The following is a 44,155-nucleotide window of genomic DNA, read 5'->3' as shown; positions in this document are numbered from 1 at the left end:
TGGCTTTCCTCCGGGCGCTTCCCTTCGGTGTTTCCAAACCTTATCAGTGTTTTTCCGGCCCTCTGACCATCGTCCTGCAGGCATGCAGAAGATGATCCCGAGATAGGATCTGACCAGTTTGGATGTTGCCAGAACCAGGACGCTTGATCGCGTCGCTTGACCTCCAGCAGGGGTACGACTGTACACGGGGCCTCGAAGAGGGTGCAAATCGATTGGGCTGGTGGTCTAGACCACTAAGCGGTATCTTCCATGCGGAACGCGCACTTCATCTGACATACGCTGCTGCACAGTGCGCCGTCCGGGACAGACAGTGACGGTGACGGCCCGTGTGCATCTCCACCCCTGGGAGGCTTCCCATGACCACCGTGACGTCCCCTCTTGCAGGACGCGCCATCGGACTGGCCGCCGTGCCGGATCCGGTCTTCTCCGGGGCGATGGTCGGCCCCGGTACGGCGATCGACCCCGTGCGTGAGCCTTCCGAGGCGGTCTCGCCCGTGGACGGAGTGATCGTTTCTCTCCACCCGCACGCCTTTGTCGTCGTCGACGAGCAGGGGCACGGTGTGCTCACCCACCTCGGTATCGACACGGTTCAGCTGAACGGCGAGGGCTTTGAGCTGCTCGTGAACAAGGGCGACACCGTGCAGCGCGGTCAGAGCATCGTGCGCTGGAACCCGGCTGCCGTCGAGGCCGCCGGTAAGTCCGCGGTGTGTCCGATCGTGGCGCTCGAGGCCACGGCAGAGGCGCTCTCCGACCTCCGTGACGACGGTGATGTGAAGGCCGGCGACAGTCTCTTCGTCTGGAAGTGACGTCGGTGCTGTCGTATGACGGCAAGTAGGGACAACCATTGCGGCGGCGGGACCCGCCGCACTATCGGAGACGGTGAGATGGAGACAACGCTGCGAGGCGTCGGCGTGAGCCACGGTGTGGCGATCGGCGAGGTTCGGCACATGGGAACGGCGGTCCTCGAACCGCCTGCCAAGCAGATTCCGGCGGAGGACGCGGAGCGTGAACAGGGGCGCGCCCGCAAGGCTGTGGAAGCTGTAGCGGCCGATCTGATTGCGCGCGGCAATCTGGCGGGGGGCGAAGCCCAGGCGGTGCTCGAGGCGCAGGCCATGATGGCTCAGGATCCCGAGCTGATGGCGGATGTGGACCGTCGAGTCGCGGTCGGCAGCACGGCCGAGCGTGCGGTGTACGACGCGTTCGCCGCGTATCGCGAGCTGCTGGCGGGTGCCGGTGAGTACCTCGCCGGTCGTGTGGCCGACCTCGACGACGTGCGGAATCGTATCGTCGCCCGGCTGCTCGGGGTGCCGATGCCCGGCGTTCCGGACAGCGACCACCCGTACGTTCTGGTCGCTCGTGACCTGGCGCCTGCCGACACGGCGCTGCTGGACCCGACACTCGTCCTCGGTTTCGTCACTGAGGAGGGCGGGCCGACCAGCCATAGCGCCATCCTGGCTCGGGCGCTCGGCGTTCCGGCCGTCGTGGCGCTGCCGGGCGCCGGTGAGCTCGCCGAGGGCACGGTGATCGCCGTGGATGGCAGCACCGGCGACATCTTCGTGAACCCGAGCGAAGAGAAGAAGGCCCAGCTCGAGGCTGCGGCCGCTGCGCGTAAGGCCGCGCTGGCCGCCTCGACCGGACCGGGGGCCACGGCCGATGGTCACAAGGTGCCGTTGCTGGCCAATGTCGGCGGTCCGGCGGATGTGCCGGCCGCTGTCGATGCCGGAGCCGAGGGCGTCGGACTCTTCCGCACCGAGTTCCTCTTCCTCGACGACAGCAAGAGTGCGCCGTCGGAGGAGAAGCAGGTCGAGGCATACCGGCAGGTGCTCGAGGCCTTTCCCGAGGGGCGCGTCGTCGTGCGGGTGCTGGACGCGGGCGCGGACAAGCCTCTGGACTTCCTGACGCCCGCCGACGAGCCGAACCCGGCGTTGGGTGTGCGCGGTCTTCGGACGCTGCTCGACCACCCTGAGGTGCTGCGCACCCAGCTGACGGCGCTGGCGAAGGCGTCGGAGGGGCTGCCGGTCTACCTCGAGGTCATGGCCCCGATGGTGGCGGACCGTGCCGACGCCAAGGCGTTCGCCGACGCGTGCCGTGCGGCTGGGCTGCAGGCGAAGTTCGGTGCGATGGTCGAGATCCCGTCGGCCGCGTTGCGGGCCCGCTCGGTTCTGCAGGAGGTCGAGTTCCTGTCCCTGGGAACCAATGACCTCGCTCAGTACACCTTCGCCGCCGACCGGCAGGTGGGGGCCGTCTCCCGGCTGCAGGACCCGTGGCAGCCTGCGCTGCTCGACCTGGTGGCGCTGTCCGCCGAAGCGGCGAAGGCCGAGGGCAAGAGCTGTGGTGTCTGCGGTGAAGCGGCGTCGGACCCGCTGCTCGCGTGTGTGCTGACCGGTCTGGGGGTCACCTCCCTTTCCATGGGTGCGGCGTCGATTCCTTATGTCCGGGCGACTCTCGCCAAGTACACGCTGGCCCAGTGTGAGCGTGCCGCCGCGGCGGCGCGGGCGGCGGACAGCGCCGAGGACGCACGCACCGCGGCACAGGCTGTGCTGTCCGGCGAGTAGTTCGAAGGAGCAGGCCGTCTGGGGCTGTTGACGAGGGGCGCCCCGCCTTCGGGTGGGGCGCCCCTCGCATGTTCAGTGGTCGTGCCCCGTCGTCGGTCGCTCGTCGTCCAGTCCGAGGTCGGGTGGCGTGCAGTAGTCCACGCCGGATTCCGGGGAGATGAGGTCTCCGGATTCGACGTCGGTGCAGTAGGCGTCGAAGACCTCGCCGGCGGTGAGGGGTTCGAGGCCGTCTCCGCGTAGGCGCCAGCCGTAGATCCGGTCGGGCGTGTCTGGCGCGCTGGTCCGCATCACTAGTCCGCCCGGGCTTTCGGTGGCGAGGCCGAGGGCCAGGACTGTGGTGAATTCGAGAGCCTCGGCCTCGTCGAGCTGGGTCGTGCCGTCCGCGCTCCCGTCGGCGTGGAGGACGGAGACGAGTGTTTCTGGTGTTCCCGAGACGCTGCAGACGAGGTGTCGGGCGCCTGGCTGGGCCGTGTCGAGGATGCGGACGAGGAATTGTGATGCGCGGACGAAGGCCGCACGGCCGATGTCTTCCCCACAGGACGCGCAGGCGCCTAGTCGGGCGAGCAGCGTGGACGCGTACTCCCACGTGGCCTGGCGTACGGCCTCGTCGATCAGGGTGGGGACGAGGTCGGCGAGGGGCTGGCCCTCGTAGGGAACCGTTGGGCCAGTGGTCGCGACTTCGGCTGTGAACCGGGTGCGGCTCGTCGGGATGTCGGGATCCAGGCCTGTGTCCGCGCAGAAGTCGGCGTACTCCTGCGGGTCGAAGAGGGCGACTGTCGTGTGTGTGCCCTGAGAGGCGCGCGTCTTGAGCAGCGCCTCCACTTGTTGGAGGTATGTCCTGTGGTCGTCGAAGGTGAAGGTGCGATAGCGCCGCATGGCGCGGAAGTCGTGCTCGTCCGTCAGCAGGCCGATGGTGCCCGCGATTTCACGGCGCAGGACGCGCCGCATGGTCTGGTGGTCGGTGTGTGCCATTCTTCCCCCTGCGTGCAGTGGATCAATGCTCACTCACAGTAACGGGCGGCACTGACAATGGCTTCCGGGTGAGGCGTTCGCGGACCAGGCGGTGCTGGATCAGGCAGGTCAGGGCGATGCCGGCGCCGAAGGCGATCCACCCTGCGGGGCCGGTGGCGATGGCGGCGGTGACGGCGAGCGGTCCGACGCTGCGCTGGGCGGACTGGGCGAGGCCGTGGACGCCGAGGTAGGCGCCTTGGGCGGTGTCGGGGGCCAGGGCGAGCGACAGCTCCCAGGAGACGGTGGCGTGGAGTATCTCCGCCACGGTGAACGCGACGGCCGAGGCGATCAGGAGCAGGGTGGCGGTGAGGGTTGCGCCGGTGGCTGCGAGCGCCAGGGTGACACCGCCCAGCGCGAACGCGGCGGAGAGCGGTTTCAGCAGAGCGCGTGCCGCCGCGGTCGTTGTGCCGAAGCGGGCCAGCGGTACCTGGAGGGCAACCACCATCACGTTGTTGAGAACCAGCAGCAGGGGGACGAGGCCGTGCGGGACGTTGCTCGCGTGGGCGATCCACAAGGGCAGACCGACCTTGAAGACCGCGTCGTGGAGGGAGAGAAGGGTCTCGGTGGCGACGTAGGCGAGATAGGTGCGGTCACGCCAGGGATTCACCCGTTCTGTTGGGGGTGCCGGGTCCTTCGACGTGATCACGGTCCGGCATGGGGAGGGTGGCTCGCCGCACCGCAGGGTCAGCAGCGCGGAGGCGACGAAGGACAGTGCGTCGCCGATGAGGAGCCACTGGTACGCGGTGGTGGTGCCGACGGCGAGTGCCGCTGCCGCGGCGAGGCCGCCCAGTGCCCAGCCGGCGTTGGCGACGGTTCGGTGGACGGCCTGGTAGCGGACTCGGTCGGCTCCGGCGACGCGGGCGGCGTACAGCCTGGTGAGGACGCTCGAGGCGCGGTCGCCGAGGCTACCGACGGCCGAGAAGGCGAGGAGCAGGGCGTAGTCATGGGTGGTGAGGAGGGCCAAGGAGGCGACGGCGCGCAGGAGTTGGACGGCGATGAGGACTCGGGTGAGGGGGAACCGGTCGGCGATGCGGCCGCCCAGGGGTGCCCCGGCGATTCCGATGGCCCCGGCGACGGCGACGAGGGTACCGACCTCGGCGACGGAGAGGCCGGAGACGTAGGTGAAGTACAGGACGGCCACGGAGGCCCACAGTCCGCTGCCGATTCGGTCGACGAGGGCGACCGTGAGCATTCTGCGTCCGTCGCGGCCTCCGGGAATGCGTGATGACCATGCCGCCATGAGGCCTCTCGACCGCACCGCTCCCCCTTGCTTCGCATTATGTATTGGTACATAATCGCCAACGTGGCAACACAATATGCGATCAGTGGTACGACGGCCAAGGGGATTGCCGCGTCTGTCGAACAGGGCGTGGCAGAAGGCTCGTTGGGCCCGGGGGCCGTGCTGCCTCCGGTACGACGGCTCGCGGACGAGCTCGGGGTGAGTCCGGGGACGGTCGCCACCGCCTACAAGGAACTTCGGGGACGCGGCATCGTGGTCACGCGAGGGCGGGGCGGCACCGTGGTGGCACCGGAGCCGGCGGTGGCGTCACGACGGCCGCCGAAAGTGCCCGAGGGACTGCGGGACTTGTCGGGCGGGCATCCCGACCCCGCGCTGCTGCCTGGGCTCGTACCACCGTCGCGTCTGTCACCCGGTGCCCGGTCACACCGGTCGACGCCCAGGCTGGAGCGGCTGGAGGATGCCGTCCGCGACTGGCTGCTGCCCGATGGTGTGCCCGTGGAGCATGTGACGTTCGCTCACGGAGCGCTGGATCTGATCGGGCGGCTGCTGTCGGTGGAGCTGCGGCCGGGCGATGCCGTCGCGATGGAGGATCCCGGGTATCACCATCTGCTGGATCTTGTAACGGCTTTGGGGTTGCGGATCGTTCCCGTGGCCGTGGACGACGAGGGTGTGCGTCCCGATGCTCTGCGCGCGGCTCTACGGGCGGGTGTGCGCGCCCTGGTGTGCAGTCCCCGGGCCCAGAACCCGTACGGCGGCTGCTTTTCCGCGGTGCGCAGGGACGCGCTGGTCGACGTCCTCCGGGACGAGCCCGAAGTGCTCGTCGTCGAGAACGACCATGCCTCCGAAGTGGCCGGAGCGCCCCTGCACACGCTGACGGCCCATGGGCCGGCGCGCTGGGTGCACGTACGGACGGTGAGCAAGTTCCTCGGGACGGACCTGCGGTGGGCGGCGGCGGCGTGTGACTCGACCACGCTGGCGCGGCACGACGGGCGGCTGCTGCTGACGTCGGGCTGGGTCAGCCATCTGCTCCAGGAAACGGTGTACGGGCTGCTGACCGACGACGGCACGCGCGCGTTGGTGACGCGTGCCGGGGAGGCCTATGCCCTGCGCCGGAGCGCTCTTCTTCAAGAGTTCGGAGAACGGGGCATCGAGGCACACGGTGCGAGCGGGATGAATGTGTGGGTGCCTGTGCGGGACGAGTCGGCCGTGGTGAACGGGCTGCGGTCGCACGGGTGGTGGGTCGCGTCCGGTGCCCGCTTCCGGCTGTCGGCCGGTCCGGGCGTACGGATCTCGGTGGCCGATCTCGAGCCGGCCGACGCGGTGCGGTTGGCCTCGGACTTCGCTGTTGTGCTCGGTGAGTCCGAGGCCACTTACGGGGGGTGATCCTCAGGCGCGCTTGTGGGCGAGGTCTTCGTAGAAGTGCAGCAGGTCGAGGTTGTCGATGGAGCCGGGGTTGACCGCCTTCTCCAAGGGTGTGCCCTGGAGGAGGCGTTTGACCGGGACCTCGATGCGCTTGCCGGTCAGGGTGTGCGGGATTCCGGGGACTTCGATGATCTCGTCGGGGACGTGCCGCGGTGAGAGCTGTTCGCGGATGGTCTGCTTGATGCGGTTCAGGAGGGCCTCGTCGAGAGCGGCCCTTGGGACCAGGTGCACGAAGAGGGGCATCCAGTAGCCGCCGTCGGGCTGTTCGATGCCGATGACGAGTGATTCCTTGATCTCGGGAAGACGCTCGACGGCTTCGTAGATGTCGGCGGACCCCATGCGCACGCCCTGGCGGTTGAGCGTCGAGTCGGAGCGGCCGTGGATGACGACAGAACCCCGGGGGGTGACGGTGATCCAGTCGCCGTGGCGCCACACGCCGGGGTACGTGTCGAAGTAGCTGTCGTGGTAGCGGCTGCCGTCGGGGTCGTTCCAGAAGTGGATGGGCATGGACGGCATGGGGTTGGTGACCACGAGTTCGCCGACCTCGTCGATCAGGGGTTTGCCGCTGGGGTCCCAGGACTGCAGATCGGTGCCCAGGCCAGGTGCCTGGAGCTCGCCGATGTAGACGGGGAGGGTCGGTACCGCTCCTGCGAAGCAGGAGCACACGTCCGTGCCACCGCTGACGGACGCGATCCACAGGTCGTCGCGGACCTCGTCGTGCAGCCAGCGGAACCCGTCGGGCGGAAGGGGCGATCCAGTGGTCGCGACGCACCGCACCGTGGAAAGGTCGAAGTCGCGTGCCGGGTGCACGTCCGCCTTGCGGCAGGCCATGACGTAGGCAGCCGAGGTGCCGTACAAAGTGGCCTGTGTACGTTCGGCGACCCGCCACTGGGCGCCCGTGTCCGGGTAGCCGGGGCTTCCGTCGTAGAGCACGATCGTCGTGCCGGTGAGGAGGCCGGACACGAGGAAGTTCCACATCATCCAGCCGGTCGACGTGTACCAGAAGAAGCGGTCCTCGGGGCCGAGGTCGCAGTGCAGGCCGAGCTGCTTGAGGTGCTCGACGAGGATGCCGCCCTGGGACTGGACGATGGCCTTCGGCAGGCCTGTGGTGCCGGAGGAGTAGAGCACCCACAGAGGGTGGTCGAAGGGCACCTGTTCGAAGACGGGCTCGGTGTCCGCGGCCGTCAGGGCCGACCACTCCAGAGCGCCTTCGGGGACCGGGGTGCCGAGGACGGGGATGTGGACGACCGCGCGCAGGGTGGGCAGTTCGCGGCGGAGTTCGGCGACGATGTCGCGGCGGTCGTGTTCCTTGCCTCCGTAGCGGTAGCCGTCGACGGTGAACAGGACGACCGGTTCGACCTGCTGGAAGCGGTCGAGGACGCTGCGGGCGCCGAAGTCGGGGGCGCAGGACGTCCACACGCCGCCCACGGCGGCTGTGGCGAGGAGGGCGACGACCGCCTGCGGGATGTTCGGGAGGTAGCCGCTGACGCGGTCTCCGGGGCGTACGCCGAGGGCCCGCAGCTCGGCGGCGAGGGAGCCGACCTGGCGGCGCAGCTCGGACCAGGTGACGGGGCGCGGCTGGTGGGTCTCGTCGACGTGCATCAGGGCTGGTTCGTCCGCGCGGGACGCGGCCGCGCGGAGGGCGTGCTCGGCGTAGTTCAGGGTGGCGCCGGGGAACCACTGGGCACCGGGCATCGAGCGGTCGCCCAGCACGCGCGCGTACGGCGTGGAGAACCGTACGTCGAACCACTCCGTGACGGCCTTCCAGAACGTGTCCAGTTCGTCGACGGACCAGCGGTGCAGCGCCGCGTAGCCGCCGTCGGACGGGGCTCCGTGGTACTCGGCCGCCCAGGCCTGGAACTTGGTGATCTGTGCCTGGGCGATGCGTTCCGGATCTGGTTGCCACAGCGGCTGGGGGTTCACGGTCGACATGGGGCGGCTCCCGGACTGTGCGCGTCGTGTGCGTCTCCCGCGCACGGGCTGGGGTGTGCGCGTGACGCGGCTGACACGGACGATGCCATGTGATCGACTTCTGCACCAGGGTGACCCCCACATAGTCCGCGTCGTGAAGATGTGGTCCGGCCACGGGTGAACGGCAGTTGAACGACACGCTTGTGTGGTGCAGTCAATGGCAGGGTGAGCAGCATGAACGGTCGTGACCTGGTGCGTTCGGTGAAGGCGGTCGGCTCTGCGAGAGCCGCTCAGAGGTTGCGTACCGTGCGGGCGGCATGGCGCCGCCGGCGAGCCGATGCGGCCGGGCTCCCGGCGCGGGGTGCCGAGCGCGCCCGGGTACCGGGTGCCGTGCAACAGGTGGAGCCCGGCCCCGGCGGCGGCCTGGTCCGCTTCAGCAGGTCCGAGCTGCGGATCACCGTCGCCGTGAACGGCGCCGTCTTCTGGGGCTGGGACGGGGCTGCTCCCGAGCCCTCCTACGCCCTCGCGGGCCGCTGTCCGGAGCCGGACCCCCGGGCGGTGCTGGAGCCGGACAAGGACGGCGGCTGGCGGGTCGTGGCGGAGCGCGTGACGGTCGTCGTCTCACGGCATGGCGCCGTGGAGGTGCGTACGCCCGGTGGTGTGACCCTGCGTCGCGCTCTGCCGCCCCGCTGGTGGGAGCCGGTGGGCGGAGGCGCGGCACGCTGGATGCAGCGGTCGGAGGTGGCCGCCGACGCGCGCTTTTTCGGACTCGGAGGGAGGGCGTCTGGGCCTCGACTGCGGGACGGCACGTACCGGCTGTGGAACACCGACCCCGGACGTGCGTTCGGTCCCCGTGACGACCCGCTGTACATCACGATGCCGGTCCAGTTGGTCGTGGCCGACGCGGCCACCCATCTGGTGTTCCACGACACGTCCTGGGACGGCACGATCACGCTGCAGGAGGGCGAGGAGGGCGCCGGCTCCGGTCACGACCGGTCGGGGGCGTGCGAACTGCGCATGGACGGCGGTCCGTTGCGCTGCTGGGTCATGGTGGGCACTCCCGCGCGCGTACTGCTCGCCTGGGCGTCGCTCACCGGGGCGCCCGCGCTGCCGCCCGCGTGGGCGCTGGGCCATCATCACGCGCGGTGGGGCTTCGGCAGCGAGCAGGAGGTCCGGCGGATCGTCGCGGGGTACCAGGAGCGCGGCCTGCCGCTCGACGCGGTCCATCTGGACATCGACCACTACGACACCCACCAGGTGTTCACCGTCGACCAGGAGCACTTCCCCAAGTTGCCGCAGCTCGCCGAGGATCTTCGGCGGGACGGAGTCCGGCTGGTGTCGATCGTCGACCCGGCCGTGCAGGCCGCCCCGGGCAACGCGGTGTACGACAGCGGTACGGACGAGGGTGCCTTCGTGCGGGACGCCTCGGGCGGGCTGGTGCGCGGAGTCGCCTGGCCCGGGGAAACGGTCTACCCGGACTTCACGCACGCGCGCGTGCGTGCCTGGTGGGGTCGGCTCTACGAGGAGCGGCTGGCGCAGGGGTTCACCGGATTCTGGCACGACATGAACGAACCCGTGTCGTTCACCGCCTTCGGGGAGTCGACGCTGCCGCGCTCGGCCAGGCACGACCTCGACGGACGCGGCGGCGACCATCGTGAGGCGCACAACGTCTACGCGCTGTGCATGGCCCAGGCCGCGTACGAGGGCCTGCGGGCTCTGGCACCCGAAGAGCGGCCCTTCCTGTTCTCCCGTTCGGGATGGGCCGGCATGCAGCGCTACGGGGGCACGTGGTCCGGTGATGTGGCGACGGGCTGGCCGGGGTTGCGGGCGTCACTGGCGTTGGTCATGGGGCTGGGACTGTGCGGGGTGCCGTACTCGGGGCCGGACGTGGGCGGCTTCGACGGGAGCCCGTCACCGGAGCTGTATCTGCGGTGGTTCCAGCTGGGCTCGTACTTGCCTCTGTTCCGGACACACGCGAGCTTGCGGGCGGGCCGCAGGGAGCCGTGGGAATTCGGGCCGGAGGTGCTGGAGCACGCGCGCGTGGCGCTCGTCGAACGCCGCCGGCTGCTCCCGTACTTCGTCACGCTGGCGCATCTGGCCCGCCGCACGGGAGCGCCCTATGTGCGGCCCCTGTGGTGGGGCGCGCCGGAGGACCGCGCGCTGCGGAACTGTGAGGATGCGTTTCTGCTGGGCGACAGTCTGCTGGTTGCCCCGGTGCTCGGTCCGGGCGCGGACCGGCGCGCGGTGCAACTGCCGCGGGGCCGCTGGTACGACACGGTGACGGAGCAGGCGTACGACGGGCCGGCTCAGGTACTGGTCGACGCGCCCCTGTCGCGGATTCCCGTTCTCGCGCGCGCGGGTGCCGTCGTCCCCGTGCGCGGGGACGACGGCGGGCTGGAACTGGAGGTATGGGCGCCGGTCCGCGGCCGGACCGGAGGCGGGCTGGTCGTGGCGGACCCGGGTGGCGGGTGGGACGAGCCTGGGATCGAGCGGTACGTCACCCGGTGGGAGGGCGGGGAGCTGATCGTCGAGCGGGACGGTGAGGGCGGCGGGGACGCGCCGCCCCACCCGGTGCGCGTACGGGGGCTCGTAGAGGGCCGATCTCAGATGTAGCGGCCCTCGAACCACGCTCGTACGGCCACTGTGTGCAGCGGGAAGGCCAGCTCCTCCGGCCTGCGCAGGAGGTGCCAGCCCTCCGTCTCGTTCGTGGCGGCGGACGCCGGAAGCACGCCCGCCGGGCGTTCCGGCAGCAGACCGAAGAGCAGCAGGTGCCCGTCGGGGGAGCTCATCGCGTCGACGAGCCGCACGTCGCGGCCGGCCGCGTCGATGCCGGTCTCCTCTTTGAGCTCGCGCACGACGGCCTGCCGCCAGTCCTCCCGGTCGTCGATGTACCCGCCGGGCAACGCGATGCCCCCGCGCGCGGGGGCCACGGTCCGGGTGATGACGACCAGGGCGGTGCCCCTCGTGTCGTACACGGGTTGCAGAGCAACGGCGACCGGCAGCGGATTGCGGTAGGCCACGGACCCGCAGGCCGGACATGTGCGGGGCCAGCCGGAGACGCCCCCTCCGTAGGGCGTGCCGCAACTCGAACAGTGGGAGTCGGGCGCGGAGTTGGGAACGGAGGTTTGAATTTCGGACACGCGGCGGACTGTAGCCGATCACGGGGAGGACGTCTTCGGGGGGCGGCTCAGGGCTTGCCGGTGGGGTTTCCCGGCGTTCGTGTCACGCCGCGTGAAGAGGCGGCCGGAGCCACCCCCGTGGGCCCCGGCCGCCTCTCCCGATACGACGACGCCGCAAGGACCCGTTTGGTTCTCCGACTGCGCCCTGCTCATTTCAGGTTGCCCATGGCACACTTCTGACGTTCCGTCAGATCACCTGCCGGGGAGGGTTCTTGTCACGTACACACACACCTGTGGTGGAGCGATGGTTCACCGGCGACGGGGACGACTTCACACTGCTCGGCACGCGCTGTACGGCCTGCGCCTCGGTCTTCTTCCCCCGCGAAGACGCGTACTGCCGCAATCCCGGCTGCCCGGGCGGCGATCTGGACGAGGTCCCGCTGTCGCGGCGCGGGCGCGTCTGGTCGTATACGGACAGCCGATACCGTCCGCCGTCACCCTATGTGACCGATCCGGAACTTCCGTGGGAGCCGTACGCGTTGATCGCTGTGGAGCTGGAGAGCGAGCGGATGGTGGTGCTGGGACAGGCGGTTCCCGGGGTCACCGTCGCCGATCTGGCGGTGGGCATGGAGGTGGAGGTGGTCCGGGGCGTGCTCCATGAGGACGCGGAGACGGTCTGGACGACCTGGCAGTGGCGGCCGACGGGGGAGGCGGGATGACAGCAGAGGTGGCGGTGCTCGGTGCAGGCATGCACCCCTGGGGCAAGTGGGGGCGCAGCTTCGTCGAGTACGGGACGGCGGCGGCCCGGGCGGCGCTCGCCGACGCGGGGCTGGAGTGGCGCCGGGTCGATTCGGTCATCGGCGCGGACACCGTGCGTGGCGGCTATCCGGGGTTCGTGGCGGGGGCGACGTTCGCGAAGGCGCTGGGCTGGCAGGGGGCCCGAGTCGCGAGCGTGTACGCGGCCTGCGCTTCCGGGGCCCAGGCCGTCAACACCGCCCGGGCTCAGATCCTTTCCGGGCTCGCGGACGTGGTGCTCGTCGTGGGTGCCGATGCAGCCCCCAAGGGGTTCTTCCGACCCGTCGGCGGCGACCGGCCGGACGACCCCGACTGGCTGCGCTTTCGGGTCCTCGGCGCGACGAATCCGACGTACTTCGGGCTCTACGCACGCCGCCGGATGGCTGTGCACGGGGACACACCGGAGGACTTCGCACAGGTCAAGGTGAAGAACGCGGCACAGGGGGCGCTCAATCCGAACGCGCGGTACCGCAAGCCGGTCACCGCGGAGGAGGTCGCCGCTTCGGCCGTGGTCGCCGATCCGCTGCGACTGCTGGACATCTGCGCCACCTCGGACGGCGGGGCGGCGCTGGTCCTGTGCAGCATGGAGTTCGCACGCCGCCACGGGATGACGGATCCGGTGCGGATCCGGGCGGTGTCCACGGTCACGCCGCGCTATCCGAACACCGTGCTGGACCTGCCGGACATCGCGACCGACTCGGCGGCCACGATGGAGCCCGCCGCGGAGACGTTCCGCGCGTCGATCGCGCGGGCCGCCTACGAGGAGGCCGGTATCGGGCCCGAGGATCTCTCCCTCGCCGAGGTCTACGACCTGTCCACCGCCCTGGAGTTGCAGTGGTACGAGGATCTCGGACTGTGCGGCGAGGGCGAGGCCGTGAAGCTGCTGCGGGAGGGCGCGACGGCGCTCGGCGGGCGCATACCCGTGAACGCCAGTGGTGGTCTGGCCTCCTTCGGGGAGGCGGTCCCGGCTCAGGCGATCGCCCAAGTCTGCGAGTTGACCTGGCAGTTGCGAGGGGACGCCGGTGCCCGGCAGGTCGCCGGGGCACAGGTGGGGATCACTGCGAACCAGGGCCTTTTCGGCCATGGTTCGGCGGTGATCGCGGTGCGGTGAGGGACCCGACCGTGCGGCACACGCGACGGTACGGCCGTATGTCCGAAAGCGGCAGTCGTTGCACACGCTGCGTCATGGGTCCGGAATGCTGCGTGAATGTCTCATGAACTGCGCTCGGGGGCGCGCTGGGGGCGAAATCATGCTCCCGTGCACTCCTGGACGGACACTCTCCGCTTCGCCTTTCAACCGGTGGTCAATCTGACCACCGGCGGAGTCGCGGGCCTGGAGATACTCGCCCGCCCGGAGGCCGGCGACATCCTGGCCGAGGCCCGCCGCGATCCCGAACTCGACGGCAGACTGGCCGTGTTGGCGGTCCGTGCGGCGGCGCGCAAGGAGACCATGCTGCCGCTGCACGTCAACGTCTTCGCGGGCACCCTCGCCGACCTCGGCGGCCTCACCCCGCTGCATGCCGCCGTGCGTGAGGCCGGGAGGCTGCCGTGGGAGGTGACCATCGATGTGGTCCCGCCGTACACGCATGTGCCGCAGCGGGCGCTGCTGGAGGCGGTGGGATCGCTGCGGAGCCAAGGTTTCCGGATCAGTGCGGACGGGGTCGGGGACGGGGACGTACCGCTGCGGCTGCTCACCGATCTCGCGCCTGACCTGGTGAAGCTCGATGCGTCACTGCTGTCCCGGCCGGCGGCGGTGCGGGCGATGCGGACTTTGTGCGAGCAGTTGGGCGCGCTGCTGTCGGTGGAAGGCGTCGAGACCGAACTGCAGTGTGCGGCGGCGCTGTCGGCGGGTGCGCAGCTGGCGCAGGGCGAGCTGTTCGCGCCGCCGGCCCGGCTGCCGGCGGCGGACGTATACGTTCCGCCCCGCTCCCCCGGCGCCATGGCGTCACCGCCGTCGGGCCCGTCGGTCCGGGAGTTCGTGCGGCCCGCCGCGCTGTTGCCCGCCACCGCGTCCGCCGGCCAGGTGCGAGCGCTGCTGACCGGGTCGCCGGACGTGTCCGGGGTGCTGCTCGTGGACCGCGACGGTGTGCCGGTCCGCTCGCTGCACCGGTCCCGCTTCCTGCTGTCCATGTCGGGGCGCTACGGGCATGCCCTGTACGCCGACCGGCCCGCGGCCAAGCTGGGCGACCCGCCACGGACGGTGGGCGTCGACGCGACCGCCTGGGAGGTCCTGGACGTGGTCGCGGTCGGCGGCAGCGACCGGACGTCGGACGATGTCGCCGTCGTCGACCGCTACGGCCGGTGCGTGGGCGTCGTCCGCCTGGCGGACCTGGTACGGGCGCTGGCCGAGACCCGGGTCGAGGAGGCGGCGTCGCTCAATCCGCTGACCCGGCTGCCCGGTTCGGACGCGATCACCGGTGAGGTGGACCGGCGGATCGCGGACGGGCGGACCTTCGCGCTGAGTTGGCTGGATGTCGACCACTTCAAACAGGTGAACGACGGGGCGGGATTCGCGGCGGGCGACGAATTGATCCGGTCGGTGGGGCGGGCCCTGCAGCACGCCGCGTCCGAGAGCACCCGGGTGGGCCATATCGGCGGGGACGACTTCCTGGTTCTGGCCGATCCGGAGGGGTTGGATCCGCTGGCCGTCTCAGTGCTGGACGCGCCCTGGTCCGCGGGCGGGCGAGCCGTCACGTTGTCCCTGGCCACGGTCCTGTGCATGCCGGGCAGCGTCGCGGACCACCGGCAGGCGTCCGCGTGTCTGGCGCCGCTCAAGAAGGCCGCGAAATCGTTGTCCGGAGCGAGCTGGGTGCTGGGCCACGCGGGTCTGCCCGGACACGAGATCCGCCGCGGATCGGGGGCCGGGCCCGCTCCGGCGGAGTGCGCGGTGGTGGAGCCCGGGAGGGGCTGAGGGGCACGTCGGCTCCGGTCGCACTTCTCACCGTGCCTCTCAACCGGTGCCGTCAACGACCTTGACGCTCTCTGAGTGCCGGTGAAAACTTCCCGGTGTCAGTCGACATCGCCGTACATTCTCGGCGTATCCAGGCACTGCGCCGCGCGGGCCCCGCCTGAACCAAGGGCCACTCCCCCACGGGCGATTCGGCTGTTACGGCACGCTCGTCACGGACGCCGGGCGGGGCGCGGGACTCTCCCTGCCTCCGGCTGTTCGCCGAGGAAACCGCACCCCGCACGAAGGACCGGGGCCGATCGTCCCGGGCCAGGGCCTAGGAGCCGCCATGAGCGACGGAGACATATTCGTCGGCGAAGTCATCGGTACCGCGATCCTGATTCTGTTCGGCGCCGGAGTGGTCGCCGCGGTCGTACTGAACTACTCCAAGGCCAAGGACGCCGGCTGGGTCGTCATCGCCTTCGGCTGGGGCTTCGGCGTGCTGGCCGGGGCGTACACCGCCGCACCGCTGTCCGGTGGGCACCTCAATCCCGCCGTGACCCTCGGGATCGCCATCGACACCGGGGAATGGGACAAGGTCCACCTCTATGTCGCCGGGCAGATGGTCGGCGCCTTCCTCGGCGCGATCCTGTGCTGGCTCGTCTATTTCGCGCAGTTCCAGGCCAACGCCGAGGAGGACAAGGCGCAGCCGACGCTCGGGGTCTTCTCCACGGCGCCCGCGATCCGCAATCCCGTGGCGAACCTCATCACCGAGATCATCGCGACCGTCGGTCTGGTGCTGCCCATCCTGGCGTTCGGCCTGACCAAGGGGCTCGGTGAGTCCGGTACCGCGATTCTGATCGTCTCGTTCCTGGTGGTCGGCATCGGTCTGTCGCTCGGCGGTCCCACCGGGTACGCCATCAACCCGGCCCGTGACCTGGGCCCGCGCATCGCCCACGCGCTGCTCCCGATCCCCAACAAGGGCACCTCGGACTGGGGTTACGCGTGGATTCCGGTAGTGGGTCCGCTGATCGGCGGGGCGCTGTCCGGGGTGATCTTCAACGCAGCGTTCTGAAGGATCCGACGAAGGGGACGTCATGACGGACAAGTTCGTCGCCGCAATCGACCAGGGCACCACCTCGAGCCGCTGCATCATCTTCAACCAGAACGGCGCGATCGTCGCCGTCGACCAGCGTGAGCACCGCCAGATCTTCCCCAAGCCCGGCTGGGTGGAGCACGACGCCACCGAGATCTGGTCCAAGGTGCAAGCGGTGGTCGCCGGCGCGATCGCCAAGGCCGGGCTGCGTGCCGACCAGCTCAGCGCGCTCGGCATCACCAACCAGCGCGAGACCACGGTGCTGTGGGACCGGGCGACGGGCAAGCCCGTACACAACGCCATCGTCTGGCAGGACACGCGCACTGCCACTCTGTGCAACCAACTCGGCGGCTCGGACGGGCAGGACCGTTTCCGCGAACAGACCGGACTGCCGCTGGCCAGCTACTTCTCCGGGCCCAAGGCGGCCTGGCTGCTGGACAACGTGCCGGGGCTGCGCGCACGTGCGGAGCACGGCGAGATCGCCTTCGGCACCATCGACTCCTGGCTCATCTGGAACCTCACCGGCGGCACCGACGGAGGGCGCCACGTCACCGACGTCACCAACGCCGGACGCACGATGCTGATGAACCTCGAATCCCTTCAGTGGGACCCGTCGATCCTTTCCGCGATGAACGTGCCCGAGGCCGTGCTGCCCGAGATCAAGTCGTCCGCCGAGGTGTACGGAACCGCCGTCGGGCAGCTCTCCGGCGTCCCCGTCGCCTCGGCGCTGGGCGACCAGCAGGCAGCGGTGTTCGGCCAGGCCTGCTACGACGTCGGCACCGCGAAGAACACCTACGGCACCGGCAGCTTCCTGCTGCTCAACACCGGCAACCGGCCGGTGCCGTCGAAGAGCGGACTGCTGACGACGATGGGCTACAAGATCGGCGGTGAGGCGCCCGTCTACTGCCTGGAGGGGTCCATCGCGATAACGGGCGCGCTCGTGCAGTGGTTCCGCGACCAGCTCGGCATCATCCGTACCGCCGACGAGATCGAGCCCCTGGCGGCGAGCGTCGACGACAACGGGGGCGCGTACATCGTGCCCGCGTTCTCCGGCCTGTTCGCGCCGTACTGGCGTTCCGACGCGCGCGGAGTCGTCACCGGGCTCACCCGGTACGTCACGAAGGCGCACCTCGCGCGCGCGGTGCTGGAGGCGACGAGCTGGCAGACGCGGGAGGTCGTGGACGCCATGTTCCAGGACTCAGGGGTGCACATCACGACCCTGAAGGTGGACGGCGGCATGACCAAGAACAACCTGCTGATGCAGCACCAGGCGGATGTCCTCGGGGTGCCCGTGATCCGGCCCAAGGTCTCCGAGACGACCTGCCTGGGCGCCGCCTACGCAGCCGGACTGGCCACCGGGGTATGGAACGACCTCGACGAACTCAAGGCGCACTGGCAGAAGGACGTCGAGTGGACGCCGGCGATGGAGGCGTCGGTGCGGGACCGCGAGTACCACAAATGGCACAAGGCCGTGGAGAAGAGCTTCGGCTGGCTGGAGGAGGAGAGTTAGGCACCTGAACTGCGGCCCGTACCCCGGTCGGTGGGGGTACGGGCCGCGCGTGTGCGTCAGGTGGTGACCGTCTGGCGGTGGTCCGCCGCGTACGCCATGGCGTGCTCGACCACGCTGATGAGGACCTCCTTGACGGACTCCCGGGCGCGGGCGTCGCACAGCACCAGGGGTACGTAGTCGTCGAGGTCGAGCGCCTGGCGTACGTCGTCCTCCGGGTAACGGGCGGCTCCCTCGAAGCAGTTGACGGCCACGACGAAGGGTATGGAACGCCGCTCGAAGTAGTCGACGGCGGCGAAGGAGTCCTCCAGGCGCCGGGTGTCGGCCAGGACGACCGCGCCGAGCGCGCCCTCGGAGAGCTCGTCCCACATGAACCAGAACCGCTCCTGACCGGGCGTGCCGAAGAGATACAGCACCAGGTCCTCGCGCAAGGTGATGCGCCCGAAGTCCATCGCGACGGTCGTGGTGTGCTTGCCCTCCACGCCGCTCGTGTCGTCGACCGGACGTCCGGCCTCCGTGAGCAGTTCCTCGGTGCGCAGTGGCCTGATCTCGCTGACCGCGCCGACGAGCGTGGTCTTGCCCACGCCGAAGCCGCCGGCCACCAGGATCTTGAGCGTGACGGGCTCGACCGGGGGCTTGCCGCGCTCAGAACGCCCGAAGATCATCGATCTCTTCTCCTGCTTGATGGGGGTGGGGGGACGGCGGTCCGTAGCCTCCGCCGCCTGGGGTTTCGACGACGAGTACGTCGCCCGGGGCGACGTCCGTCGCATCGCTCGCGCCCAGTGCACTGACCGTACCGTCCGCGCGCTCGACACGGTTGGCGCCCAGCGCGCCCGGTTCGCCGCCCGCCATGCCGTACGGCGGGACCCTGCGGTGCTGGGAGAGCGTGGAGACGGTCATCGGCTCATGGAACCGGATGCGGCGCACCGCTCCGTCGCCGCCGCGCCAGCGTCCGGCGCCGCCGCTGCCACGCCGGACGGCGAACTCGTCGAGCTGGACGGGCAGTCGCCACTCCAGGACTTCCGGGTCGGTGAGCCGCGAGTTGGTCATATGGGTCTGCACGACGGGCGCCCCGGGGAAACCGTCGCCCGCGCCGGATCCGGAGGCGACGGTCTCGTAGTACTGGTGCCGTTCGTTGCCGAAGGTCACGTTGTTCATCGTGCCGGAGCCCTCCGCCTGGACGCCGAGTGCGGCATAGAGCGCGCCGGTGATCGCCTGCGAGGTCTCCACGTTGCCGGCGACCACGGCGGCCGGCGGTTCCGGAGCGAGCATCGAGCCGGACGGCACCACGATGTCGAGGGGGCGCAGACAGCCGTCGTTGAGGGGGATGTCGTCGGCGACCAGAGTGCGGAAGACGTACAGGACGGCCGCGTTGACGACCGCGAAGGGTGCGTTGAAGTTGGAGTCCAGCTGGGGGGAGGTTCCGGTGAAGTCGACGGTCGCGGACCGGTTCTCACGGTCGACGCGCACGCTGACCCTGATGACGGCCCCCGAGTCGGTCTCGTAGGCGTAGTCGCCGTCGTCCAGCGCGTCGATGACCCGTCGTACGGCCTCCTCCGCGTTGTCCTGGACGTGCTTCATGTACGCCTGGACGACGTCGAGGCCGAAGTTCTCGATCATGCGGGCGACTTCGTCGACGCCCTTCTGGTTGGCGGCGATCTGGGCGCGCAGGTCGGCGAGGTTGGTCTTCGGGTTGCGGGAGGGGTAAGGCGCCTCGGTGAGGAGGCGGAGGGTCTCCTTCTCGCGGAAGCGGCCCCGCTCGGCGAGCAGCCAGTTGTCGAAGAGGATCCCTTCCTCGTCGATGGTGCGGCTGTTGGCGGGCATGGAGCCGGGCGCGATGCCGCCGATCTCGGCGTGGTGTCCGCGGGAGGCGACGTAGAAGAGGATCCGGTTGCTCTCCGTGTCCGCTGTGTTCTCGGAGTCGAAGACCGGGGTGATCACGGTTACGTCGGGGAGGTGGGTGCCGCCGTGGTACGGGTCGTTGACGGCGTAGGTGTCGCCGGGACGCATCCCGGAGCCGCGCCGCTGGATGACCTCCTTGACGCTGGTGCCCATCGAGCCCAGGTGGACGGGGATGTGGGGGGCGTTGGCCACCAGGTTTCCGTCCGGGTCGAAGAGGGCGCAGGAGAAGTCCAGGCGCTCTTTGATGTTGACGGACTGGGCGGTGGACTCCAGCCGGGCGCCCATCTGTTCGGCGATCGACATGAAGAGGTTGTTGAAGACCTCGAGCAGAACGGGATCAGCTTTCGTGTCGAGATCGGAACTCTGCGTAATCACCGCGCGTTCCATGACCAGATGCCCGTCGTCGGTCGTCGCGGCCCGCCAGCCGTCGTCGACGACGGTCGTCGCACTGGCCTCGGTGATGATCGCGGGGCCGGTGACGGTTTCGCCGGGGGGCAGGTTCTCGCGGCGGTGGAGGGGTACGTCGCGCCAGGCGCCGCCGGTATGGAGGCGGACGATGTCCGGCGCGGAGGAGCGGCCGTCAGGGACGGCTGCGAACGGGGCGAGAGCGGAGAGATCGGGGGGTTCGGTGATGCCGGTGGCTTCTACGGAGAGGGCTTCGACGACGACCGGGCGGTCGAGCGTGAAGGAGTATGTGGCGCGATGACGTTCTTCGAAGGCGTGCTGCATGGTGTCGGGCTCGGTGAGCTCGACGGTGAGGGTGGTGTCGGTGCCGTCGTAGCGGAGCTGGGCGCGGCGGGTGATCCGGATGCGGTCCTCGGGGATGTCCTCGGCGAGGAGTTCGGCGCGGGCGGCGCCCTCCAGGTCGTCGGCGGTCTTGCGGACGGCGGGCATGGAGGCGGGCTCCAGGGGTGCCTCGACGGACTGTTCGCGCATTGCGGTGGTGTCGGCGAGGCCGATGCCGAGCGCGGAGAGCACGCCGGCCATGGGCGGCACGAGGACGGTGCGGATGCCGAGCGAGTCGGCGACCATGCACGCGTGCTGGCCTCCCGCACCACCGAAGGTGGTGAGGGCGTAGCGGGTGACGTCGTGGCCCTTCTGGACGGAGATCCGCTTGACCGCGTTGGCGATGTTGGCGACGGCGATCTGCAGGTAACCCTCGGCGACCTGCTCCGGTGTGCGCTCGTCGCCGGTCTGCTCCCGGATCTCCCGGGCGAGGGCGGCGAACCGGTCGCGGACGAGCGCGTCGTCGAGGGGCTGGTCGCCGTCGGGGCCGAACACCGTGGGGAAATGGGCGGGTTGGATGCGGCCGAGCATGACATTGGCGTCGGTGACGGCAAGCGGACCGCCGCCCCGGTAGCAGGCGGGCCCCGGCTCCGCGCCCGCCGAGTCCGGCCCTACGCGGTAGCGGGAGCCGTCGAAGTGAAGGACCGAGCCGCCGCCGGCCGCGACGGTGTGGATGTCCAGCATGGGAGCGCGCAGCCGGACTCCGGCGATCTGCGTGGTGAAGACACGTTCGTACTCGCCCGCGAAGTGCGAGACGTCCGTGGAGGTGCCGCCCATGTCGAAGCCGATGACCCGGTCGAAGCCTGCCAGTTGCGACATGCGGGCCATGCCGACGATGCCGCCGGCGGGCCCGGACAGGATGGCGTCCTTGCCGCGGAACTGCCCGGCTTCCGCGAGCCCGCCGTTGGACTGCATGAACATCAGCCGCACGCCTTCGAGTTCGTCGGCGACCTGCTGGACGTAGCGCCGCAGCACGGGCGACAGGTAGGCGTCGACGACGGCGGTGTCCCCGCGCGGGACGAGCTTCATCAGCGGACTGACCTCGCTGGACAGCGAGATCTGGGGGAAACCGATTCGGGCGGCCAGCTCGCCGACAGCCTGTTCGTGGGCGGGGTGGAGGTGGCTGTGCATGCAGACCACGGCCAAGGCCCGGACACCGTCGTCGTACGCCTCCTGGAGGGGCCCGGCGAGAGCGTCCAGGTCGGGAGCGCGCAGGACGGTGCCGTCGGCGGCGATGCGCTCGTCGACCTCGATGACCCGCTCATAGAGCAGCTCGGGGAGTTCGATGCGGCGGGCGAAAATGCGGGGGCGGTTCTGGTAGGCGATCCGCAGAGCGTCGCGGAAGCCACGGGTGATGACCAGGAGCGTGCGCTCGCCCTTGCGTTCCAGGAGGGCGTTGGTGGCGACGGTGGTCCCCATCCGGACGGCCTCGACGGGTGCATGGGAGCCGTCCAGCAGTTCGCGTACGCCGGCGACTGCCGCGTCGGAATAGCGCGCGGGGTTGTCGGACAGGAGCTTATGGGTGAGGAGCCGGCCGTCGGGGCGTCGCGCGACGATGTCCGTGAAGGTGCCGCCTCGGTCGACCCAGAACTGCCAGCCCGTCGTCACGTCCGTCTCCCCGATCGCGCTGCTCGGAACCCTATCGGCAGCTCAGTCGCGGATGAGCTGCCGAGGGTCGTCGACGATCGGTCAGATCATATCGGGAGGGCTGCGCCGGTGCCCTGTCCACACCGGGCGGCGCCTCTCGGTGACGGCTATGGTGATCGCTGTTCGCATGATGCGATGGGCGAACGGATAGTGCGAAGATGGGGAACAGTAGCCACGTAGGTCAAGGGGCCATCCCGCACGCCGTCAAGGAGCCTCCGAAGATGCGCATGTCCAACCCCCCAGGGACCCCGGGTGACAGCGAGTCCGCCCCGGCCGCCGAGCCGAGTGCATCGTCGGGCAAGGTCCAGTCGCTGGAGCGGGCGATCGCGCTGCTCCAGGCGACTGCCGACAGCGCGCCGGGCGGCGACACGGCCTCGAACCTGGCGGCGCGGTGCGGACTCAACCGGGCCACGGCATGGCGGCTGCTGTCCACGCTGGAGCAGCACGGCCTGGTGGAGCGTGACCCCGCCGGCCATCGCTACACCATCGGTTTCACGGTCGCCCGCATGGCATCGGCGGCAGGCTTCGACGGGCTGATCCGCCGGGCGCACGGCACCTTGCGCCGGGTCAGCGAGCAGACCGGCGAGACGGCCAACCTCGCCGTGGTGCAGCAGCTCGGCCTGACGTACATCGACGAAGTGACGCCACCGGTGGTCCTCAGCGCCAAGTGGCTGGGGCGGCAGGTGCCGCTGCATGCCACGTCCACGGGCAAGGCGCTGCTGGCCTGGCTGCCGAGGGAGGAGGCCGAGTCGCTGCTCACCGAGCCGCTGACCGCGTTCACCGACACGACCGTCATCGACCGGGGACGGTTGTGGGAGGAGTGCGCTCGGACGCGGGAGCGCGGATACAGCGTCTGCGCGGGTGAGATGGAGCGGAATCTGTACGGGGTGTCGGCGCCGGTGCTGGGCAGCCGCGGACGGCCGTTCGCCGTGGTCAGCATCTGGGGCCCGCAGGACCGGGTGACCGAGGCGCGGTTCGCGGACCTGGGGGCGCTGGCACGGGCCGCGGCGGAGGAGATCGCGGCGGCCGCGCGGGCGTAGGACGGGGGGCGGCTGAGGAGCCGAGGGGCTGACGGCGGCTGAGAGCAGGCGCGCTTGACGTACCACCGCATGGCAACGCATGTTCGTAATCCGCGACAGCCGCTCACAATATGAACAAGTACTGCTCGTCGAGAGAGGAATCAGCGCGACCATGAACCAGGACGTCATCATCACCTGCGCCCTCACCGGCGCCGGTGACACCGTGCGCAAGAGCCCGCACGTCCCCGTCACCCCGCAACAGATCGCCACATCCGCCGTGCAGGCCGCCGAGGCTGGTGCCGCCGCTGTGCACATCCATGTCCGTGACCCGGAGACCGGCGCACCCTCCCGCGACCCGCGGCTGTATCGCGAGGTAGTGGAGCGCATCAAGGAGACCGGCACGGACGTCGTCATCAACCTCACCGCCGGTATGGGCGGCGACCTGGTGATCGACCCGGAGGAGCCGCTGAAGCAGCTGCCCGGCACCGATCTCGTGGGCGGCCTCGAACGGCTGCCGCATGTCGAGGAGTTGCTGCCGGACATCTGCACCCTCGACTGCGGCTCCCTCAACTTCGGCGACGGCTCCAACCTCTATGTCTCAACACCCGACATGCTGCGTACCGGCGCCCGGCGCATCCAGGAGCTGGGGGTGCGGCCGGAGTTGGAGATCTTCGACACCGGGCACTTGTGGTTCGCCAAGCAGTTGCGCGCCGAGGGACTGCTCGACGACCCGACCGTGTTCCAGCTGTGCATGGGCATCCCGTGGGGCGCGCCCGCGGACCCCGGTGTGCTGCAGTCGATGGTGAACATGCTGCCGGAGGGCGCGCAGTGGGCCAGCTTCGCGCTGGGCCGGATGCAGATGCCATGGGTGGCGCAGTCGATCCTGCTCGGCGGGCATGTGCGCGTCGGGCTGGAGGACAACCTCTATCTGGGCAAGGGCGTCAAGGCGACCAACGCCCAACTCGTGGAGCGTGCCGTGACGATCGTCGAAGCGATGGGCGCCCGCGTCGCCACGCCCGACGAGGCACGCCTCAAGCTCGGCCTCAAGCCGCGCGGCTGAACCCGCACGACAAAGCAGCCGACACCCGCACCACGACACGGCAGCTGATACCCGCCAAGAAGCGACGGCCCCATCAAGGAGCCCAGAAGGAGCCCAAGTTGACGGAGACGGAGACGTTCACCCCCGCCACCGCACCCGAGGACGTACGCCGCGTCGCCTGCGTCGGCGCCGGGGTCATCGGCGGCGGCTGGGTCGCCCACTTCCTCGCCCGTGGCTACGCAGTCACGGCCTGGGACCCGGCCCCCGACGCCGAGGCCCGGCTGCGCCGGCTGGTCGAGGCGGCGTGGCCCGCGCTGGAGCAGTTGGGGCTTGCCCCGGGCGCGAGTGCCGACCGGCTCACCGTGACCGACAGTCTCGAAGAGGCGGTCGCCGAGGCACAGTTCGTGCAGGAGAGCGCCCCCGAGAAGCTCGGCCTCAAGCGTGAGCTGCTGGCCAAGCTCGACGCGGCCACGCCGTCCGGCGTCGTCATCGCCTCGTCGACCTCCGGCTACCCGATGACGGACATGCAGACCGGGGCCGCCACACCCGGCCGGCTGGTGGTCGGGCATCCGTTCAATCCGCCGTATCTGATACCGCTCGTCGAGGTCGTCGGCGGCGACCGCACACACGCCGAAGCGGTCCGATGGGCCGCGCGCTTCTACGAGGTGGCGGGCAAGTCCGTCATCACCATGGACCGCGAGGTCCCCGGCTTCATCGCCAACCGCCTCCAGGAAGCGCTGTGGCGCGAGGCCCTGCACATGGTGGCCAACGGCGAGGCGACGGTGCGCGAGATAGATCTGTCGATCACCGAGGGGCCGGGCCTGCGCTGGGCGGTGATGGGCCCGATGCTCACCTTCGCGCTCGCGGGCGGCGAGGGCGGCATGGCCCATATGCTCGACCACTTCGGGCCGTCCCTGAAGTCCCCGTGGACCCGCCTGGAGGCACCCGAGCTGGACACGGCCCTCTACGACGCGGTGGTGGCCGGCTGCGACGACGCCGCGGACGGTCGTACGATCGCCGATCTCGTCGCCGAACGGGACCGGGGCGTCATCGACGTCCTGCGCGCCACCGGCCGTCTGCCCGGGACCGGTGCCGAGTGAGCCTGCCGCTGTTTCACGAGACCGTGCGCCCCGAGTGGATCGACTACAACGGGCACATGAGCGAGGCGTACTACGTCCTCGTCTTCGGCTTCGCCACGGACGCGTTGATGGAGCGTACGGGGCTGGACGCCGCGTACCGCGAGCGCACCGGCTGCTCGCTCTACACGGCCGAGTCACACGTCCGCTACCTGCGGGAGGTGCCGGAGGGCGCCCAACTCGCCGTACGCACGCGCGTGCTGGGAGCGGCAGGGAAGAAGGCGCGGTTGACGCATGAGATGCACGTCGTCGAGGGGCCGCGAGCCGAGCCCGACCCGGTCGCCACGATCGAGCTGCTGATGCTGCACGTCGATCAGGGGGCGGGCCGTGCCATACCGTTCCCGTCCGAGGTCCGCGAGCGCCTCGCGGCGCTCGCGGAGGAGCCGCCCGGATGGGCAGGCCGGTCGATCGGACCGGTGGTCACAGAGCCCGGAGCCCGTTGATCACATCACGCAGGATGCTCTCGTCCGGCAGCTCCGCGGGCGGAACCGGGCGGTTGACGTGGACGAGGTCCTCGTCGACGAGGTCGCCGACGAGGACGCGTACGACACCGATGGGCAGGTCGAGTTCGGAGGCGAGCTCGGCGACCGACTGCGGCGTGTCCCGGCACAGGCCGACGATGTCCACGTGTTCCGGGGACAGCGTCTGGTTTTCGGCTTCCGAGTCGTCCGCGTGGGATTCCGCGACGACCAGCGCGATCAGGTCCAGGCGGTGCTGGCCCGCATGGCTGGTGCGGCCGCGCGTCATGGCGTACGGACGGACCACCGGTCCGGCCTCGTCGTCGAACCAGTGGCTTCTTCCCTGACCGTCTCCGCTCATGTCATCCCACTACCCGCCCGCGGGCAGATCGGTGCGCGGAGCGGCCCCCAGATGTACGCCGACCCGCTTCACGAGGAGCGTCATCTCGTAGGCGACCTGGCCGACGTCGGAGTCGGCGGCCGAGAGGACGGCGAGGCAGCTGCCGTCGCCCGCGGCCGTCACGAACAGGAAGGCGTCGTCCAGCTCGACGACCGTCTGCCGGACGCTGCCCGCCTCGAAGTGCCGGCCCACGCCCTTGGCCAGGCTGTGGAAGCCGGAGGCGACGGCGGCCAGATGCTCGCTGTCCTCCCGGGTCAGGTCCTTCGATGCCCCCGTCGCAAGCCCGTCGCCGGAGAGCACGACGGCCTTGCGGATGCTCGCGACGCGGTCGACCAGGTCGTCCAGGAGCCAGTTCAGCTCGCCTGTCCTGCCGGTGTCGCCATGGTCGGTCGCCTTCGGTGCGGTCATCGACCGTCCCCCTTAGTTCCTTGTGGTGCTGTGCCGCTGGAGCCATTGTCACCCGCGGCGTTCTCATGACGGCCACGCTGCCAGCCGCGCTGGAGCGAGGCCATACGGCTGCGTACCTCGTCGGCGTCCCGTTCGGCGGGCTCCGTCCGCTGCTCGGTGCGCTGCTCCTGAGCCTGCTTGAGCTGCGGGGCGAGGTTGGCCTGGCGGACGCGGCGGGGCAGGGGCGCCGTGCCCGAGCCGGTGGTCGGTGCCGCGTGTCCGTCCTGACCGGGGTCGCGTCCGGCCCTTGGCCCTGCTTCCGGTCTGCGCTCGTGCCCGGTCTCCGGGCCGGCTTCCATCCGGCCCTCGTGCCAGGTCTCCGGGCCGGTCTGAGGGCTGGTCCGGGGGCCGGCTTCCCGCTCGGTCTCGTGTCTGGCGTCCTGTGCCGCCGACGCGATGGCGGCGCGTCGTGTGCGCTTCGGGAGGGCAGGAGCCGTGTCCGCGGAGTCGCCGTTCTCGCGCCGGGGCCGCTGCTCGGTGACCGGACGTCCGTGCGAGCTGACGAGCTTGGGGGCGCCGCGGCGGGGCAGCGGGACCGGGGCGCCCGGACGGTCGTCCGTGCCGGGGTCGACCGGATGGTGCTGTTCGCCGGACAGACCCGCCGGGGCTGGGCCGCGGGGCCGGAAGAGTCCACCGCGTTCGCTGTCCTCGTCGCCGAGGCCGCCCGGGAAGTCGTTCAGGGCGTCCAGGTCGACGGGGGCCTCCAGTTCGACCGGCCCGTCCAGGAGGGCGGGCGGCAGACCGGGGAGTTGCACGGGCACCTGGGAGAGCGCGGCGCGGCGGCTCTCCTCCAACTCGGCTTCCTTGGAGGGGCGGTCCCGGTCGAGGCGGAAGCCGACGCCGTTGGTGTCCGGGACGTCGTCCGTCAGCAGCGCGTCCGGGATGAAGACGACCGCGGTGGTGCCGCCGTACGGGGAGGGCTGGAGGGAGACGCGTACGTTCTGCCGCTGGGCGAGCCGGCTGACCACGAACAGGCCGAGCCGGTCGGTGTCGGACAGCTCGAACTCGGGTGTCTCGGCGAGCCTGAGGTTGGCGTCCAGGAGCGCGTCGGCGGCCATGCCGAGGCCGCGGTCGTGGATCTCGAGGGTGAAGCCGTTGGCGACGCGTTCGCCGAGGACCTGGACGGCGGTGTGCGGCGGGGAGAACACCGTGGCGTTCTCCAGGAGTTCGGCGACGAGATGGGTGAGGTCCGCGACGGCGGGGCCGGTGACAGCGACTCGCGGCAGTCGGCGGACCTCGATGCGCTCGTAGTCCTCCACCTCGGCGACGGCGGCGCGTACGACGTCCATCAGCTGGACGGGCTTGCGCCACTGCCGGGAGGGGGCGGCGCCGGAGAGGATCACCAGGCCCTCGGCGTGCCGGCGCATGCGGGTGGTGAGGTGGTCGAGCCGGAAGAGGTCGGCGAGCTCCTCGGTGTCCTCGGTCCGGCGCTCCATGGTGTCGAGCAGGGTGAGCTGCTTGTGCAGCAGGACCTGGCTGCGCCTGGCGAGGTTCACGAAGACCTCGGAGACCCCGGCGCGCAGTTCGGCCTGCTTGACGGCGGCCTCGACGGCGGCGCGCTGCAGGGTGTTGAGGGCCTGGCCGACCTCGCCGATCTCGTTCTTGTCGTACTCCAGGCGCGGGACCTCGGTCTCCACGTCGACCTGTTCACCGGCGGAGAGGCGGCGCATCACGCTGGGCAGCCGGACGCCGGACGCCTCGTGCGCCTCCAGGCGCAGTTGCCGCAGGTCGCGGATGAGGGCGCGGCCGATGCGCACGGACAGGAAGAGCGAGAGCAGCAGTGCGATCAGGCCGAGGACGCCGGCGAAGGCGGCCTGGGCGATGACGCCGATCGCGACCGGGCGCACCCGGTCCTGATAGCGGTCGTTCGCCTGGTCGTTGAAGTCGGCGAGTTCGTCGAGCACGTCACCTGCGGCGGTGTCCCAGTTCTGTGCGGTGACGTCGCTGGGCGTGCCGGTGCCGGAGGAGGCGCCGGCGGACTCCTCGGCCACGCGCAGCGGCGCGCTGGCGGCGTTCTTCCAGAACCGCTCGTAGCGGTCGCGTTCCGAGGAGGGCAGCAGCGGCAGGTTGACGTCGTACATCAGCGTGCGCTGGGCCACGAGGTCGGAGATGTTGCGGGCCTCCCCGCGGGTGATCCTGCCGACGATCAGCGCGGAGCCGAGGAGAGCGTCCTCGCGGGAGAGCAGTTCGCGGGCCCGGGCCAGGTTGACCAGGGCGCGGTACTGCTTGTCCAGCTCGGTGTCGTCCACGACGTGGAGGTTGGTGAGCAGCACGTAGCACGGGTCGACGAGGCGGTTGTAGAGGTCGAGGGCCTGGGCGCGGTTGACGGTGCCCTCCTCGACGCTGCGGCGCAGGGACCCGATGCCGTCGAGGGCGTCCAGGAGGGCGGTCAGCCGCTCGCCCGTGCTCTGCCCCAGCGCGTCGCGTACGTCGGCGTCCTGGGCGTTCCTGCGGATCTTGACGACGGCCTCGTCGGTGGTCGTCCGGCTGCGGCGCAGCGCGGCGAGCCCGTCGGAGGCGCGCGGGTCGGCGAGATAGACGAGGGTCTGGCGGCGTTCCTGCTGGAGCACCCGGACGGCGTCCTCGGCCGGGTAGCCGATGTTCTCGACGACCTCCGACACGTTGAACAGCTGGCCCGCCTCACGTCCCGTGAGTACCGTGGCGAAGCCCCAGATAGCCGTCAGGGACACCAGCGGCACGAGAAGCAGCGCCACGATCTTCCGGCGGATCGACTTCCCGCGAAAGCGCATGGCCTCCCCCAGCTCGACCCCCACCGGACGGGGGTACACATGTACGTCAACAAACGGCGCGAGCCTACTACTGACGCATAGGTAACCCGAAGACCCGTCCGGAAGTCGAACGTCCGCAACGGTGGCGGGTCGTGGGGAGTTGTCCGGTCATTGCGGGAGATTGCCTCCCCCGACCTCGTGGTCACCGCGGTGAACAATCCGGTCGTTTCCGGGGCCGGTTGGCCGAAATTTTACGGTCGTTGGGAATCTTCGGAGCGTGCCGTTCGTCCTTCTAACGGGAATTGGGGGCGGAATGGGCCACAGGAGCCGTATCCCGCACCTGGGCGGCGTAAAACAGCGCAAGCCGGGCAGCCACTGGAGAGTCGTGTCTTCGGACACGGGCGAGTGGTCCTGCCGGCGGTGGGGAGAGTGACACGGTGATGGGCACGGTTGAGCGGCGCGAGGCGACCGGTGACGGCGCGGCGACGGCGACGGCGACGGCGACGGCGACGGCGGAGCGGATCCCCGAGGCACGGGATCGCGACATTCCGGCGACCGACAGGGAGGCGACGGACGAGCGAGACGCCCGGCCCTACTACCGAACGTTGTGGGTGGAGGAGCCCGCGCAGCAACGCCGGCTGCCGGATCCGGTGCGTACGGCGGCGGTGCGCGCGGTGCTCGTCATCGCCGTGACACTGATCCAGGCGATGGTGGCCTTCCTGTGCACCCTGGCCGGCTCGTGGCTGGCGTTCCCCATGGTCCTCAGCAGCGTGGCCAGCACGGTGGTCGCCACCTGGGCCGCCCTGGACGTGTGGGTGACCCGCCAGGTGTGGAACCAACGCCACGGCGTCGTGTCGACCCCGAGCAGCACCGCGCGTGCCCTGCGGCGCGAGCGGCGCAGGGCCCGGCGACAGGAGCGGGCCACCGAGCGCGCCGAGAAGCGCATACGGAACCGGGGCGGCACGGGCCAGCTGTCCCACTCGTGACACTGCGCGGGCGGCGGCCGGTGAAGGCTCGGAGTGGGGCAGGCGCCGCCGTCGGAACTCCCCGCGTACGAGTTCCCGGCGCGCCCGCATAACGGGGCGTGGCCGGTCCACGAAGAGCACCGCGGTCGTACGGCCGTCCCGCACGTCCAGCGCCAGGAAGCCGCCCTCACGGGCGCCCCCGAGCAACACCGCGCGGGCCCTGCAGCGCGAGCGCGCCGATGAAACCACCGCCGATGACGGCGACCCAGCTGTGCCGCGGGTGAGTTCGGCGCGCGGGTGTGCATCCCGGCGAGGGCATCGCCCGGCAGGCAGTGCGCCGATGCACCGGTGGCGATGACTGCGCCGTCGGTGTAGCCGTTCCACCTCGCGAACGCTCAGGATTTCTGGAACCTGTGAGCGAACCCAGCCCGCGATGGCGTCGCGGGCGTACCGGAACGGTGGTGTGCTGGTTCCGAACGAGCACCACACCGGGATCTTCCACGAGTGGGTCCTTCAGCAGCTGGGAGGCGGCCATGCCGGATCTGTTCATCGACGGCGAGTGGCGGAGCGCGGTCGACGAGCGCACGCGTGAGATCCGCTGTCCGGCGGACGGCTCGCTGGTGGGGGTGGTGGACGAGGCCGGCGGCAAGGACACCGTCGAGGCGATCGCCGCCGCGCGCCGCGCCTTCGACGAGGGACCCTGGCCGCACACCGCCCCCGACCAGCGCGGTGACCTGCTGCTGCGCGTCGCCGACCTGCTGCTGCGAGACAAGGACGCACTCGCCCGCGCCGAGTCGCTGGACACCGGCAAGCGGCTGGTCGAGAGCGAGTACGACATCGACGACATCGCGAACTGCTTCCGCTACTTCGGCCGGACGGCAGCGAGCGAGACGGGTCGGGTCGTCGACACGGGCACGGAGGGCGTGGACAGCCGGGTCGTGTACGAGCCGGTCGGCGTCTGTGCGCTGATCACACCCTGGAACTACCCGCTCCTCCAGACGGCCTGGAAGGTCGCCCCTGCCCTGGCGGCGGGCAACACCTTCATCCTCAAGCCCAGCGAGCTGACCCCGCACACCGCCATACACCTGATGCGGCTGCTGGAGGAGGCGGGCGTGCCCGCGGGCGTCGCCAACCTGGTCCTGGGCGCCGGCCCCGAGGCCGGCGCCCCGCTCGGCGACCACCCGGACGTGGACCTCGTCTCCTTCACCGGCGGACTCCAGACCGGCCGCCGGCTGATGGCCGCCGCGGCCGGGACGGTGAAGAAGGTCGCCCTCGAACTGGGCGGCAAGAACCCCAACATCGTCTTCGCGGACGCCGACTTCGACACGGCCGTCGACATGGCGCTGACCGCGGTGTTCCTGCACTCCGGGCAGGTCTGCTCGGCGGGCGCCCGGCTGCTGGTCGAGGACTCGCTGCACGACCGGTTCGTCGACGAGGTCGTACGGCGGGCGTCGGAGATCCGGCTCGGGGGACCGTTCGACGAGCGGGCGCAGACCGGTCCGCTGATCTCGGCGGCGCACCGCGCGAAGGTCGAGGCCTATGTCGCCAAGGGTCTGGCGGAGGGTGCGGTCCTGCGCTGCGGCGGTGCGCGCCCCGACGGAGCGGACTTCGCCGACGGCTTCTACTACCTGCCCACCGTGCTGGACGAGTGCACGGGCGGCATGTCCGTCGTACAGGACGAGTCCTTCGGACCGGTCCTCACCGTCGAGCGGTTCGGCAGCGAGGACGAGGCGGTACGGCTCGCCAACGACACGATCTACGGCCTGGCGGGCGCCGTATGGACGGGTGACGAGGCCAGGGCCGCACGGGTCGCCGGGCGGCTGCGGATCGGCACGGTCTGGATCAACGACTACCACCCCTATGTGCCGCAGGCGGAGTGGGGCGGATTCAAGCAGTCCGGCTTCGGACGTGAACTCGGGCCGGCGGGTCTGGCCGAGTACCGCGAGCCCAAGCACATCTGGCGGAACACGAATCCCACGCCACAGGGGTGGTTCGCCTGACGTCCGGGTAGCAGCAGGCTCATCGACCGTCCTTGATCCAGGCGCCCGCAGGAGCCGCTCTCCCCGTTCCCCTGCCCACCAGGAGTCCGCTCATGACCCCAACTCAACAGCCGGCCGACCGGCAGGACGACGCCGAACTCGCCGAGTTCGGCTACAAGCCCGAACTCAAGCGCACCCTCGGCAACTTCCACACGTTCGCCGCCGGCATCAGCTACATCTCCATCCTGACCGGAACGTTCCAGCTGTTCTACTTCGGATACGGCAGCGGCGGCCCCGCCTACTGGTGGTCGTGGCCGATGGTCTTCGTCGGCCAGTTCATGGTCGCCCTCTGTTTCGCCGAGCTGGCCGCCCGCTATCCCGTCGCGGGCTCCGTCTACAACTGGTCGAAGAAGATCGGCAATCCGCATCTGGGCTGGCTGGCCGGCTGGATGATGCTGATCGCCTCGATCGTGTCCATCGCGGCCGTGGCGCTCGCCTACCAGCTGACGCTGCCGCAGATCTCCGACGTGTTCCAGATCGTCGGTGACGGCACGGGCAAGTACGACGTGGCGACCAACGCGGTCATCCTGGCCGCGGTGTTGATCCTGTTCACCACGCTGGTGAACGCCTTCGGCGTCAAGCTGATGGCCAACATCAACACGGCGGGCGTCTTCATCGAGCTGGTCGCCACCGTCGTACTCATCGTCCTGTTCGCCGTGCACATCACCCGCGGCCCGCAAGTGGTCATGGAGACCAACGGGACGGGCGCGGGGTACGGCGCCGGCTACCTCGGCGCGTTCCTGGTGGCGTCGCTGGCGTCGGCGTACGTCATGTACGGCTTCGACACGGCCGCCTCGCTCGGCGAGGAGTCCCTGGACCCGTCCCGGAACGCGCCCCGCGCGATCATCCGGGCGATCGTCGCCTCGTTCGTCCTGGGCGGTCTGATCCTGCTGCTGGCGCTGATGAGCGTGTCCAGCCTGAAGGGCGAGCAGCTGTCGACCGACGGTCTGCAGTACGTCGTCCTCGACGTACTCGGCTCGACGGCCGGCAAGGCGATGCTGTGGTGCGTGCTGATCGCGGTGACCGTGTGTGCGCTGGCCGTGCACACGGCGGCGATCCGGCTGGCGTTCGCGATGGCCCGGGACAACAACCTGCCCGCGTCCTCGATGCTGGCGAAGGTCAGCCCGCGCTTCAAGACGCCGGTGCTCCCGGCCGTGATCATCGGCATCCTGGCGCTGGCGATCCTGGTCGTGAACATCCGCCAGCCGCAGATCTTCACGGTCGTCACCAGCATCGGCATCATCATGATCTACCTCGCCTACCTGGGTGTCACCGTTCCGATGCTGGTGGCGCGGCTGCGCGGCAAGTGGCAGCCCGCGGGCGACGGCAAGTTCTCGCTGGGCCGCTGGGGGCTGCTGGTCAACATCCTCGCCGTGCTGTGGGGCGCGGGCATGACGATCAACCTGATCTGGCCGCGGGCCTCCGTCTACAACGCCACCGCCCCCTTCCACTGGTACCTCCAGTGGGGCGCCGTGCTCTTCGTCGGCGTGATCATGGGCGGCGGCTTCGCCTATTACTGGTTCATCCAGCGGCGCAAGACCGGGGTGCTCGCCGAACACCGGCTGGACGCCGCACCGGCGACCGGGCCCCTCGCCGCCCCGGCGGCCGACTGACATTCCGCAGCGGGCGTCCCGAGCGCACAAGGATGTCTCCGTACCAAGGAGGTCAACTCCCTATGAGTATCGATGAGTTCGACTACGTCGTGGTCGGTGGCGGCACCGCGGGCAACGTGGTGGCGGCCCGGCTGTCGGAGGACCCGTCCGTCACCGTGTGCGTCCTGGAGGCGGGGCCCAGCGACGTCGGCGACGACGACGTCCTGAAGCTGGAACGCTGGATGGGCCTGCTGGAGTCCGGCTACGACTGGGACTACCCGGTCGAACCCCAGACCAGCGGCAACAGCTTCATGCGGCACGCCAGAGCGAGAGTGCTCGGCGGCTGCTCCTCGCACAACTCCTGTATCGCCTTCTGGGCCCCGGCCGAGGACCTCGACGGCTGGGCCGCCGCAGGCTGTACGGGCTGGAGCGCCGCCGACCTCTTCCCGCTCTACCGACGGCTGGAGAACAACGACGCTCCCGGGGAGCACCACGGCCGCACGGGTCCGGTGAAACTCCGCACAGTGAAGAGTGAGGACCCGTGCGGTACGGCCCTGTTGGAGGCATGTGCGCAGGCAGGGATTCCCCGCACGGGTTTCAACACCGGCAAGACGGTCATCCGGGGCGCCAACTGGTTCCAGATCAACTCCGACGAGAACAACATCCGTCAGTCGTCGTCGGTCGCCTACCTCCACCCGGTCCTGGGCAAGCGGCCCAACCTGGAGGTACGGACGGGGGTGCGGGCCAAGAAACTGGTGCTGGAGGGCCGGCTCTGCGTCGGCGCCGAGTATCTCGACCCGGACCTGATCCACACCCGGACGGTACGGGCCCGGCGCGAGGTCATCGTCTCGTGCGGCGCCATCGACTCACCGAAGCTGCTGATGCTGTCGGGCATCGGACCGGCCGCGCATCTGCGCGAGGTCGGCGTCGAGGTGGTCGTCGACTCGGCGGGCGTCGGCGAGAACCTGCAGGACCACCCCGAGGGCGTCATCATGTGGGACGCCAAGCAGCCCATGACCACCACGTCCAGCCAGTGGTGGGAGGCGGGCATCTTCTACGACACCGAACCGGGCCTGGACCGGCCGGACCTGATGTTCCACTACGGGTCGGTCCCCTTCGACATGAACACCGCACGCTGGGGCTACCCCACATCGGAGAACGCCTTCTGCCTCACCCCGAACGTGACCCGCGCGAAGTCACGGGGCACGGTGCGGCTGCGCACCCGTGACTACCGGGACAAGCCGAAGGTGGATCCGCGGTACTTCACCCATGAGCACGATGTCCGGGTGATGACGTACGGCCTGCGCCTGGCCCGGACGATCGCATCGCAACCTGCGCTCAGCGGCTGGGCGGGCGCGGAACTCGCCCCCGGCCCGGACGTCCGGACGGATGACGAGTTGCTGGACTACATCCACAAGACCCACAACACCGTCTACCACCCGTCCTGCACGGTGAAGATGGGCCCGGACGATTCCGCTCCGCTGGACGCGCGGTTGCAGGTGAAGGGGGTCGAGGGGCTGCGGGTGGCGGACGGGTCGGTGATGCCGGATCTGGTGACGGTGAATCCGTGCATCACGACGATGGCGATCGGCGAAAAGTGCGCGGACTTGTTGAGGGAGGACTCTCGTCAGGTCTGAGGCACAGGTCTCTTGAACATCCGCGTCGCCGTGATCTCGCTGTGTCCGCCTTCCCCGGCGGGAGCCTGCGGCAGTCCCGGCCGGAGGTGCTCCTCCACGCTGATGTACTTGAGCCCGGCCCGCAGATCCGCGTCATTGCGCAGCCGGATGACCAGCGGGAACTCCGCCAGCGCGGTCGTGTCGAACAGACCCGTCGTGTAGAGGAGTTGGACACCGAGCGCATCCGACACGGCCCGCTGCAGCTCCAGCAGATACGTCGCGTTGGCCCGCCCGATCGGGTTGTCGAGGAACAGCGTGCCCGCGTGCCGGTGCTTGTCGCGCCCCCGGTCGTTGCTTCTGAGCGCGGCCATCGTGCAGTACAAGGCGATGGCCGCGGTGAGCAGCTGACCACCCGAGAACACGTCGCCCATCTGCCCCACCGGCACCCGCTCCGCACGCAGCACCGCGTCCGGCTTGAGGATCTCGACGGCCACACCCTTCGGCTGCAGCGCCGCCGCGACTCCCCGCAGCAGCAAGGACATCCCGTCCCGGCGCAGATCGGAGTTCTTCTTCACCGCGGCCCGCGTCGCCTCGTCGATGACCTCGCCGAGCCGCTCGGTGAGCGTGGCCTGGTCGGGCTCCTCGAAGCGGATGCGCAGGAACTCCTGCCCGGACCACTCCCCCAGCCCCTCGGGCAACCGCGACAGCCGCTGGGCGGACCGCAGAGTCGCCAGTGCCGACTCGACGAGCCCGCGGAGCCGGTCCACGATCGAGTCCCGGTTCCGCTCCAGCTGCGCCAACTCATCGGTGAGCACCCGCAGTCGGGGCGCGAAGGCGTCCGCCCACTTCTGCGCGTGCTCGGGCAGCGCGGCGGCGGGTAGTTCCCGGATCTGCTGCCGCGCGGGCGTCCGTACCTGCTCGTACCGCGTGGAGTTGGCATGCCGGACGAGCACATCGCTCGCCTCTCGTACGGCGGACTCGGCGGCGGACAGGTCGGCGGCGCAGCCCCGCAGGGAGCGCCGTGCCTCGGCGCCGGACTGCCGTGCCTCGTCCAGGCTGCCGGGATACGGCTCCTGCTCGTCCTGTTCCTCGTCCGAGGTGTGCTCGCGCAGCAGGTCACGCAGCATGGCGGCGATCTCGTCGAAGCCGCCGGCGGCGTCCTCGGCGGCCCGGTGGGCACCGAGGAGTTCGGCGTGCGCCTCCCGGGCCTGGCTCAACGCCTCCGTGCGGGAGGCGAGTTCGGCGGTGGCCGTCCGCAGCAGGGCCTGCGCATGCTCGGCGTCGCGGGGCACCAGCTCCTCGGGCAACTCGGTGTGTGCCTCGCCGTCCTCGGGCGCGTGCCGCTCGGCCTCGCCGCGCAGCCGCCCCAGTTGTTCGCTCGCGCTGGACATCCGGGTCTCCAGAAGCTGCACCAGCTCCTCGGCCCGGGCTACGGCGGCCTGCCGGGAGGGCCCGTCGGAACCGTCCGGGGACTGAAGCAGCTGCTCCGCGCGCGTGCGGACCTTGTTGCTGAGCCGGTCGAGTTCGGCCCGCGCCGCACTCTCGTCGCTCTCCGCGCGGGCCTGCTCGGCCCGCAGATCGGCGTCGACGCCGACCTTCTCGTACAGCTGCGATGCGGCGCGATAGGCCTCGCGGAGGGCGGGAAGAGACGACGTCGGAGCATCCGTGTCGGCTTCCGGTACGTCGTCGGGGGCGCCCGCGATCTCGGCGCGCTCGGCGCGCAGCGCACGGGCGGTGCGGCGGGCGTCGTCGGCGGCACGCTGGGCGGCACGCCGGTCCTCGTCGGCGGCGCGGGCCCGCTCCAGACAGGCCTGGGCGCGGGCCTCCGACTCGGTTGCCTCGTCGGCGAGTTCGCGCAGCTTCACCTGCCAGCCGGACCGTTCACGCAGCCGGAAGGCGAGCCCGGCGAGGGCGTCGGCGGAGCGGCGGGCGCGCTGGGCGGCCTCCTGCCGCTCGTCCCGTACCTGTGCGGCCCCGGCGGCGGCTTCGTCGGCCTCCGCCCGGACGGTGCGCGCCTCGGCCAGCTCGGCCTCGGCCTCCTCGGCGAACGCGCGTGTCTCCCGGGCCGCCTCCGCCAGCTCGACCAGCCGTCCGGCCGGGCAACCGGTACGCCAGGACGCCAGGCGCGCGGTCAGTTCCCGGTCCTTGCCGAGCCGTGCCGCAAGCGTCCGGATCTCCTCGTCCCGCTCGGTCGCCCGCGCCCGCAGCGCCTGCCGTTCCTCGTCAGCGGCGTGCTCGTCGTGCATGGCGGGGTTCGGCGGTACGAGGAAGACGTCGCCGCCGCTCGCGTCGGGTGCCGGAGTCGGGGCGAGCAGGGCAGCGGCCGTACCGACCGCGACGGCGGACCGCGGCAGCAGCGCCGCCTCGCTCAGCGCCTCGCGGGCACGCGCGTGCGTGGCGGGGTCGGTGATGATCACGCCGTCGACCAGCTCCGGCCGGGCGGCCAGAACGCGCGCGTGATCGGCGGGGTCCACGGCCTGCGCGAGATACCGCCATCCGGGCAGCGCCGGGATGCCGTGCTCGCCGAGGAACTCCACGGTGGCCAGCACGTCGGGCCCGGGCGGCAGCAGTCCGCCGTCACCGAGCGCGCCCAGGATCCGGGCATCGTCGGCGGCAGCGGTCCGCAGCTCGAACAGCTGGCGCTCGGCGGAGGCGACGGCGGCGTCGAGGAGCTGACGGAGGTCGTCAGCGCAGCGGTCGAGCTCCTCGGGGGTGAGGAGGCCTTGGGTGAGGGGACGCGGGGTCGTCAGGCCGACCCGGGAGCGCGGCTCGGCGCCATCGCCGTTCGCAGACCTCGTGCCTCCGCCGGACGCACCACCTCCGGCTTCGACGGACGGCTCGCTTCCGGCGCGCGCGTCCCCGCCGCCGTCACCCGCCTCGCCACCGTCGCCCCCACCGGACGCGCCACTCCCGGCCCGCGCGGACCCGCCGCCACCCGCCTCCCCGCCATCGCCTCCACCGGACGCGCCACTCCCGCCACGAACGGACCCGCCACGTCCAGCCGTGTCGGAGCGCTCACGCCCAGCTGCACCATCCGCCCCCGTCCGGGGCCCCGGAACCGTACCCACCGCTCCGGAGACACCGGTCAGGCTCAGCAGCGCCGCCAGCCGCTCCTCCACCGCGAGGCCCTCGGCGAGGCGGCGTTCCGCCTCGTACGACCGTTTCGCGGCCGTTGCCGCGTCTGCCGCGCGGGCCGCCGTGAGTTCCGCGCGGGACTCAGCCGAGGCCGCTTCCCGGGCGTGCTCGGTGGCCCGGTGGGATGCCTCGCGTGCGGTGTCCCAGGAGGCGACCGCCGTCTTCTCGGCGTCGCTGGCGGCGAGCGCGGCCCGCGCGGGATCGGCGTCGGGCGCGCTGTCGTCGAGCCAGCCCGCACGCACCGCCTCCGCGGTCTCCTGCTCGACCTCGGACAGCCGCTGTCGCAGATGCCCGGCCTCGCTGCGAGCGCGCTGGGCTTCCGTGGCGGCGGAAGTGGCGTCCCGGTGGGCGGACTCGCTGACCTCCTGGAGCGCCGCCGACCGCTCCTCCCCTTCGTTGGCCAGTGCTTCGGCGCCGTCCGCGGCCGCGTGCAGAGCCCGTACGAGATCGACGGCGGCCTTGGCGCGCGCGGCGAGGGCCGGTGCGGCGTCACGCTCGGCCTCCTGGATGGCGGCAGCGACCCTGGCCACCCGGTCGGCGGCGGCGCGGTGCCGCAGCACCGCCTCGGCGGCCTGCCAGGCGGAGTGCAGAGTGCGCGCGTCCGCAAGCTCCCGCTTCTGCGCGGCGGCCGACTTCTCGGCGCCGGCAAGCGCCAAGGAAGCGTGCCGGTAGGCGAGTTCGGCGGCGATCAGCGCACTGCGCTCCCGCGCGCCCTCGGCGTGCGTGACGGCCTGCGCGGCGCCGGTGACCCGCTGGGCGAGGTCGGCGGCGCGCACCCGCTCCTGCGCACCACGCGCGGACAGCCGCCGGGCCAGCGTCCGGGTCCGCCGCTCGGCACCGGCATGGATGTCACGCGCGCGTGCCCGCGCCTCGGCAGCCTCGACGATCCGCCCCAGCAGGTCGACCGACCCGGCGGTGAACTCACGTTCGGCGATCAGTTCCGCTCGCCGCCCCAGCTTGTTGCCGAAGCCGCCGACCAGGTCGGCGAGACCGTCGGTGTCGCGTGTATCGGTCACCGCCCGCAGCAGGAGATCCGTGAAGTCGGAGTCCTTCTTGACCGCGAAGAGACCCGCCGCCTCGCCCTCATCGGAGTTCATCTCCCGCTGGTAACGGAAGAGTTCGGGGTCGAGACCGAGGTCGCCGAGATGCTCGATCCACCGGTCGTGGATCTCCTCCCAGTGCACCTCCAGATGCGGATACGCCTTCCCGGCCTCGGTGAGGGCGTCCCGGAAGCCCTTCATGGTGCGCCGCCGCCCCTGCGCACCGGACGCGCCCTCGGCGGACGGCCGTACGGCGGTGGACTCGGCGACCGGCAGATTGTCCAGGCTCAGCCCTGGCCCCGGCCGGAACGAGTACCAGGCCTCGGCAAACTTCCGCGGATCGTTCGAAACCTGCCGCCCGCGCCACTCGCTCACCTTGCCGACGACGACGCACTCGCCCGTCAGCACGTGCTGCCACTCCAGCGCCACATGCCCGCAGTCGTCGGCGAGCAGGAACTTGCGCAGCACACCGGAGCTGGCGCCGCCCAGCGTGTTCCGGTGCCCCGGCAGCATCACCGAGAAGATCAGTTTGAGCAGGACGGACTTGCCGCCGCCGTTCTCCAGGAAGAGCACACCGGCCGGCGCGGGCCGGCGCGGCGGGCCGACGGGCTCCTCCTCGAAGAACTCCGCCTGCGTGGGCGCGGGGTCGGGCACGGGCTCGCCGACTCCCCGCAGGTCAAGCACGGTGTCGGCGTAGCGCGCACCGGCCGGACCGATGGAGTAGAGGCGGACCCGGGACAGCTCGTACATGGCGGACTCTCGTAGTCGTGAAGGCAGTCGATGCGGTCAGGAGTGGAACGGCAGCCCGGCGTCGGCCACCAGCTCCGAGTCGTCGGACTCCTCGGCGGGCAGCAGCGTCGGTGTCCCGTCGGTGACCGGCACGACGCCCAGTTCCAGCAGCTCGGCCATGGCCGCACTGCCCGCCATGTCACGCACCTGGAGCTGATACCGGGCCGTTGTCCGATACGTCCCGCCGTTGTCGTCGCCCGTGCGCTGCAGAAACCCGGAGTCGGTCAGGAAGGCGACGGCCTTGCCGATGATGCCGGTCGTCGAACCGGCCAGTCTTCGCGCGTCCTTGGTGGCACCGGTCGCACTCCGTCTCACCCAGATCCGCCAGGCGGCCTCAAGGCCGGGCGCGTCCGTGGCCGGATCGGTGTTCTCCCCCCGCACCTCGGCCCGCTCCTCCAGCCGCCGACAGGCCTGCCGTACGAACGCATCGACCCCGTTGACCGTGATCCGCCCGATGTACCCGTCATCAGCAAGGTCCTCGGGCCGCGGGAACGCCATGGCGGCAACGGCGAGATGAGCGAGCCCATGCAGGAACCGGTCCCCGGAGTCGGCGGAAGTCCGGCGGGCATAATCCCCCATCCGCACGGCGAACACCGAATCCTCGGCAGCGGTAACGGCCATCCCCGCGCGCGGAGACACCTCCAGCACGACGAGACCGAGCCCGGCGGCAACAGCATCAGCAAGCCGAGCGAACGACGGATCCTCCCGATACCGCCGCAGCAACTCGGCATACTCCTGATCCCGCGCCGGCTGCAGTTTCGGCTGCAACCCAAAGGCAACGAGCCGAGCAGCGTCAGCGGCATCGGCAGGCGTGACGGCGGGCGCCACCGGCGCGGAGGCGGCCACCTCCGGCTCACTCCAGTCGACGTGCTCGGTCACGATCGAAACTCCTCGGGCATCTGACAAACAGGGGGCAGAACAAGGCTTTTAGGGGCGCGGGGAACTGCGCGACCAGCCACAGACCACCCGCACCCGGCAGACATCACGCGGCCTCACTCCGATCCGCCGCCATCCCCACCGCATCCAACAAAGCCGTCCCCACGATGAGGTCCGCACCCCCGAACTCGGGATCATCCAGCTCGGTCCCGTCGTCCACGGCGAACAGCAGCTTCTCCTCACCCTGCCGGTAGGCAGTGCCCACAGGCGGACTGGCTGCATGGACTGCCAACAGAGCCACGAGATACGGCAAGTCGGCATCTCGCTTACGCGCCTCAACAAGCAACCCCGACAACCGCCGGGGGGCATCCGCAGGCAGATCTAGCAGCTCCATCGCCGCAGCCAACTGCTCCTCACTGAACCGACTGTCATCCGGCGTGGCAATGAGATCCGGCTCAGGCATCTCCGCACCGAGATGCTCCCGCTCCACCGGCGGAGTCAGCAGTATGTCCACCAGGTCCCCCACCCGAACGGACACCGGAGTACGCAACCCGGTCCCGCGAGCGAAGAACGCATCCGTGACCCGAACCGCCCGCTCCAGCTCCAACGGCAGCACCGGCGCGACAAGATGCCCGTACAGATCGATCCCCGACGACGCCATCGGCGTGGCGAACGCCTGCCGGTCCTGCTCCGCCCGGAACAGCGGCCCTGCCTCCAACAGTCGAGACTGCAACTGCGTATGCCGTCGAATGCAGTCCTTCACGATGTCGACCAGCTCGGCCGCACGTCGCTTGTGTTCGGGGTCCTCCGACTCGTCCCGCGCCTTGCGGATGTTCGTGAGGATCGCGTTCTCGTGCCGATAACGGTCGGCGACATGCTCCAGCGCCTCGGCGATCATGTCGGGTACGGCGCTGAGCCAGTCGACGGCGCGCACATTGCGCCGGGTGGCATCCAGCGCCCGCCGCAGCGTCTCGGAGTACTGCACGGTCCGATACCGGGCCTGCTCGGCGGCGAGCTGCGCGTCCGCGAGCCGCCCCCGGTTGATCAGCACCTCCAGCTTGACCTCGGCGGCGATCTGGGCGCTGGTGACGTCGGTGTCGAGGGCGCCGACCAGCACATTGACGGCTTCGTCCGTCGTACGGAGATAGACGCTGCCGCCAGGCCCCGGCACCTCCTCGATCAGCTTGAAGTCGTAGTCCCGCCGGACATACGTACCGTCCGGCGCGAAAGTCCCGTAAACCGCGCGGAAGCCGCGATCGACGCTGCCGACATTGATCAGGTTCTCCAGCACCCACCGGGCCACCCGCTCATGCTCGACGACGGGCCGCTGCGGGGCCTGCGCGGCGATGCGCGGGATGAGCCGGGCGACGATCTGATCGTGGTCGGCGCCGGTGTCGAAGTCCATGTTCAGCGTGACGAGGTCGATGGCGGAGAGGGCGACCTCGGCCATGCCGTACACCGAGTACTCGCCCGCGAGGTTGGCCTTGCGGGCGTCCAGGTCGTGCAGCGGCGCGGTGCAGGCGAGCGCGCGCAGCCGCCGCGCCAGTCCCTCGTCGGCGGCCGGGCCCAGAGCTGGGCGCGGCCCCGCGGTGAACTGGGGCGGAACACGGTCCGTCGATGCAGGCGAAGTCACGGTGCACAGACTAAGTCCTCGGTCTGACAACGCCCCAAACGACTCAGATGGACCCCGGCGTCACGGTTGTCACACCCCCAGGACCTGCTATCCGTCCTCGCCCACCCGCCGCAGATACACCTCGACCACCCGCTCCAGCGAGTCGTCGAGATAGACCGCGAGCAGCTTCTCGGCCTCGACCGGCTCGCCCGCCTGCAGCGCCTGGAGGATCTGCAGATTGCGCGCCAGGTACGGCTCGTGCAGCCGCCGCGGGTCGTCCACGACATGGAACGCCAGCCGCAGTTCGGCGAAGACGCTCCGCATCAGCTCGTCGGTGCGCTCGCTGCCGGCGAGCGCGACCAGCTCCCGGTGGAAGTGGATGTTGGCCGTACCCAGCCCTTTCCAGTCACCTTCGCGCGCCGCCCGCTGTCCCTCGGCGACGGCCTCCGCGAGCCCGTCCACCGCGTACGGCGGTTCGCCGAGTCCCCGGACGACGGCGCATTCGACCAGGCCGCGGGTGCGGTAGATGTCCTCGACATCCTCGACGGTCAGCACCCGGACGAAGACGCCCCGGTTCAGCTCGTGGACGAGCAGCCGTTCATGGGTGAGCAGCCGGAACGCCTCGCGCAGCGTGTTGCGGGAGACGCCGAGCGCGCCGCCGATGCTGTCCTCCGACAGCCGTGTCCCGGGCGGGAAATAGCCCTCGGCGATCCGGCTCCTGAGGATGTCCGAGACCCGTTCCGCGGTGCTGGTGCGCCCGAGGAGGGCGCGATCGTCGGCCAGTCCCGACAGTTGCTCGTCCATGCCCGGAATTCAACAGCAGACACAAGAACGAAACAACATAGGTATTGAAGGATCGTTGAACGATCCTCTACGTTGCTACGAACGGCGTCACCGTCCCGCTCACGACGGCGCCCATGGCTTCCGCACGGCCCGGCTCAGTCCTCACGCACTCTCCGTCCTCCCTCTGCGAGGTGCCCATGAGCACGACCCCTCCACCGCAGGCCCTGACCAGCGACGCCCACCCGGCCACAGATGAAAACACCGCCGACGACGGCGCGTTGGGCTGGCTGCGCGCCCTGGGTCCGCGCGGCCGCCGCGCCTTCGCCGGCGCGTTCGGCGGCTATGCCCTCGACTCCTACGACTACTTCACACTGCCGCTGAGCATGGTCGCGCTGGCCGCGTACTTCGGCCTGAACAGCGGCCAGACCGGCCTGTTCACCACCGTGACGCTGCTGGCGTCCGGCATCGGCGGCGCCCTCGCGGGCGTGATGGCCGACCGGTTCGGCCGGGTCAGGGCACTGATGATCACGGTGATCACCTACGCGGTCTTCACCGTCGCCTGTGGCTTCGCCCCCAACTTCGAGTCCCTGCTGGTCTTCCGC

General features: G+C 70.5%; 31 protein-coding genes and 1 pseudogene (1 of these 32 only partly in view). 19 read left to right on the top strand and 13 right to left on the bottom strand.

The window, feature by feature from the left end; all coding sequences use genetic code 11:
- Positions 1-356 precede the first annotated feature (356 nt).
- Both KCH48_RS36630 and ptsP read left to right on the top strand, forming a co-directional pair.
- On the top strand, positions 357-806 hold the full coding sequence (locus tag KCH48_RS36630) for a PTS glucose transporter subunit IIA (protein WP_210581459.1): 450 nt from the start codon (positions 357-359) through the stop codon (positions 804-806).
- Positions 807-884: 78 nt separating this feature from the next.
- On the top strand, positions 885-2,555 hold the full coding sequence (gene ptsP, locus KCH48_RS36625) for a phosphoenolpyruvate--protein phosphotransferase (RefSeq protein WP_210581457.1): 1,671 nt from the start codon (positions 885-887) through the stop codon (positions 2,553-2,555).
- Positions 2,556-2,627: 72 nt separating this feature from the next.
- On the opposite strand, the gene KCH48_RS36620 is transcribed toward ptsP, so the two are convergent.
- Positions 2,628-3,527 carry a hypothetical protein gene (locus KCH48_RS36620; protein WP_210581455.1) on the bottom strand — a complete coding sequence of 300 codons (900 nt, stop codon included), beginning with the start codon at positions 3,525-3,527 and terminating at the stop codon, positions 2,628-2,630.
- 22 nt (positions 3,528-3,549) lie between these two features.
- Positions 3,550-4,758, bottom strand: a complete 1,209-nt coding sequence (locus KCH48_RS36615) for an MFS transporter (RefSeq protein ID WP_210581453.1) — start codon at positions 4,756-4,758, stop codon at positions 3,550-3,552.
- A gap of 111 nt (positions 4,759-4,869) precedes the next feature.
- On the opposite strand from KCH48_RS36615, the gene KCH48_RS36610 reads away from it, so the two are divergent.
- Positions 4,870-6,189, top strand: coding sequence for an aminotransferase class I/II-fold pyridoxal phosphate-dependent enzyme (locus tag KCH48_RS36610; RefSeq protein ID WP_210581451.1), 1,320 nt, complete (start codon positions 4,870-4,872; stop codon positions 6,187-6,189).
- 3 nt (positions 6,190-6,192) lie between these two features.
- Here the strand turns inward: KCH48_RS36610 and KCH48_RS36605 are convergent, their stop codons facing one another.
- Complete coding sequence (locus KCH48_RS36605; protein WP_210581449.1) at positions 6,193-8,160, bottom strand: acetoacetate--CoA ligase; 1,968 nt, start codon at positions 8,158-8,160, stop codon at positions 6,193-6,195.
- 213 nt (positions 8,161-8,373) lie between these two features.
- Here KCH48_RS36605 and KCH48_RS36600 point away from each other — a divergent pair, with 213 nt between their 5' ends.
- Positions 8,374-10,752: a glycoside hydrolase family 31 protein gene (locus tag KCH48_RS36600; protein WP_210581447.1), complete on the top strand. Its 2,379-nt coding sequence runs from the start codon at positions 8,374-8,376 to the stop codon at positions 10,750-10,752.
- Here the strand turns inward: KCH48_RS36600 and KCH48_RS36595 are convergent.
- On the bottom strand, positions 10,743-11,279 hold the full coding sequence (locus KCH48_RS36595) for an NUDIX domain-containing protein (RefSeq protein WP_210581445.1): 537 nt from the start codon (positions 11,277-11,279) through the stop codon (positions 10,743-10,745). The two genes, KCH48_RS36600 and KCH48_RS36595, sit on opposite strands and share 10 nt — an antisense overlap.
- A 272-nt stretch (positions 11,280-11,551) precedes the next feature.
- Here KCH48_RS36595 and KCH48_RS36590 point away from each other — a divergent pair, with 272 nt between their 5' ends.
- The 5 genes from KCH48_RS36590 (at position 11,552) to glpK (ending at position 17,546) form a co-directional block, all read left to right on the top strand.
- Positions 11,552-11,977: a Zn-ribbon domain-containing OB-fold protein gene (locus KCH48_RS36590; protein WP_210581475.1), complete on the top strand. Its 426-nt coding sequence runs from the start codon at positions 11,552-11,554 to the stop codon at positions 11,975-11,977.
- On the top strand, positions 11,974-13,164 hold the full coding sequence (locus tag KCH48_RS36585; RefSeq protein WP_210581443.1) for a lipid-transfer protein: 1,191 nt from the start codon (positions 11,974-11,976) through the stop codon (positions 13,162-13,164). Before KCH48_RS36590 ends, KCH48_RS36585 begins: the two co-directional genes overlap by 4 nt.
- Before the next feature lie 147 nt (positions 13,165-13,311).
- Positions 13,312-14,964, top strand: coding sequence for a GGDEF domain-containing protein (locus tag KCH48_RS36580; RefSeq protein ID WP_210581441.1), 1,653 nt, complete (start codon positions 13,312-13,314; stop codon positions 14,962-14,964).
- A 325-nt stretch (positions 14,965-15,289) separates the two neighbouring features.
- Positions 15,290-16,015, top strand: a complete 726-nt coding sequence (locus tag KCH48_RS36575; RefSeq protein WP_210581439.1) for an MIP/aquaporin family protein — start codon at positions 15,290-15,292, stop codon at positions 16,013-16,015.
- Positions 16,016-16,037: 22 nt separating this feature from the next.
- Positions 16,038-17,546: a glycerol kinase GlpK gene (gene glpK / locus KCH48_RS36570; RefSeq protein ID WP_210581437.1), complete on the top strand. Its 1,509-nt coding sequence runs from the start codon at positions 16,038-16,040 to the stop codon at positions 17,544-17,546.
- A 56-nt stretch (positions 17,547-17,602) separates the two neighbouring features.
- Here the strand turns inward: glpK and KCH48_RS36565 are convergent, their stop codons facing one another.
- Entirely contained in the window at positions 17,603-18,208 is a 606-nt protein-coding gene (locus KCH48_RS36565; protein ID WP_210581434.1) for an ATP/GTP-binding protein, read from the bottom strand.
- On the bottom strand, positions 18,189-21,839 hold the full coding sequence (locus tag KCH48_RS36560; protein WP_210581432.1) for a hydantoinase B/oxoprolinase family protein: 3,651 nt from the start codon (positions 21,837-21,839) through the stop codon (positions 18,189-18,191). The genes KCH48_RS36565 and KCH48_RS36560 overlap by 20 nt, the downstream gene beginning before the upstream one ends.
- Before the next feature lie 260 nt (positions 21,840-22,099).
- On the opposite strand from KCH48_RS36560, the gene KCH48_RS36555 reads away from it, so the two are divergent.
- The 4 genes from KCH48_RS36555 (at position 22,100) to KCH48_RS36540 (ending at position 25,515) form a co-directional block, all read left to right on the top strand.
- Positions 22,100-22,918 (top strand): IclR family transcriptional regulator, encoded by an 819-nt coding sequence (locus KCH48_RS36555; RefSeq protein ID WP_246886425.1) that lies wholly within the window; start codon positions 22,100-22,102, stop codon positions 22,916-22,918.
- Positions 22,919-23,069: 151 nt separating this feature from the next.
- The gene (locus KCH48_RS36550) at positions 23,070-23,957 is read left to right on the top strand and encodes a 3-keto-5-aminohexanoate cleavage protein (RefSeq protein WP_210581430.1); all 888 of its coding nucleotides are present in this window, start codon (positions 23,070-23,072) and stop codon (positions 23,955-23,957) included.
- Between the two features lie 98 nt (positions 23,958-24,055).
- Positions 24,056-25,036, top strand: a complete 981-nt coding sequence (locus KCH48_RS36545; protein ID WP_210581428.1) for a 3-hydroxyacyl-CoA dehydrogenase NAD-binding domain-containing protein — start codon at positions 24,056-24,058, stop codon at positions 25,034-25,036.
- Complete coding sequence (locus KCH48_RS36540) at positions 25,033-25,515, top strand: thioesterase family protein (protein ID WP_307841050.1); 483 nt, start codon at positions 25,033-25,035, stop codon at positions 25,513-25,515. The genes KCH48_RS36545 and KCH48_RS36540 overlap by 4 nt, the downstream gene beginning before the upstream one ends.
- Here KCH48_RS36540 and KCH48_RS36535 read toward each other — a convergent pair.
- The 3 genes from KCH48_RS36535 to KCH48_RS36525 are packed head-to-tail and all read right to left on the bottom strand — an operon-like array spanning position 25,493 to position 29,127.
- Positions 25,493-25,891, bottom strand: a complete 399-nt coding sequence (locus KCH48_RS36535) for a DUF742 domain-containing protein (RefSeq protein ID WP_210581426.1) — start codon at positions 25,889-25,891, stop codon at positions 25,493-25,495. The two genes, KCH48_RS36540 and KCH48_RS36535, sit on opposite strands and share 23 nt — an antisense overlap.
- Positions 25,892-25,900: 9 nt before the next feature.
- Entirely contained in the window at positions 25,901-26,338 is a 438-nt protein-coding gene (locus KCH48_RS36530) for a roadblock/LC7 domain-containing protein (protein WP_210581424.1), read from the bottom strand.
- Positions 26,335-29,127, bottom strand: a complete 2,793-nt coding sequence (locus tag KCH48_RS36525; RefSeq protein ID WP_210581469.1) for a nitrate- and nitrite sensing domain-containing protein — start codon at positions 29,125-29,127, stop codon at positions 26,335-26,337. The genes KCH48_RS36530 and KCH48_RS36525 overlap by 4 nt, the downstream gene beginning before the upstream one ends.
- A 419-nt stretch (positions 29,128-29,546) precedes the next feature.
- Between KCH48_RS36525 and KCH48_RS36520 the strand changes: the two genes are divergently transcribed.
- From KCH48_RS36520 to KCH48_RS36505, 5 genes and pseudogenes are all read left to right on the top strand, one after another.
- Entirely contained in the window at positions 29,547-30,092 is a 546-nt protein-coding gene (locus KCH48_RS36520) for a hypothetical protein (protein ID WP_210581467.1), read from the top strand.
- A gap of 357 nt (positions 30,093-30,449) precedes the next feature.
- Positions 30,450-30,663 (top strand): annotated as a pseudogene (locus tag KCH48_RS42600) (SRPBCC family protein); the annotation flags it as partial.
- Positions 30,605-32,071 carry an aldehyde dehydrogenase family protein gene (locus KCH48_RS36515; RefSeq protein WP_210581422.1) on the top strand — a complete coding sequence of 489 codons (1,467 nt, stop codon included), beginning with the start codon at positions 30,605-30,607 and terminating at the stop codon, positions 32,069-32,071. The pseudogene KCH48_RS42600 and the gene KCH48_RS36515, both read left to right, overlap by 59 nt.
- A 92-nt stretch (positions 32,072-32,163) precedes the next feature.
- Positions 32,164-33,723 (top strand): APC family permease, encoded by a 1,560-nt coding sequence (locus tag KCH48_RS36510; protein WP_210581420.1) that lies wholly within the window; start codon positions 32,164-32,166, stop codon positions 33,721-33,723.
- A 62-nt stretch (positions 33,724-33,785) separates the two neighbouring features.
- On the top strand, positions 33,786-35,339 hold the full coding sequence (locus KCH48_RS36505; RefSeq protein WP_210581418.1) for a GMC family oxidoreductase: 1,554 nt from the start codon (positions 33,786-33,788) through the stop codon (positions 35,337-35,339).
- On the opposite strand, the gene KCH48_RS36500 is transcribed toward KCH48_RS36505, so the two are convergent.
- From KCH48_RS36500 to KCH48_RS36485, 4 genes are all read right to left on the bottom strand, one after another.
- Complete coding sequence (locus KCH48_RS36500) at positions 35,330-40,243, bottom strand: hypothetical protein (protein WP_210581416.1); 4,914 nt, start codon at positions 40,241-40,243, stop codon at positions 35,330-35,332. The two genes, KCH48_RS36505 and KCH48_RS36500, sit on opposite strands and share 10 nt — an antisense overlap.
- Before the next feature lie 36 nt (positions 40,244-40,279).
- Positions 40,280-41,161 carry a hypothetical protein gene (locus KCH48_RS36495; protein WP_210581414.1) on the bottom strand — a complete coding sequence of 294 codons (882 nt, stop codon included), beginning with the start codon at positions 41,159-41,161 and terminating at the stop codon, positions 40,280-40,282.
- 103 nt (positions 41,162-41,264) lie between these two features.
- Positions 41,265-42,791 (bottom strand): hypothetical protein, encoded by a 1,527-nt coding sequence (locus KCH48_RS36490; protein ID WP_210581412.1) that lies wholly within the window; start codon positions 42,789-42,791, stop codon positions 41,265-41,267.
- 87 nt (positions 42,792-42,878) lie between these two features.
- Complete coding sequence (locus KCH48_RS36485) at positions 42,879-43,574, bottom strand: GntR family transcriptional regulator (RefSeq protein WP_210581410.1); 696 nt, start codon at positions 43,572-43,574, stop codon at positions 42,879-42,881.
- 176 nt (positions 43,575-43,750) lie between these two features.
- Here KCH48_RS36485 and KCH48_RS36480 point away from each other — a divergent pair, with 176 nt between their 5' ends.
- Positions 43,751-44,155: the 5' end (the start) of an MFS transporter gene (locus KCH48_RS36480; protein ID WP_210581408.1), read on the top strand. Its footprint extends 897 nt past the window's final position; only the first 405 of its 1,302 coding nucleotides appear in the window; it begins with the start codon at positions 43,751-43,753; its stop codon lies off the right edge, out of view.

The sequence above is a fragment of the Streptomyces sp. GESEQ-4 genome, from assembly GCF_017948455.1.
GTDB lineage: Bacteria > Actinomycetota > Actinomycetes > Streptomycetales > Streptomycetaceae > Streptomyces.
The sequence above is the reverse complement of the archived record's forward strand: the minus strand, read 5'-3'. Positions and strand labels throughout refer to the sequence as shown.

What these genes read in the sequence shown, in the direction of transcription:
- KCH48_RS36630 (WP_210581459.1), top strand. Translation starts at nt 357, where the DNA reads ATGACCACCGTGACGTCCCCTCTTGCAGGACGCGCCATCGGACTGGCC.
- ptsP (WP_210581457.1), top strand. Translation starts at nt 885, where the DNA reads ATGGAGACAACGCTGCGAGGCGTCGGCGTGAGCCACGGTGTGGCGATC.
- KCH48_RS36620 (WP_210581455.1), bottom strand. Translation starts at nt 3,527, where the DNA reads ATGGCACACACCGACCACCAGACCATGCGGCGCGTCCTGCGCCGTGAA.
- KCH48_RS36615 (WP_210581453.1), bottom strand. Translation starts at nt 4,758, where the DNA reads ATGCTCACGGTCGCCCTCGTCGACCGAATCGGCAGCGGACTGTGGGCC.
- KCH48_RS36605 (WP_210581449.1), bottom strand. Translation starts at nt 8,160, where the DNA reads ATGTCGACCGTGAACCCCCAGCCGCTGTGGCAACCAGATCCGGAACGC.
- KCH48_RS36600 (WP_210581447.1), top strand. Translation starts at nt 8,374, where the DNA reads ATGAACGGTCGTGACCTGGTGCGTTCGGTGAAGGCGGTCGGCTCTGCG.
- KCH48_RS36585 (WP_210581443.1), top strand. Translation starts at nt 11,974, where the DNA reads ATGACAGCAGAGGTGGCGGTGCTCGGTGCAGGCATGCACCCCTGGGGC.
- KCH48_RS36575 (WP_210581439.1), top strand. Translation starts at nt 15,290, where the DNA reads ATGAGCGACGGAGACATATTCGTCGGCGAAGTCATCGGTACCGCGATC.
- glpK (WP_210581437.1), top strand. Translation starts at nt 16,038, where the DNA reads ATGACGGACAAGTTCGTCGCCGCAATCGACCAGGGCACCACCTCGAGC.
- KCH48_RS36565 (WP_210581434.1), bottom strand. Translation starts at nt 18,208, where the DNA reads ATGATCTTCGGGCGTTCTGAGCGCGGCAAGCCCCCGGTCGAGCCCGTC.
- KCH48_RS36555 (WP_246886425.1), top strand. Translation starts at nt 22,100, where the DNA reads ATGCGCATGTCCAACCCCCCAGGGACCCCGGGTGACAGCGAGTCCGCC.
- KCH48_RS36550 (WP_210581430.1), top strand. Translation starts at nt 23,070, where the DNA reads ATGAACCAGGACGTCATCATCACCTGCGCCCTCACCGGCGCCGGTGAC.
- KCH48_RS36535 (WP_210581426.1), bottom strand. Translation starts at nt 25,891, where the DNA reads ATGAGCGGAGACGGTCAGGGAAGAAGCCACTGGTTCGACGACGAGGCC.
- KCH48_RS36530 (WP_210581424.1), bottom strand. Translation starts at nt 26,338, where the DNA reads ATGACCGCACCGAAGGCGACCGACCATGGCGACACCGGCAGGACAGGC.
- KCH48_RS36525 (WP_210581469.1), bottom strand. Translation starts at nt 29,127, where the DNA reads ATGCGCTTTCGCGGGAAGTCGATCCGCCGGAAGATCGTGGCGCTGCTT.
- KCH48_RS36520 (WP_210581467.1), top strand. Translation starts at nt 29,547, where the DNA reads ATGGGCACGGTTGAGCGGCGCGAGGCGACCGGTGACGGCGCGGCGACG.
- KCH48_RS36515 (WP_210581422.1), top strand. Translation starts at nt 30,605, where the DNA reads ATGCCGGATCTGTTCATCGACGGCGAGTGGCGGAGCGCGGTCGACGAG.
- KCH48_RS36510 (WP_210581420.1), top strand. Translation starts at nt 32,164, where the DNA reads ATGACCCCAACTCAACAGCCGGCCGACCGGCAGGACGACGCCGAACTC.
- KCH48_RS36505 (WP_210581418.1), top strand. Translation starts at nt 33,786, where the DNA reads ATGAGTATCGATGAGTTCGACTACGTCGTGGTCGGTGGCGGCACCGCG.
- KCH48_RS36500 (WP_210581416.1), bottom strand. Translation starts at nt 40,243, where the DNA reads ATGTACGAGCTGTCCCGGGTCCGCCTCTACTCCATCGGTCCGGCCGGT.
- KCH48_RS36485 (WP_210581410.1), bottom strand. Translation starts at nt 43,574, where the DNA reads ATGGACGAGCAACTGTCGGGACTGGCCGACGATCGCGCCCTCCTCGGG.